The following is a 48,143-nucleotide window of genomic DNA, read 5'->3' as shown; positions in this document are numbered from 1 at the left end:
ATCTGAAGCTCCCGAACCGGCTTGCAACGGCAGCGCTGGTCTTTGTTGGAAGTGTGCTGGTGACCTTTGCACTTTCCGCTTTTAACTTCGTCAGAGAAACAGGCCCAACGGAAAAATCAGCAAAAAGTGAACGGGTAAAAGATTCGCCCGAAGTAACTCTACCAGTGGCCGTCAAGGCGCTGACCATTACCATTACACCACCTGCTTACACCAGCGTACGAGCCTATACTACGGCAACACCCCAGCTCAGCGTTCCGGAAGGAAGTGAGATCCAATGGAAGATCTCGTTTACCGATTCGGTGTCAGCAGCAGCGCTCATCTTTTCCGCCAAAGAAACGGTGAAGCTCCGGCAGCAGGGCGAGACTAAAACTGTTACCAGAAAATTCACGTCACCAGCCTTTTACCAGATCCAGTGGACTGACCGCTCCGGCAAAACCAGGTCGTCAGACTATTACAAGATCGAGGTAGTCCGTGACCAGGCGCCGGAGATCGCCGTAACCAACCTGGAGCAATCGCTGGAGCTTTCCATCAAAGACAAGCTTGTGATCGATGTTAAGTCAACCATCAAAGACGACTATCATGTCAATGACGCATACATCATCGCCACGGTGAGCAAAGGCAGCGGGGAATCTGTAAAATTCAGAGAAGAAAAACTGAAGTTCACCTCCCCTGCCCGCATTTCCGGCCAGCAGATCAGTGCCTCCCGTACCATCGATATATTGAAGCTTGGACTCGAACCCGGTGATGAATTGTATTTTTACGCGGAGGCTCTTGACAACAAGCAGCCCATCCCAAACAGGTCGCGCACTGAAACCTTCTTCATCACCTTACAAGATACGGCTTCTCAAAGCCTTTCTGTTGAAGGAGGGCTTGGCGTTGACCTCATGCCTGAATATTTCAGAAGCCAGCGCCAGATCATCATCGATACAGAAAAACTGCTGAGGGACAAAAAGAAGATCAGCAAACATGATTTCAATTTCAAGAGCAACGAGCTGGGTTACGATCAGAAAGTACTGCGTTTGAAATACGGAGAGTTTCTGGGAGAGGAATTTGAAACACAGATCGGCGAGACCCATGCAGGCGAGGAAGAATCAGAGTCCACCGAAGACATTGCCGCGAAATATGGCCATGCCCACGACAAAGACAACGAGCACAACCTGGTAGCCGAAAAAAAACATGCGGATGATCATGGGCACGATCACGAGGGCGAAGGTGGAGACAAAACCAAGGAGCTGATGGATTCTTACAAACATCAGCACGACGACCCGGAAGAAGCTACGTTCTTTAACCAGAGCATCCGCACCAAGCTAAAAACCGCTTTGACCATCATGTGGGATGCGGAGCTTTACCTAAGATTGTATGAGCCCGAGAAATCGCTGCCGTACCAGTACAAAGCGCTGAAGATCCTGAAAGAAGTGAGCAACGATTCACGCATCTACGTTCACAAGACAGGCTTCGACCCGCCACCGTTAAAAGAAGAGAAACGGTTGACGGGCGATCTTTCAGAGATCAAAAGCTCACGGCATCAATCTTCGCTGATCACCGATCAAACTTATCCGGCCATCAGAAAAGGCCTTCAGCTGATCGAAGAGAAACTTCAACAAAAAAACCTGCGGCTCACGGGTGGCGACAAGCGAACATTACACGAGGCAGGACGCGAGCTCGCCAGTGTTGCGCTGGAAAAACCGGGACAATTCCTCGAAGCACTTTCGATGATCAAGGCGCTGGAAGAAAATGAAACGAATGACACTATGCAAAAATTGATGGGTATCAGAAAAGCTTTCTGGCAGGTATTACCCGATGAAAAAGTCACCGCCTCGCAACGCAACAACACAACGCATCACCTGGATCGCGCATTTATCAAAAATCTGGACGCATTGAAAAATGAGTGATCCCCTGCTGACCTTTCATCCTGTAATTCCAACCCTTCTGTTGCTTGCCGTATTGGCCGGTGTTACCATCGTTCTCGTTTGGGCCGAGCGCAAAAGGGCATTGCGTTATTTCACTTTCAGGATCGTGGCCGTGGTCATGCTGATGTTATCGTTGGCGGCGATATTATTCCGGCCTTCGTTACGTACGGAAGTGTCAACATCTGTTATTCTGCTCACCGCAGGCTACGATTCAAAAAAAGTTGACAGCCTGCTGCGCCTGGAACCCGGCGCGGTGATGATCCATACCGTCGATACGAAAGGTTATAAAGGATCGAAGCCACTCGGATCGGCACATGAGCTTTCAGCCTATCAGCAGCAAATCAGGTATGTTGTGGGTAAGGGATTATCACGCGACGCACTGGACATTCTTCACGATACGCGTTACATTTTTGTCCCATCCATTGATCCTTCAGGTATATCTTCCATCCGCGTGCAGAATCCCGTGGTACCAGAAAAAAACAACATCATCGAAGGCGTGATCCTAAATGCTCCTGCCAACGAAAAGCTCTTGCTTTCCGGGCCAGGTGGAAAAGTAGACTCGGTGAGGTTGACGGGCAAACCTGTGGAAACTTTCTCATTCACTTTTACACCCAAACAATCCGGCACATTCCTGTATATGCTGACGGGAAGCAATGGTATAAATGAGACTCTCCCCATCTGCATGGAGGAACAGCCATCGTCTGACATCTTGTTCATTCAACATTTTCCAACTTTCGAATCGCGCTCGCTCAAGGATTTTTTGGGAGATCATCACCGCATTCTTTTCCGTTACCAGCTTTCGCAAAACAGGTACCGTTATGAGTTCATCAATCGGAAGCCACAATCGATAGACCGTCTTACCGCTGAGGCCCTTGCGGCTTTCGACCTGCTCATCATTGATTCAGATGCCCTTCAAGCGCTCTCGTCAACCGAGCTTGCACAAGTAAAAAGATCTGTGAGCGAAGGACTGGGCATACTGACCCTGCTGAATGACTCGCCGCTAAAAATAAAACCGGTACAGTCCTTCTTTCCAGGTGTATTCGCGTCTTATGCATCGGATACTGCGCAGGTTGGCATCAGGTCAAAAAAATTCACCTTGCCTGCATGGGCATTCAAAGTAAACCCGGATGCCGATGTTGTTACCACATTGAAAAACAGGAACAGGATCCTGTCGGGATACCGGTACAATGGCTTCGGAAAAACGGGCTTTCAACTGCTGCAGGAAACGTACCGGTTGATGCTCGAGGGTGATTCGCTTGCCTACAGTGAGCTGTGGGCAGAGCTGATCGGTAAAACAGCAAGAACCAAAAGCAAACCCTTCTCCCTAAGGATCATCAGCGAGTTTCCTTATTACACAGACGAGCCGTTAACCGTTGAGGCGATCTCCGCAGGTACTGCTCCCGTTGTGTTAAACGACAGCGTGCCCATATCCCTGACAGAAGATCTTTTTGTTGACGATCGATGGACGGGGAAATTCTGGCCGGGAGAACCAGGCTGGCACACATTAACAGCCGGCGACTCTACCCGCCTGAAGTACTACGTTTCTAATAAAAAAGACTGGACGTCACTCGCTGCCACCAATGCCATGATACAAACTTCGGAGCAAAGCGTAAAAACGTTACCGGAGAAAAAAATGACTGTAACCTTCACGCCAATCCCTGCCTGGATCTTTTATCTTCTTTTCGTATTCAGCGCGGGATTCCTTTGGTTAGTACCGAAGTTGTGAGGCATCGGACATCAGGCATTGGAAAATGCAGGGTGCACGAATACCTGATGCCTGATTTTACTTTTTGGATGGCTTCTTCTTGGGTTCTTCCTCTTCGATGAGCTTAACAAGTTCACCGTACCACTGCTCACCATATTTTCTGATCAGCGGATCTTTCAGGAATTTATAAACAGGCACCTGCAATTCTTTGCCCAGCGCACAGGCAGGCGAGCAAATGTGCCATTTATGGTAGTTCAGTGCTTCGAAACTCTTCTTGGTGGTGATGCGGATAGGATACAGGTGACAGGAGATCGGTTTCTTCCAGCTTATTTTGCCGTCGTTGTAAGCCTGCTCGATGCCACATTTCAGGATGCCCTGTTTATCGTAAATGGCGTAAACGCACTCGCGACCATCGATCACCGGTGTGCACAGCTCGCCATCATCGTCAGTGGTGTGGGTTCCCTCTTTCTCAATGACCTTGATACCCGCTTTGGATAAATAAGGCTTTACCACCGGATAGATCTCTTTCAGGATCTCCAGCTCACTTTCATCCAGCGGCGCGCCAAAATCGCCTTCCACACAACAGGCCCCTTTGCATTTTTCCAGGTTGCAGACAAACTCCTTGTCGCGGATATCATCTGAAACCAAAACTTCTCCTACTTTGAGCATCTCGAATTTTTCCACAAAGATAGGGGTTCCCGCAGATTACGCAGATGAGCGCAGACATTTTATGATTTTATCTGCGAAAATCAGCGCGATCTGCGGGAAATGTCATTTCATCCGGTAATTCAACGCCGGCTTGCGGTCGCCCAGCAGCGCTTCGTATTTGAAATCACTGCCAGTACGTTCTTTCAGCTCTTTGATCGCCTTTTGGATCTGTTCCGGATTTGTGAAAAGGTCCGTCAGGGTCAGGGCGATGGTTTTGGCTGCCACCATCATACCTTTGTGGCCAATGCTCATGCCACCCGCCGCAACGGCCTGCCAGCTATGGGCCGCTGTTCCAGGTACCCAGGTGGCCGTTCCCAGTCCTGCAGTAGGCACCACCCAGCTTACATCTCCCACATCCGTAGAGCCGCCCAGGCCACCCCGCATCTGAAAAGCTGAGATCTGATTGGTAATTTCAAGCGACGGGATCTTTCCGGTGAAGCTCTGCTGGATCTTCTGGCCAAACTCTTTCTCCTGCTCCGTATAGGTATAACCGCCAACAGTTCTGAGGTTAGCATCCATCAGGCGGGCCAGTGTTTCGTTGGGAAGAAGATCATATACACCACCGGTAACCTCCACCTCCACGCGCGTTCCTGTTCCAAGCGCCGCACCCTGAGCCGCTTTCTCAACACGTTCCCAGATCGATTTCACTTCATCACGGCGCGGATGCCGCACGTAATAGTATACTTCCGCGTAGGCCGGCACAACGTTCGGCGCTTCGCCACCGCTGGTGATCACATAATGGATGCGTGTCTCCTGCGGCACGTGCTCACGAAGCATGTTCACCATGTTGTTCATGGCTTCCACACCATCAAGCGCTGAACGGCCACGCTCAGGCGACCCGGCAGCGTGAGAGGCTACACCATAGAACCTGAACTTTCCACTTTTGTTGGCCAGCGATGATCCCGCGCTTGCATCGTTGGCTGCAGAAGGATGCCAGTGTAAAACCGCATCCACATCTTTGAACAACCCATCGCGCACCATATACACTTTTCCCGATCCACCCTCTTCTGCCGGCGTTCCATAGAATCTTAACGTGCCGGCTATTTTGTTTTTGATCATCCAGTTCTTTACCGCGATCGCAGCTGCGGCAGATGCCGTTCCGAACAGGTGATGGCCGCACGCGTGCCCTGCTTCCTTTCCGGCAATGGGCTTGAGCTCCGGCACCGCCTCCTGCGAAATGCCCGGCAGTGCATCAAACTCTCCCAGCACACCGATCACAGGTTTGCCCTGGCCGTAGCTGGCGATAAAAGCGGTTGGCATACCTGCAACACCGGCCTCTATTTTAAAACCTTCTTTCGCCAGCTCCTTTTGTAAAATGGCCGAGCTCTTCTCTTCCTGGTATCCCACCTCTGCAAATTCCCAGATCTTATGTGCCATGGAGGCATAAACATCATATTTGGAGTCAATGACTTTGATGATATCTTCTTTTGCCGGCTGCGCGTATGCTGCGGACAGGCAGGCCAGCAATGTTATAAAAGTTAATCGCATATTTTTTTGAAGTAATTTAAGTAAAAAGGGTAGTTCATCAGACTACCCTTTTATGTAAGTGGCTTTTATTATTATCTCGGGTTTGTGGTTGGCGCGCTTCCGGCAGCCGGTGGATTGTACACGATCTCATTATCAGGAACATCCCAGTAATCGAGGAAGTTGTAATTGATCGTAGCATTGGTGCTGACCACCCCTGTTTTGCTCAACGCGATGGCATTCTTACGACCACCACCCGCCGATACCGGATCGATCACACCCCAGCGCCGTGCATCATAGAACGACAACGCCCGGAACAAAAGACCAATTCTTCTTTCTTTCCGCAGCTCTTCTACCGCCTGGTCGAAGGTAAGCCCTGTTGCTGACACGGCGGCCAGTGCTGAGCCCTGGTACGTACGAACAGCGTCGACCAACGCCAGGCCATCATCGATCGAAGCGGTATGGATCAACGCTTCAGCACGCATCAGTGCATTTTCCTCGTAAGAGCTGGCCAGGAAAAGCTCATAACCGCCCGCATTCTGATCGGCAAATTTGATCACGCCTGCTTCACCTTCAGAGCCTGCCGCACCGCGGTTGATGAGCTCCCATCGCGTAAAGAACGCATTGCCACGTGAGGTCTCGCCGATGTAAGGCGTAACGGTAGGGTCAGTAGCCGACTTCACCCTGATCTTGAAATTGTTGGTGAATCGTTTATCGCCCGCCTTGAAATCCTGGATCAGGCGCTCGGAAATTTTGTAGGTAGACGTTCCGGCAGTTTTTGCCGAAACAGATCCGGTGGTGGGTGCTAGAAAATCTCCTGTGGCGTTCGTACGTCCTGTAAAAACATAATCCGAGCTGGTTACGCCGCTCGCCGTCAGTGTCAGTATTTCGTTCCACTTGGCAGGGGTCATATCCTTCACCCGGGTGTTCACCAGCACATTGCGGGCCTTTAAGGTGTTGATGTTCCGCACCCACATTGCCGGGCTCAGCACACCGCCTCTGCCCACGCGGTTAAAAGCAGGAATCAGTCCCTGCATCGTAGCAGTATAATCGCTGTTCACCGTAAGCCCGCTGAGGATGCCCGCGGCTTTATCCAGGTTGCTGTTGGCTTCTGCGATCATCGCCTCCTTCGTTACATAATTGCCGTTGGTGCCCGTCACCGCTTCACCGTTGGCGTTGTCAAGGATCAGGCCGGCGTAATAGATCGAGCCGATCCGTGAATACGCATAACCCTTCCACCAGTACGCCCATGCGCGGAGCACACTCTTTTTGGTTTCAGCATCGCCTGAATAATTAACAAGATCAACATTGCTGAGAATGGTGTTACACAGGTTGTTGATGTTGTACATGTAAGCCCATTCATAGTAGATCGAGTTCTGGTAACCGGTAGAGTTCACGTTGGCCGTGATGCGGATGAAGTCGACCTGCTTGCTGGGTGCATTGGGGTTCACAAGAACGCTTCCGTTATCAAGCGTAACCTCGTCGGGGCAGCCGATCTGGTTAATGAATATGTTGGCGATGTCTGTGCCGATCACATCACCCATGAGCTCGTGATTGGCAATGGCGCCAGACCAGAAATAGCCGGGAACACCGTCGTAATATTTCACGTCCTTGAATCCCGTGATGTAGACACCTTCACCGAAGGAAATAATACCCGTTTCGGTGCGGATGGCCTTGGAATCGGGCTGATTGGGATTGAGCACATCGAGGTCGTCCTTGCACGCGCTGACAATCCCGGCGAACAGAAGCGTTGAGAATAATATTTTTAGTTTGTTCATGATCGTAATCTTAAATGGTGAAACTTAGAAACCGATGTTCAGCGTTGCCTGATACGATTTGAAGTTCGGCATGGTGCTGTGATCCGTACCGCGGTCCCAGGCAGAGTTGGCCGTACCCGAGCTGATCTCCGGATCAAAGCCTGTATAGTCTGTTACGGTCCACAGGTTTCTTCCTGAAAGAACCAGCTGAAGTTTTTTGAACGCAGGCATATTGAATGCTTTCGCCAGGTCAAATCCTACAGCAATGTTCCGCAGGCGCAGGAAAGATGCATCTTCGTAGAAGTAGTCCTTCGTGCCATTAGCAGTTCTCTGCGCATAGACGCCACGATAGAAGGCGGTCCAGGCGCCGGTCTCACGTTCGCCGCTGGGGTTTTCGATGGTGATGGGAACAGCATAGTCAGCATGGATCCCGTCGCGATACATCCACTCCTTGGTCTGGTTGTAGAGATGGCTTCCATAGACCCAATCGAACTGGAATGAAAACGTGAGGAAGCTTTTATACGTAATGTCATTGATGAACGACATGTTGAATTTCGGATTCGGGTCACCGAAGCTGAACTTGTCGGCCGTAAAATAGGGTTGTTTGGTAGCCTTGTTCACAACGTATCCGTTACTCGCAACGGTATATAAGCTCTGGTCGCTTTCGGGTATAAAGTACGACCCGTTCGGAGCCTTGGCATCCACACGGCTCAGCGTCTTGTATCCGTAAAGCTGCCCTACCTTGTCACCAGCCTTCAGCACATAGTTCGTGCTTCCGGCGCTCGAGAGGATCACGATGGGCTGACCCGTGTTGATCGACAGGATCTCAGAGGTCTGCTTTCCGTAGTTAACGGTGGTATTCCAGGTAATGGCACCTCCCTGGTAAGCCGTTGAGTTGATGGAGAACTGAAAGCCGTGCGATCCCAGCGAAAAGGTATTATCAAGCAGTGTACCCAGACCGGTGGAAGGCGCAAGGTCCACAGGATAGATCGCATCTTCGGTTTTGCGGTCCCAGTAGGTAGCAGATAACGCGACCTCATTCAGCCAGCTGGCGCTCTTGAACAAAGAGAACACGAGATCAGCACCCAGCTCAAACTCTTTTGAAACCTCCACGCTGAGGTCAGGGTTGCTTTGATTGTACTTGTAATAGAAGCCCGTGGAAGTACCGATCACCAGTGGCGTGAGCGTTACATAACGATCGAAAGGTTTCGGTTGGATGCCCGCTTCTCCATAGGCAGCCCTGAGCTTTAACTCCGGCAAAAAGCTGTTCACAGCAGTCGACTCCCAGAAGTCAAGCCCCGATAACCTGAAGTATACATCGCCCCGTGGAAAAGTAAAGGGCTTCGATCCCCTGCCGAAGGCTGAAGAATAATCGCTGCGGAAACCGCCGGAAACTCCTACGAAGTCATCATACTCCAAACGCTGATTGATCAGGTAACCATAGGTAACAAATGGCTCTTCATAGTCGCGGTACACACGCCACGAGCTGGCATACGCACCGTTGTAGGGTTCATAACTGGCGGGCAGGCCCATGGCTGCAACCGTGTATTCCTTGATCACATTCTTGCGCCAGTCGAACGCTGCCTGTGTTACTGTTCTCAAAGGAATGTTGCTTCCAAAATCATCTTTGAGATCAAACACCAGCGTGGCCGTGCTCAAAAAATTCTGGAACACCTTGCTGTTGGCATACTTGGTGAGGTCTCCCGCGTTGTTTGTGTTGTAGTTGGAGATATAACGCGCTGTGCTCTGCGTGAGCCAGTATTTGATGTTGGCGTTGTTAGACTGGTTCCTGTATTCCAGCACGCGGTCCTTGGTCTGATAGTTCAACCCGTATTTGGCATCTAGCTCCAGGAATTTCGGGAACTTGTAGTTGAGGTTGAAATTCTGGATGATGTCAACCGTATTGTCGTTGTTGTCAACATACTCCTGGCGGTACAACGGGTTCGAAGCATTGATGCCGATGGTCTGATTCAGGTTGAAGGGAATGGTGCCATCGGTGGTTCTGCGTCCGAAATCGGCAAATGGGTACGCGTTCAGCAATCCATAAACGATGGTGCGGTCATCCGTCTTCAGCGTGCTCTTGGTATAAGCCAGCTGCGTGATGCTTCTCAGCTTAAGTCCCTTGAACAAATCAGTGCCGATGTTGGCTGTCAGGTTGCTCCGTTCCCAATAACCATTATCGATCACGTTGCTTTCCTGGTGACTGTTCGAAGCGGAGATGCTGAAATCAGATTTCTCACCACCACCTGAAATAGCGATGCTGTTGTTGATGGTGTTGGCTGGTTTAAAAAAGAAGGCGAAATGATCGATGTATTTCAGGTTGGCATCGTAAGCCTTGTCATTCTTGATGGTGGGATCGGTGGAGTTGTACTGCACATTTTCTGTGTACACACCGTTCACTTCATCGAAAGTAATGGGATTGCCCGAAGAGCCGATCACGTTGTTGCTTGCATCGGTTGCAAAGGCGTGGTAACGTGCCTTGCTCAATCCGCCCACGTTCAGGTACGTGTTCTCGGCAATGCTCGAAGAAATATCGATGCTGAGCTTGCCACTCTTTCCTTTTTTGGTGAACAGCTGGATCACACCGTTGGCACCCTGCGCGCCGTAGATGGTAGCCGCCGCAGCGCCCTGCACCACTTCCACCCTTTCAATCGAGTTGAGGTCGATGGTCTGAAGACTGGTGGCACCCACCTGGATCCCGTCGATCATGATCATGGGCGACGTACCGCGGTTGAGTGTGTTGATACCACGAAGCAGAATATTCACATCTGCGCCCGGTGTACCGCTTACGCTGGATATTTGTGCGCCGGCGATCTTGCCCACCAGCGCCTGATCGATGGACGCAGATGGAGCTTGTGGCAATTGCTCTGAGGTTACAGACTCGACCGAAATAGCGATCCGTCGCTTATCCGTTGCAACGCCCACACCGGTAACAACTACTTCAGAAAGCTGCGTAATATCCGAGGCCATGGCAACATCCAGCACAGCGCTTTCGGTAATCGGCACTTCCTTCGTCTCCAGGCCGATGAACGAAAAAGCGAGCACACCACCCTGCGCTCCTGAAAGCGTCAGGGAAAAACGGCCATCGGCATCCGTTACAGTTCCGGTAGTAGTTCCCTTTAAGATTACGTTGACACCCGGTAAAGCAGAGCCATCGTCTGTTGATGTTACCTTTCCGGTAATGGTACGTTCCTGGGCCCAGGCCATAATAATAGGCAAGGCCACCGCGAGGTGCAGTAGTAGAATCCTCTTCATAGGTATAGGTTTAGATTTAGGTTGAATGAAAATTATTCAGAATTATATTCCGAAAAAATTCATATTATCACCGTAACGTATCGTAAACGATTGCTTATTCAGAATAAAATTTCAATCACATTCGTTTGCCGTGCCCGGGAAATCGATTGTTCGGGGCGCTGGAAATTTTTTTTAGTTTTTTTGTTGTTGAGTAGAAAGTAAGGCCGGAAAAAAGCTTCCCGGTTTGGATATTTTATCCGGAAAAATTTAAGGTGATCTGAACGTCCTTAAGTGACTATTCGATAGTGAGTTATTCGGCCTGCCTCAAATCATTCTTCAAAAAACTGTTTTTGGTCAGCGTATAGTCTGACTTAGTGTTTTATTTTGCACCTGAAATGTTAGAATATCTAGAGAGCCTGAATGAACCCCAGCGTCAAGGGGTATTGAATACCGATGGACCCTGTATGCTCATTGCCGGTGCCGGCTCTGGCAAGACACGGGTGCTGACTTACCGCATTGCTCACCTGATCCAGAGCAAAAATGTTGATCCCTTCAACATTATGGCGCTCACTTTTACCAACAAAGCGGCTCGTGAAATGCGCGAACGCATCGAGAAGGTGGTAGGCCACGAAGCCAGAAACCTCTGGATGGGAACCTTTCACTCAGTATTTGCCCGCATTCTGCGTGCAGAAGGCCATCACCTGGGTTACCCGAACGACTTCACCATCTATGATACCGACGATTCGAAGTCGCTCATCAGGTCTATCGTGAAAGAACAGGGACTGGATGACAATATCTACAAAGCGAACACCGTCTATAACCGTATCTCTGCAGCCAAAAACAGGCTCATCAGCTGGTCTGAGTATCTGACCAATGCCGAGCTCATGGGCGACGATGCAGCGAACATGCGGCCGGAGATGGGAAAGATCTACAAGATCTATGCTACGCGCTGCTTCAAGTCGGGCGCCATGGATTTTGACGACCTGCTCTTCAATACCGACAAACTTTTTAAAGAACACCTCGAGGTGCTCAACAAATACCAGCATCGTTTTCATTATGTGATGGTGGATGAGTTCCAGGATACCAACCTGTGCCAGTACTTCATCATCCGCAAGCTGGCCGCCGTGAGGCAGAACATCTGTGTGGTGGGAGATGACGCCCAAAGCATTTACGCATTCCGCGGCGCAGACATCACCAACATCCTGAACTTCGAGCGCGACTATCCCGATCTTAAAGTTTACAAGCTCGAACAGAACTACCGGTCTACACAAAATATTGTGAATGCTGCCAACTCGGTGATCAAGCGCAACCGGGCACAGCTTCCCAAAAACGTATGGACCCAAAACGAAGAAGGAAATCTCATCGAGCTGATCAAGGCAGTATCCGACAATGAAGAAGGTCGCCTGGTTGCTTCCTCCATTTTTGAAGAGCGGATGCAGCACCAGCTGAAGTTCAGCGACTTTGCCATTCTCTATAGAACCAACAGCCAGTCGAGGGCCATTGAAGAATCGCTGCGCAGAATGAATATCAAGTACAAGGTCATTGGCGGTCTCTCATTCTATCAGCGAAAGGAGATCAAGGACCTGCTGGCGTACCTGCGCTTTTCACTCAACCAGCAGGATGAAGCTTCCTTCCGGAGGATCATCAACCTGCCCAAGCGTGGCATCGGCGACAGCACTGTAGACAAGATCGTAGTCGCTGCCAACGATCACGGCACCTCCATCTGGGAAATATTGCAGAATCCTTCACCTTTTGTCGGCGGAAGGGCTGCCGCGCCGATCGAGGATTTTGTGGCTATGATCAAACGCTTCAGCATGGAGCTCGGTCGGAAAGATGCCTATGAAGCCGCTTTCGAGATCGCCAAAGGATCGGGATTGCTGCGTGAGCTGTACGAAGACAAAACCGTTGAAGGCCTGAGCCGGTACGAGAACGTACAGGAATTGCTGAACGCCATCAAGGAATTTACCGATACACCCGACCGGGAAGACAGGAGTCTCGGCGCTTTCCTCCAGGAAGTGTCACTCGTCACCGGCCAGGATGAAGACAAGGATAAGGATCCTGACAAGGTCACGCTGATGACCATTCACATGGCCAAGGGGCTTGAGTTCAAATACGTATACATTGTGGGGTTGGAAGAGGATCTTTTTCCCTCGCAGATGATGCTGAGCAGCCGTGCCGACCTGGAAGAGGAAAGAAGGCTTTTCTACGTTGCCATTACCCGTGCCGAAAAAAGGCTGTACCTGTCTTATGCCCTCAGCCGATATCGTTTCGGGCGACTGAAGAACTGCGAGCCCAGCCGTTTCCTCGACGATGTGGATCAGCGGTTTATCAAGGTAAGCTCCAAATATGCGGGCATCGAATCTGCTCCGCCACCGTCGAGCCAGTATGCTAAAAACCTGGTGAACGGTATCAAAAAGACGATCTCATCCGCTCCCGTGGCCAAGGCCAAACCCGCAGCCTATACACCGCCAGCTGATTTTATACCGAGCGATACTTCGGCGCTGCAAGCCGGCATGAAAGTGGAGCACCCCAAGTTCGGTTTTGGAACCGTGGTGCTGATGGATATGTCAGGAGCCGATAAAAAAGCGAAGATCAACTTCAATGAAGCAGGCGAAAAAACCCTGCTTTTGAGCTTTGCCAAGCTGAGGATTGTAAAAGAAGCTAATCCTTAGTATTTTGTCGTGTAAACCTTATTTTTTAGCTTTGCCAGACCTGAAGTTATTGATTCGTTAAAAGGATAAAGAATACATCCCTTTTCGTAAGTAAGGCCTGTCTTTTTAGAGTTCATCTTTTAACAAACGGATCACAATCGATCATACCGAATCACATTTTATGATAGGAGAATACAATACCCAGCGGCCGCACATTATTTTGAAAGAATATGGCCGCAACGTTCAGAAGCTTGTGGAGTACATCCGCAACAATCCAAGCAAGGAGAAGCGCACTGAACTGGCCTACACGCTTATTGAGCTCATCAAGCAGCTTACGCCAACCGTTAAAGAACAGCCCGAAAATCCGCAGCGTGTATGGGACGACCTGTACATTATCGCAGACTTTAATCTTGATGTCAATAATCCTTTCCCTACGCCTGAACGGGAAATCCTGTTCAAAAAACCGTTGAAGGTGGATTATCCGCAGAGCCAGGTTCGTTTCAAGCACTACGGCAAAAACATCGAGAAGCTGGTGAAGGAAGCCCTGAAGAAGGAAGATCCGCAGGAACGCGAAGATGCCATCATCTACCTGGGCAAACTGATGAAGACCTTTTACGGCAACTGGAACAAGGAAACCATCGATGACTCGGTGATCCTGAAAGATATCCAGGAGATGTCGGGCGGAGCGCTGAACATGACCATCGAAAAAGTGCGCGAAGACAACCTGTTCGAAAAGCTCTACAAAGAACGCAAGAAGCTGAAGCCAACAGGTGGCAGCAGCAACGAAGGCAACGACAGGCGCAGACAGGGACAAGGTGGTGGCGGCGGTCATCGTCAGTTCAATAAAGGCGGCGGCCATAAGGGTAACAACTTCCGCAGAAGAAGAGACCAGTAAGAGGTCACGAGGTTGCCTCAAAAGTCGTCCGTCATGTTGAGCGCCAGCGAAACATCCCCGTTTGTGTAACACGACCGTGGAATCTTCTCGGTGCCCTGTTCGGAGGATGGACTTTTGAGACTCTCTCCATATTCAAGGCATTATTTTTTTGTCAATTGCATACCCGGCAGCCACCGGGATAAACTTCAATTGTAGTAAATGAGTGTTTTTAAGATCCGCGGAGGAAAAAAACTTAAAGGTGAGATCATTCCGCAAGGCGCCAAGAACGAAGCATTACAGATCCTGAGCGCCGTATTGCTCACTTCAGAGCCCGTCACCATCCATAACATCCCCAACATCGTTGATGTGAACAAGCTCATCGATCTGATCGGTGACCTGGGATGCAAAGTAGAAAAACTGGGAGCCGAATCTTACCGGTTCACAGCAGCATCCGTCAATACCCAGTTCCTCGAGACTGAGAACTACCGGAAGAAAGCTGCTGCGCTGCGCGGATCCGTGATGTTGCTGGGCCCGATCCTGGCCCGTTTCGGAAAAGCCAGCATTCCCAAACCCGGTGGTGACAAGATCGGAAGAAGAAGGCTCGACACCCACTTCATCGGGTTTCAGAAGCTCGGCGCCAAATTCAATTTCGATTCGGCAGAGCACCTCTTCCACATCGATGCCTCCGAGCTGAAAGGAAGCTACATGCTGCTGGACGAAGCCTCGGTAACAGGTACGGCCAACATCATCATGGCAGCCGTGCTGGCCAAAGGCACCACCACCATCTACAACGCGGCCTGTGAGCCTTACCTGCAGCAACTGTGCCTCATGCTCAACCGCATGGGCGCTAAGATCAGCGGCATCGGGTCTAACCTGATCACCATCCAGGGCGTTGACAAACTGGGCGGCACAGAACATACCCTGCTCCCCGATATGATCGAGATCGGAAGCTTCATCGGCCTTGCCGCCATGACACAGTCCGAGATCACCATCAAGAACTGCCGCATCGATATGCTCGGCATCATCCCTGAGATCTTCAGGCGCCTGGGCATCAAAATGGAGTTCAGGGGCGACGATATTCACATTCCCTCGCAGGAGCGATACGAGATCGAGACCTTCATCGACGGCTCTATTCTCACCATCGCCGATGCTCCCTGGCCAGGTTTCACACCTGACCTGCTCAGCATTGTGCTGGTAGTTGCCACACAGGCGAAAGGAACCGTGCTCATCCATCAGAAGATGTTCGAGAGCAGGTTGTTCTTCGTTGATAAGCTGATCGATATGGGCGCGCAGATCATTTTGTGCGATCCTCACCGTGCTACCGTGATTGGTCTCGAAAGAAGGCAGTCGCTCCGCGGCATCAAAATGGCCTCTCCCGATATCCGGGCAGGCGTATCGTTGCTCATTGCAGCGCTATCGGCCAACGGTGTCAGCGAGATCTCCAACATCGACCAGATCGACCGCGGCTATCAGAACATCGACAGCCGTTTGAAAGCGCTGGGAGCAGACATTGAAAGAACGAATTAGAAGGTACGAGGTGAGAGGTACGAAGTACGAGGTAAATACCGTACTTTGAATATATAGCAGTGACCTGCATTTCCGTACTTCGTATCTCGTACCTAATTTTAGATCTCATTAAGATAGAGAAATAGCTTCCTCAGGTCTGCTTCATCCTTAAAATCCGTCTTCTCCTGTTTGATAAATGTTTCAAGTTTTTCTTCGTGCTCGGGGAAATTCTCAAGGAAGGTTTTGCGGTTCTTGAACTCGATCAGCTTCTTTCCCTTCTGATGGATAAAGTACTTGTGCCGGGCAATAAATTCAGCGTAATCACGTCCCTGGCTATACGCGCCTTTATAGTCGGGTTGTTGCAGCTCCCGGTAGTACTTCTTATAAAAGCCGACCTTGCTGCCATTGATCATTTTCTGAAAGTATCCCATTTTACCTTCAGGTCCTGCGAGCCGCACAAAATGGGCTGTATCGCCGTTCACGGATAAAACGAAATACCTGACCATCGTGGCTGTGACCATGGTTTCCTGGCTATCGCGAAGCACGAGCAGCTCATCATTGAAAGCATCATAGTTAACCTGATCGTAGCTTACGAGCTGGCCCCTCGACATCCGGATCTTTCCGGGCGCATAACGTTCCAGTAAAGTAATGCCGCCCTGAACGCCCTTGAAGCGGTGATCGAAAGACTGGAACATGGCGTTACCCGAAGCCAGTGCCTGCAGGTCTGCCTGTGATTCAGCAGGCGTATTCGATTGACCATGGCAGAAGCTGCTAGTCAGCAAAATGACCATCCCGGTCAATAAAAGCATCATCCCGGTTTTCATAGTCAAAAATTAGCCAATTGAGAGATACTGGTCAACTCTCGGAGATAGTAATACTATTGCAGGAAGACTAAACAACCCAGATAGGGTGATGAGAAAGTACGAGGTTAGAGGTACGAGGTACGAAATGCAGGACTGGGTTACGTACTTCGTACCTCGTTCCCGATAGCTATCGGGGTCGTACCTACTTTAGATTTCGATCTTCAAGGCTACCGGGCAATGGTCGGAGCCCAGGTATTCGTTATAGATGAGCGCGTCTTTCACTTTTCCGATGATGGATTCAGAGACAAGGAATCCATCGATGCGCCATCCTGTATTGCGCGCGCGAGCATTGAACAGATAATTCCAGTACGTATACTTCACCACCTCAGGATAAAAGCGCCTGAACGTATCTACAAATCCGGCCTCCAGCAGCTTTGTGAAGCCGTCGATCTCACGTTGTGTGTAACCGGCTGACTTGTTATAATTTTCTTTAGGCCGCGCAATGTCAATAGGCTGGTGTGCCACGTTAAAGTCGCCGCAGATGATCACCGGTTTCTTTTGTTGCAACCCCACGAGATAGTTCCTGAAGTCCACATCCCACTTCTCACGATAGTCAAGCCTCTTCAGCCCTTCGCCTGCGTTGGGTACATACACCGTTACCAGGTAAAAGTCATTGAACTCGGCCGTCATTACCCTCCCCTCCTGGTCGTGCTCTTCAATGCCCATGTCACAGGTAACATTCAGCGGCTCCACCTTCGTCATGATGGTGGTGCCGGAATATCCTTTCCTGGTCTTGCATGAGTTTACGTGCACTTTGAATTCAGGGAACAGCTCCAGCGTTGATCTCACCTCCTCCTGCGAAGCCTTCGTTTCCTGCAGGCACAGGATGTCGGGGTTCATGGTTTTTACGTCCTTGATGAAATCCTTTTTAATGATGGCCCTGATACCGTTTACGTTCCAGTTGACCATGTGAAGCTCTGCCATGAGAAGTAATTTAGATCATGCGAATTAGCACGAAAGAAGGGTAATAAAAAAGAGGCTATCTCAAAAGTCTTCCGTCATGTTGATCCGCCGGCTGACGGAGAAACATCCCCGATTAACAAGCTCAAAATGAGGACGCTTACCCGCGCGTGAAACGAAGAGCAGCGCTTTTGAGATAGCCTACGTTTTTTACTGCATGCACGTTCACGTTCTGCACGCGCAGCCTCCGCACGTTGCTCGGCGAGGTATGCCTCTTCCAACGCCCTGAATTTTGATCTGGACCTTGCCGGTGCTGCTTCTTTTACGGGGGATGGTCAAATATACTTCACCCGCTGTGCCAATGGCCTTAACGATGCGTAGTGTGCCATCGGCATTGGCTTTGGCCAGCAGATAGAATACAGAGGCCATGAGCGTCAAATAACCCCAGAGGTAACTGGCGAAGCGGGCGGAAAACAAAAAAGACCCTGAAAAGGGCCTTTTTTCAATATTTATTAAAATCTGGCAGAATTAAGCTTTTTTCGCCTTGGCTTTAGCTTTGAATTCTTCCTTGATCTTCTCGATATCGACGTTTTTAATTACGGGCTTTGCGTTCTGAAGCTTCAGCGTCTGACGCCTAACCGCTGATTTTGCTTTATCTTTGCGGTTTTTTCTCTTAAGTCTGGTTACTGCCATGGCCGTTTCTGTTAAAAGGAGCGCAAAAATAAGCCAGTTTTTGGGGATTGCAAACTGTTAGGCTGAAAATTGTCGTTCATCATTTAGGAATTGATGGTTTCAGTTTCGCCTGACACCCTTAAGGCATTTGAAGAATCATTGAAGGAAGACTGAACGAACATTGACGGAATATCTGTATAAAGTCGCTATAAGGCCTGTATAAGGTCTCTATAAAGCCACTATAAGTGTTGGGTTTCTTTGGATTTTCTCTCATCAATCCGCTTGCCATCGCGTACGGCATCAATAATACCAGCCACCAGCAGGGTAAAGCAGGTTAAAAAAAGGGTTAAGACTACAACCCAGCTGAATATATCCATGTCCATCATTTAATGAGCTTTTTGGTGTTTTTATAAATCACATAAGTCATAACGCCAGAGATAAGCGCCAGTATTATTCCACATGCCGCGAAAACCACATGCCGCCCACGGGGCAACCCCTCAAGTATCAGCGAAATGGTGCCTCCGCCTGTTGCCAAAAATAAGATAATGAGAGTCTTGATGATCTCAGTATTAAACTTAACACGTTCTTTATCCTCGTCTGTCAACTTGAGAGAGTCGTTATTTTTGAGGCCTATGTAAAACAAGGGCATACACGCTTCATTTACAACAAATTCCCCGCGAACACGCTATTTCGATCACTTTTCGTAACACTTGTACATATTGATCTCCCGCCCGTTTTCACATCAGCCCATAAGCATTAACTTGCCGCGATTTTTTTATGGAAAAACCCACATTACCCAAAGGAACCCGTGATTTCGGACCGGCCACCATGGCCAAGCGGCAATTTATTTTCGATAACATCCGCAAAGTTTTTCAGGCCTATGGATTTCAGCCACTGGAAACTCCGGCCATGGAGAACCTTTCAACCTTAACAGGAAAATATGGAGAGGAAGGCGATCAGTTGCTGTTCAAGATCCTGAACTCCGGCGACTTCCTGAAAGATGTTGATAACCAGAAGCTAGAAGCCCGTAACTCGAAACTTGTAACGCCAGCGATCTCTGAAAAAGGTCTGCGCTACGATCTCACTGTTCCCTTCGCACGGTATGTGGTAATGAACCGCCACGAAATAGGTTTCCCTTTCAAGCGTTACCAGATCCAGCCCGTATGGAGGGCGGACCGCCCGCAGAAGGGACGTTACCGTGAATTTTATCAGTGCGATGCTGATGTTGTGGGAACAAACTCCCTGCTCTGCGAAGCGGAGATCATCCTCATGATCAAAGAAGTGTTCGGCAGAATCGGCATCAACGACTATACCATCAAGATCAACCACCGCGGTGTACTCAACGGCATTGCCGATGTGATCGGCGCCACCGGAAATGAAACACCGATGTTCGTAGCCATCGACAAGCTCGATAAGATCGGTGAAGAAAAAGTAAAGGAAGAACTGCGCACGAAGGACTTTACAGAAAAAAGTCTCACGTCACTGTTCGAGATCCTGAATGTGAAAGGTTCGAACAGGAACAAGCTCGCCTTTCTGTTCTCGAAGTTCGAAGGTACGAGGTCTGGACAAAAAGGTTTGCACGACCTGGAAGAAGTGTTTGAATTGCTGGAGAGCTACGGCACCGATGACAACCATGTGGAGTTTGACATTGCCCTGGCGCGTGGCCTGAGCTATTATACAGGCTGTATCTTTGAAGTGAAGATCAACAACGTAAGCATCGGCAGCGTGAGCGGCGGTGGCCGTTACGACAATCTCACACAGGCTTTCGGCGATAAAGAGAACCTCTCCGGTGTTGGTTTCTCCTTCGGCGTAGACCGCATTTACGATGCCATGGAGGAACTGGGCCTCTTCCCCAAAGACGCACAGATCTCTTCGAAAGTGTTGCTCTGCCACTTCGATGAAGCCAGCCTCAGATATGGTTTGAGCGTATTGTCAAAGCTGCGTGCAGCAGGCATCGCCTCGGAGATCTATCCCGACCAGGCAAAACTGAAAAAGCAACTCGACTTCGCCAATAAAAAAATGATCCCTTATACCATCGTGATCGGCTCAGACGAAATGAACAGCGGCGTGCTTCCCTTCAAAAACATGGGAACAGGAGAGCAGGAGAAACTGGAGATTGAGAAGATCATTGAAAGAATAAGAAGTCAGGCGTGAAAAGGTTGCCGGTTACCAGTTGCCTGTTACCGGTTTGTTTCGGTGCTAATGAATATGAACTTTCAACCTATGTTAAGCGCAAGGGACACCTCACCAACCGGCTACCCGGAAACCGGCAACTGGCAACCGGACTCAAACTTTAAACTTTAAACTTCTAACTTGAAACTAGAACCTGGCAACTGGTAACCGGCACTTGTAACATGACTAAGCACGTTATCTCTGATAAAAAACTTACGCTGGCCGATCTTGCTGCAGTGCACGCGGGCAAACTGCACATTGCGCTGTCTGATGAAGCCAGGAGCAGGATCATCCGGTGCCGTGACTACCTTGATCAGAAACTTGCCACTTCCCGGAATGCTATTTACGGCATTAACACCGGCTTCGGTTCTTTATACAACAGGAACATCTCACACGATCAGCTGGAGAAGTTGCAGGAGAATCTTGTGAAGTCACACGCCTGTGGCACAGGTCCTGAAGTTCCGCATGAGATCGTAAGCCTGATGCTTTTTCTCAAAGTGCAATCGCTCGCCTACGGTTATTCGGGCGTTCAGCTGGCCACGGTAGAACGGCTGGTAGCCATGTACAACAACCGCGTGCTGCCGCGAATCTTTGAGATGGGCTCTCTTGGCGCTTCCGGCGATCTCGCCCCGCTGGCGCACCTTTCATTACCACTGATCGGTGAGGGAGAAGTATACCACGACGGCAAACTTTTGCCAGCACTGAAGGTCAATGAAACACTTTCATGGTCCGCCATTCACCTGGAAGCCAAGGAAGGACTGGCGCTGCTGAACGGAACTCAGTTCATGAGCGCTTACGGCACATGGTGTGTGCTGCACGCTCACCGACTGTTGAAGCTCTCTGGCATTGTTGGCGCTTTATCGCTTGATGTCTTCGATGGAAGGATAGAACCGTTTCTGCCACAGGTCCACAAAATACGTCCGCATGCAGGGCAAATGAACGTGGCTGCGCAGATCAAAAAAATACTGGAGGGCAGCGAGCTGATCGTGCAGGCCAAAAAGCACGTGCAGGACCCCTACTCTTTCAGGTGCATACCCCAGGTGCACGGTGCCAGCGCTGATTCGATCGACTATGTCACCCAGGTATTTCTCACGGAAGTGAACAGTGTCACCGACAACCCTAACGTTTTTCCCGAAGAAGATTCCATCATTTCTGCGGGTAATTTTCACGGGCAGCCCCTGGCCTTGGCGCTCGATTTTTTAGCCATCGCACTTTCGGAGCTTGGAAATATCTCAGAACGAAGAACTTATCAGCTCATTTCGGGCGCACGAGAGCTGCCGAATTACCTCGTGGCCAATCCCGGTATCAATTCAGGATTGATGATCCCACAATATACAGCAGCTTCGCTTGTAAGCCAGAATAAACAGTTGTGCACGCCCGCTTCGGTAGATTCCATTGTGTCGTCTAACGGGCAGGAAGACCACGTGAGCATGGGTGCCAATGCGGCAACAAAAGCCTATCGTCTGGTGAACAATCTGTATTCTATCCTGGCCATCGAGCTGATCACCGCAGCACAGGCCCTCACCTTCAGGAGGCCCCTGAAAACTTCTGCCCGCCTGGAAAAGCTCGTGGATACTTTCCGGCAATCTGTACCGTTTATAGAAGATGACCGCATCCTGCATGAAGACATTATCCGCGCTGAAAAATTCCTGAAAGATCTGGATCTTGGCATATATGAAATCTAGGGCTTGTTATATCGTATGGATGGTCATGTGCATATCTATTTGCGCACAGGCTCAGTACACAAGCCGTCTTGGTAATTTCCAGGTAGACCAGAAAAAAGGATGCAATAATCTCGTGGTCAACCTTACCTCAGCACAGTGCGCATCGGGCGACTGCAACATGATCTTTGGCGATGGCCCTCCCGGAGACAGAGGGCAAGGCAATGTTTTTCAGCATACGTATACAAAGCCAGGCACCTATACACTGCAGGTGCTGTTCCAGGGCGGAACCCAGTTTGATGATATCGTGATCGTGGTTACTGCGGATACACTTAGGCCGCAGTTTGAAGTCTATACCTGCAGCGGCAACCAGGTCTCCGTCAACATCAAAGACTCAAATTATGATCAATATGTGATCAATTACAACGATGGGAGTCCGGATGTGGTAAAACCGAAAGGGAACCTCGTCAAAGATCAGCACTTATACGCTGCGGGGCCGCATACCGTAACCGTGAGAGGCAGGAATATCGACGCTCGCGACAACTGTCCGACAGTACCGCAGAATGTTACAGCAGTGCCCTCCCTTTCGGCACCCACGGTTTCACAGCTGCAGGTTGTGGACAATGCCTCCATACAGTTGAACTACAACGCTGCACCTAACATTCCTTACAGGCTCGAGATCGCCGGCAACAATGCCGTGTCGTTTCAGGCCTTCAAGACCAGCTATAATCTCGCCACGGAGACCCTGACAAACCTGAAGCCTGACGACAACTATTACTGCTTCAGGCTGGGTACGGTGGATGCGTGTAACAATGCAGCTCCTCCACAATACTCCAACATCATCTGCAGCGCCAACTTCGACCTCAGCGTGGTGAACAACGCCAACAACTCGCTCTGGAGCACGAGCTCAGCGGGTGTATCCAATTTCAGGATCAGCCGTACCGTACAAGGTGGCAACGCGACCACATGGACTGCATCCAGTTCTCCGTATTCGGATACCGACATTGTGTGCGGAACAGAATACTGCTATCAGCTCACTACCAATTATCCTAACGGAAGCAGGAGCATCTCCTTGCAGAAATGTGGTACTGCCATCTCCACAGACATACCGGCGCCGGTAGAAAATATCACCGCTGTTGTAGGCCAGGATGCAGTAGACCTGCAGTGGCAGCATTCATCAGGGGCGGCGCCCGAAGCCTATTCTATTTTCAGATCAACGGGCAACACCTACGATCTGCTGACAACCACTACCGGCCTCCAGGCACGTGACGAGACCTACCGCACAGAAAACGAAACCTGTTACAAGATATCGTACAAGGACGTATGCGGCAATCAAAGTCCGCTCACGGCAGAAGCCTGTCCTGTGCGCCTCAGCGGGACCCTGCAGCGTGACAATGCCATCAGTTTATCGTGGAGCGCCTACACGGGATGGACCGGTGGCGTTGCCAGCTACGTGGTTGAAAAATACAACGAACAGGGACAGTTGCTGCAGACCTTTGCGGTGGGCAACACCCTGAGCTTTATAGACGATGGCCAGGATCTCAGTAACCAGTTATTTGTGTATGTGGTGAAGGTCAATGCCGCGGAGCCCGGATTGCCCCAGGCGATCTCCAACCGTGTGGTCATCATCAAGAACCCGAATCTGTTTCATCCCACCAGCTTCACACCGAACGGTGATGCGCTGAACGACATCTTCAATGTGTACGGCCAATACATCGTGACCTTTGAAATGAATATCTTCAACCGCTGGGGAGAGCTGATGTACACCACTACCGAGATCGAGCAGGGGTGGGACGGCACCTTCAAGGGTAACCCCATGCCCGAAGGAACCTATGCCTTCGTGGCACAGATCACCGATCAGGCAGGCCGGTCATTCAAGAAATCCGGATCCGTGCTGCTGCTCCGAAAAAAATGAAAATAGTCCACGGTCCACAGTCGACAGTCCACAGCAGTTCAGCGTTATATCCGTATTTTTGTCTACGCCCAGGCTACGAAGCACAGCGCGGTGATTTCACACTGCACGTCTGTGGACTGTGGACCGTCGACTGTGGACTTTTCACTAACGGGCATGTACATTGCAGCTTGATAAACTTTTAAACTACTACGCGTATGTTCGATATGATGAAAATGATGGGAAAGATGAAAGAGGTTCAATCCCGTCTGAAAGAGGCCCAGGATAATCTTGTGCATGTGCGGGCAACGGGCGAGTCCGGTGGCGGCATGGTGAAGGCTACCGTCAACGGCAAACGCCAACTGGTATCGCTCGAGATCGATCCGACGCTGCTTAAGCCCGAGGATTCGGGTGTGGTTCAGGATCTGGTGATCGCCGCCGTGAACAAGGCTGCGGAAGAAGCAGACATCAAAGCGAAGGAAGAACTGAGGAAAAGCACAGAAGGCCTTATCCCCAACATTCCGGGCCTGGATCTTACGGGCATGATGGGATGACGAAGCTCTCGGTTGTCATTTTAAATTTCAACGGTGAAAAACTGCTCCGCCAGTTCCTTCCTTCGGTGATCCGTTATTCAGCGGAGGCCGAGATCGTGGTGGCCGACAATGGATCGACAGACCGCTCTCTGGAGGTGCTGCAGCAGGAGTTCCCGCAGGTGCGTCTCATCCGGCTCGATCAAAATTACGGCTTCTGCGGAGGTTATAACCGCGCCCTGCGGCAGATCGAAGCGCAGTATTACCTGCTGCTCAACTCAGACGTTGAGGTTACCCATGGCTGGCTTGCGCCGATGCTCGAGATCATGGACCGTGATAGCGCGGTGGCTGCCGTACAACCCAAGATCCTTTCGCACGCTGACAAGAACAAGTTCGAATACGCCGGTGCCGCCGGAGGTTACATCGACGCGTTGGGCTATCCTTTCTGCAGGGGAAGAATTTTCGACAAAGTGGAGGAAGACAACGGCCAGTATAATGATGAACGGGAGATATTCTGGTCTACCGGCGCATGCTTCATGATCAGGGCGCAAATATATCATCAATTCAACGGCCTGGATGAGGAACTCTTTGCACATATGGAGGAGATAGACCTCTGCTGGAAGATCGCCAGGATCCCTCAGAAGGTCTGCTACACCGGGCGGAGCGTTGTGTATCACCTGGGCGCCGGAACCCTCGGTTACAAGAGCCCGATGAAAACCTATCTCAACTTCAGGAACGGCCTCATCCTGATCTTCAAGCACCTGGATGCAGGTGAGCTGATCTATAAATTACCGCTGCGTGTAGGCCTCGATTGGGTGGCGGCCCTGATGTTCCTGCTCAAGGGAGAGCCCGCAAACGCGAAAAGTGTGTTCAGGGCACACTATCATTTTCTCAGGGATATCGGCAGGCACAGGAGAAAGAGAGCGGATCTCCACAGGGCGCATCCCTCCTATTCCAGGAAGAATGTGTACACAGGGCTGGTTATCTTGGATTACTACTTCCGCAGCAGGAAACACTTCAGGTCAATAATCCCAGATGGGACTACGCTTTCTTAAATGCTTGCGGATATTCATCACAAAGGCCAGCGCCAGGTAAATAATTACCGGTGAGCCAAAGGTGATGAACGAGGCGTATATGAAGAACAATCTGATGCTGGACGTTGCCATTCCCAGCTTTTCACCCAGCCGGGTACATACTCCAAAGGCATAACCTTCAAAGAAATGCTGGATTTTATTTGCTAATTCACCCATATTCCTGTCATTATTTAACTTTCAACTTGTTTAAAAGTTGATTTATCGACCAAAAATCCGGCTTACAAATATAAGGCCTGCCACAATGTGATCTAATGGCTGGATTCTTATTTTTTTGAGTATAATTGCAAAAAAATACACATAAGTTTAGTTTTAAACCCTGATTATAAACAACATAACTCAAAATCCAATGAGAAAAATCGTTTACTCATTTCTGATCACCGGTGCACTGACCATGGCGGGCTGTACTCTGCCCAAGATGGTGAAGATGTCAAAAGAGCAGCAACTGACTGTAACTCCTAATCCACTGGAAGTGCACAAGGACACCGTTGCTTTTGACATGGCTGCTAATCTTCCTGTTAAAATGCTGAAGAAAGGTACTGTTTACACCGTGAACACTTTCTACAAATACGGCGAGCAGGAACTAGCGCTGGATCCTATTCCTTTCAAGGCTGAAGATTATCCGAACGCTGGTACAGAACAGCCTAAAGTAACGAAGAATTTCTCCTTTGCTTACGCTCCGGCCATGAAATCGGGCGTACTCGAAGTTCAGGGCGTTGCCTCTAAAGGCACCAAGTCAAAGAACACTGAACGCATGCAGGTGGCAACCGGTGTGATCACAACCTCAAAGCTTGTGAAGCCCGTTTACTATGCCGCTTTCACAGGACACTCATACAACAATCAGGAAGAACTCGAGCCTGTGATCATCCCTGACTTCATCTTCGAACAGGGAAGATCTGTACTCAGGACCTCTGAGATCAAAAGCGCCAAAGGCAAAGAACTCGACGCCTTCATCGCTTCTAAAAACGCTACCCGCACTGTGACCATCACCGGTACCCACTCACCTGAAGGTGCTGAGCGGATCAACAGCAGACTGTCTCCGGATCGTGCCGCTGCCATCGAAAAATACTATCGTCAGCAAATGAAGAAGTATGACTACAAAGGCATGGCTGATTCTATCAAGTTTATCCTGAAGCCTGTTATCCAGGACTGGAATGAGTTCAAGAATGTTTTGTCTTCTTATGAAGGCATCACTTCAGAGCAAAAAACTGAATACCTGAACATCATCAATGCTGGTGGTACTTTCGAAGATCAGGAAAGACAAATGAAGAGACTTTCTACTTACAAGAAAGTATTCAAAGACGTATATCCTAAGTTGAGAACTGCCAAGACCGAGATCCTCACGATCAAAGACAAGAAGACCGACGCAGAGATCTCTGTACTCGCTAAACAGATCACACAAGGCCAGACCAGCGCCGATACCCTTACTTTCGATGAGCTGATGTACGCTGGTACACTGACTCCTTCACTGGAAGAGAAAGCCGCTATCTACGAAGCTGCTACTAAAAAAGGCACTAACTGGACTGCTCATAACAACCTGGGCGCTGTATACATTGCACAGGCTATCGAAAACTCAGCAAACGCCGCTGCTTTGGCTGACAAGGCTCAGGCCCAGCTCGAGATCGCTGCCAAGCTGCAAGACGCTCCTGAAGTGAACGCTAACCTCGCTTCTGTTCACATGATCAAAGGCAACGCTCGCGCCGCTTATGCCGCTGCCAGCAAAGCTTTGAGCTCCGGACTCACTGGCGACAACGCTGCCGGTGTTAACGGTGTGAAAGGTGCAGCCGAGATCATCACTGCAAAATATGCTGACGCTGTTCGTTCTGAATCAGCTGCTGCTGACAACGCAGACAACCTGTTCAACAAAGGTCTTGCTCAGATCCTGAACAAAGACTATCAGAACGCACTTACTTCTTTCACTGAAGCAACGCGCAAAAACAGCAACCTGGCTGTAGCCTTCTACGGCGCTGCTATTGCTTCTGCCCGCCTTGGCAACGCCGAAGGTGTGGTGAGCAACCTGACCAGTGCCGTTAAAGCTGATCCTGAACTGAAGCAGGCGGCCCTCACTGACCTGGAGTTTGCCAAGTTTTCAGCCACTGAACCTTTCAGAAACGCGCTGAAATAAGAGATTTCATTGGATTTTTAGAAAACCCCGTCCGGTTCACCCGGACGGGGTTTTTTATTTAGCACCTTTCCTGCCTTGGGTTTTGCCAATCCCACCTCACATACTATTTTTACGGACTTTATTAAAAGCTATGAGAGAAATTCAATTCAGAGAAGCCCTCCGCGAGGCAATGAATGAGGAAATGCGGAGAGATCCACGCGTGTTCCTGATGGGCGAGGAAGTGGCTGAATACAATGGTGCTTACAAGGTAAGTCAGGGCATGCTCGACGAGTTTGGTCCGGACAGGGTGATCGACACCCCCATCGCCGAGCTCGGTTTTGCCGGCCTTGGCGTAGGTGCTGCCATGAACGGTATCCGTCCCATCATCGAGTTCATGACCTTCAATTTCTCTCTGGTGGCCATCGACCAGATCATCAACAGCGCTGCCAAAATGATGTCGATGTCAGGTGGCCAGTTCAACGTGCCCATCGTATTCCGCGGACCTACCGGCAACGCAGGCATGCTGAGCTCACAACACTCCCAGAACTTTGAGAACTGGTTTGCCAACACCCCCGGCCTTAAAGTGGTGGTGCCAGCGAACCCATATGATGCCAAAGGCCTTCTGAAATCAGCCATCCGCGATGACGATCCGGTTATTTTTATGGAATCTGAGCTGATGTACGGAGACAAAGGCCAGGTACCCCAGGAAGAATACCTTCTTCCCATTGGTGTGGCCGATGTGAAACGGCAAGGCACAGACGTTACTATCGTATCGTTCGGCAAGATCCTGAAAGTAGCCCTGGCTGCTGCCGCCGAGCTGGAGAAAGAAGGCATCTCTGCCGAGGTCATCGACCTGCGCACAGTTCGCCCTATCGACTACGCTACGATCGTTGAATCCGTGAAGAAAACAAACCGCCTGGTCATTGTTGAAGAAGCATGGCCGCTGGCGTCGATCTCTTCCGAGCTCACCTACCACATTCAAAAATACGCTTTCGATTATCTCGACGCGCCCGTACACCGCATCACCAGCCTTGATGCTCCCCTCCCCTACGCGCCTACGTTGATCCAGGCAATCCTGCCGAACGTAGAGAAGACGGTGAAGGCAGTGAAAGCAGTGATGTATAGGGATTGAAAAGGAGTCAGAAGCCAGGAGTAAGGAGCCAGGAGAAATGCAGAGGAAAACTAGAATTGAGTAGTTAGAATTTTAGAATGAAAATATAAACGGGTGGAAGAGATTCTGCCCGTTTCTTTTTCCCGCTGAGGCGGAAGTTTCTTCCGGCCTCATTTTCATAAAACCGATTCGTAGTCAGAATCCTGAAGCGGAAGTTCTTCCGCAACCCATCTGCGAACGGAGACCCTACCGGCCCGCAAGCAACACCTTCCATGCATCGTTCACATTCTCGTCTTTCAGATACTGATGTGCGAGCTGATGCAGTGCCACTTCGCCATGCTGAAGCGCGGCCTTTACTTCGTAGCGGTTGCTGAATTCATCGATAGAAGCCTGGTCGGGCAGTCGTTCAACATTGCCGAGCAGGCCCAGGTCGTTGCCGGTGAGTATTTTACTTCTTCGGATATTTTCAGGTAGGCTGTCAATGCCTATTCCCATCTTGTCCAGGGGCTTGGGTACTTTAAAGATCGAATCGCCCTGCACCCTGCAGTAGTAGTCAGCGCCAAGACGTGCAACGGCATCGAGCTTCCAGGGGTCGATCTTTCCCTCTGCATCGAGTACTTGCTCATTGATGTGCATGCGCAACACCTCACAGATCACGAGGTTGCCTGCCGCACCCTGGTCTCCCGTTTGAATGATCTGCAGCACCTTGCACTCCATAGAAATGGGCGACTCTGATACCCTCGGCGGTGTTACCACAACGGAAGGTGCAGCAGTAAAACCTGCCTTGATAAACTCATTCACACCCTTCGGATATTCCGTGCTGGCCAGCGAGGTCTGTTGCACCATGTTATAGGTTACCACATTGATCACCACCTCGGGCACTTCCCTGAGATTCTCATACGTGTGCTTGGTGGTGTTATCACGTCCTCTTCTGGCAGGAGAAAAGATCAGGATCGGAGGATTGGCGCCAAAGCAATTGAAGAAACTGAATGGACTCAGGTTCACGTTCCCGGCTTTATCCACCGTGCTCGCAAAAGCTATCGGGCGTGGTGTAACAGCACCCAGCAAATAGCTGTGCATTTTTGCAACGGGTATCTCTTTGGGGTTCAGCGTAAGCATCTAAACGAAATTTATATTGTAAGGATGACATCCTTTTAAAGGATGTCATCCTTGAATGGGAGGCAGGATCTTTCCTTTGCATTCACCGAAGCCGATGCGCACGCCATCTTTTTTGGCGTAGCCATGCATCGTGATGGTATCGCCGTCTTCAATGAAGGTACGTTCACTTCCATCAGGCAGGGTCAATGGCTTCTGACCATTCCAGGTGAGCTCCAGCAACGAGCCATAAGAGCCCGGAGATGGACCACTGATGGTGCCTGAAGCATACAGATCACACACCTGGATGTTGCATCCGTTCACCGTATGGTGCGCCAACTGCTGACTCACGTTCCAGTACATGTATTTGAAGTTCGAGCGACACACCGTTGTCTGCTCCGTTTTTTCCGATTGAAGAAGCACCTCCAGCACAATGTCAAAATTCTTCTTGCCTTCAAACGCAAGATACGGAAGCACATGGGGAAGTTGCTCAGGGCCTTGTGCGCGGAAAGGTTCCATCGCATCGAGTGTTACGATCCACGGAGAAATGGTAGACCCGAAATTCTTTGACAGGAAAGGTCCCAGTGGCACGTACTCCCATTGCTGAATATCGCGTGCAGACCAATCGTTGAACAACACAAAGCCTGCGATATAATCTTCAGCCTGCGCGGTGTGGATGGACTGGCCCAGCCTTGTTTCGCCACAGGTGATGAATCCTACCTCAAGCTCAAAGTCTAGCTTCCGGGTAGGCGCAAAAGCGGGAAACTCCTGATCGGGATATTTGATCTGTCCTTTCGGACGATGAATGGCTGTTCCTGAAACAACAATGGAAGAAGCCCTGCCGTGGTAGGCAACAGGCAGGTGTTTCCAGTTAGGTAACAAGGCGTTCTTCGGATCGCGGAACATGGAGCCAACATTGGTGGCGTGCTCTTCGCTGCTGTAAAAATCCGAATAGTTGCTGATCTTCACCGGCATCAGCATCTGCACTTCGTCCATGGGCACCAGCGCAATTTCGCGGCCCGCAGCATCACCCTGAAGCTCGTCGTTATCATGGCGCAGCAGCTCAGAGATCCTTTCTCTCACTTCCCGGATCTTCATCCTGCCGAGGGTAAAAAAATCGTTCAGGAATTTCTGGTTGAAAATACCTGGGGGCAAGCCCAGGCCATCAAGATACCCGTTCTCGTGAAGGTAAACCAGGTCGAGCACATAGTTGCCAATGGCCACACCTGCCACCGGTGTCAGGTACTTGGTCTTGAATATTCCGAAGGGAAGATTCTGGATAGGGAAATCGGATTCCTTAGGAACCTCTACCCAGCTTTTTAACTTTGGATCGTTTGCCGTCACCATACGGGAAGTTTGGGGAGTAAACCTATATTTTTCGATTCAAGTCAGCAAGCCGGGCGGAAAGTTTAACTTCGCGCTTATGAGCAGATTTCCGGAAGCATTTCAGGAGGAGACCAGGAAGCGGTTGGGTAATGATTTCGGGCTCTTTATGGAAAGCCTGAATGGCGCGGCCCCGGTGAGCATCCGGCAGAACCCCGCAAAAAATGCACTGCCGCTGCCAGGTAAACCGGTACCCTGGTCCGCCTTCGGAAGATACCTGGAAACCAGGCCTTCGTTCACGCTCGATCCGCGCCTTCATGGAGGTGCCTACTACGTGCAGGAAGCAAGCTCCATGTTCATCGAACAAGCTTTCCGGCAGCTGACCGACCTCCATGCTCCGTTGAATGTTCTCGACCTCTGTGCCGCACCCGGTGGCAAGTCGACTCATATTTTGAGCTTGCTTTCAGACCAGAGCTTGCTGGTGTCTAACGAGGTGATCAGGTCACGCGCCTCGGTGCTGGCAGAGAACCTGCAAAAGTGGGGTTATCAAAACTCAGTGGTTACCAACAGCGACCCGGATCACTTTCAATCGCTTCCCGGTTTTTTCGATGTGATGGTGATCGATGCTCCCTGCTCCGGTGAAGGATTGTTCAGAAAAGATCACGAAGCTGCGGAAGAATGGTCGCCGCAGCATGTAGCGCTCTGTGCAAGCCGCCAGAAACGGATCGTTGCAGATGCATGGCCAGCGCTGAAAGAAGATGGTATTCTCATCTACTGCACCTGCACGTACAACGAACAGGAGAATGAAGATAATTTGTTATGGCTCCGGGAACAACACGACGTTGAATTCCTGAAAGTCAGCATCGATGGCTGGAACATCCAGGAAACAAAAAAAAATGATGTGATCGGCTACCGGTTCTTCCCGCACCGTGTGGAGGGTGAAGGTTTCTTCATGTCGGTGATCCGCAAAAAACAGGTAAGCCCATCGTTGCGCCTCAAAGCAAACCGCGATCTCACCCCGGCACCGGCGAAGATCGTTAACACGCTGCAGTCATGGATCCATCATCCCGAGCGCGTCAGTTTTTTCCAGTGGAAAGACCTCCTCTACTTTTTCCCGGAGGCACATACGCTGCACCTGGGCATGCTTCACCAGCACCTCAAGGTGGTAAATGCTGGCATCGCTACGGCTACTGTAAAACATGATAAGCTGATACCGGAACACGCGCTGGCCATGAGCACCGATCTTCGCAGAGAAAACTTCAAGACACTTTCTGTCGGCCATGACGAAGCGATCCGTTATTTAAGGCGCGATCCGCTCACACTTCCGGAGACCGACAAGGGTTATCACCTCATCGTGTTCGAAGACGTGGCCCTGGGATGGGTGAACAGCCTGGGAAACCGTTTCAACAACATGTACCCGGTTGAGTGGCGGATCAGGATGCAGAAAACCAGTTGACAGTTGACAAAGGGCAATTGACAAAAGTACGAGGTACGATTTACGAGGTACGGTTAGTTGCCAGTTACCAGTTCGTTTTCGGTGCTTAAACTCTTTCAGCGCTCAGTTGTGAAGGTCGTGCCCTCCTCAACCGGCCATCCGGAAACCGGCAACTGGCAACTTTACTCAGAACGCTTGTATCGACTCAAATATCCCCTCCGGCAACGCAGCGCCGCTGAAGAACACACCTACGCAGAATACTTTCTCATAATATCCCGAGCGACTGAGGGCCAGCGGAAGGGAGCTTACGGAGAGTGACGTAAAGGTAACGGTGAACACAATGGCCATGAGCGCTACGATCCATGCGGGCTGTGCCAAGAATATAATTGCAGTACTCAACACGATCAGTGCACCGCTGATCCAGAATACCCGCTCCATGCTGTAACGGTTGATGAAGTTGCTGATGGGCCATGAGATCAGCGCGGAGAGCACAAGCATTGCCACGAGCAGGATCTTGCCATCGGCATTGTTAGAGATCGCCGCAAACTTCAGGGCCAGCGCATCGGGGAAAAGATTGAACATCACAGTGGTAGAGATGCCGAGGATAACCCCCAGGAAGAAAATAAATCCGTAGGCCGACTTCGCAGCGGTATGCTGGCCGGGTTCAGCGCTTCCCTCTTTATTACCCGTTTGTTTGAAGAGCCCGAGCGAGTTCTTCTTCATGGCATAACCCGACGCAAGCGTCACCACACCTCCTGCGATGAATGTCAATGGAGCGCCGAGGTAGTCGATAATATCCACGATCACAGGTTCGATGGCATAGATGAGGTTGGCCACGATCGTCAGCAGGGCCATGGCTTTCGGCAGACGGTCTACCGGCGTGAAAAGTTCTACGGTAGACAATGCGGGACTTGTAAAAATACTCATGGAGATGAGCCAGAAGACGATCAGCACCGGCAGGATCCATTTAAAGATCTCACCGGGATTGGTGAACAGCGTGAAGGCCACCGCCATGAACACCATGGCAGCGAAGCTGATGCCGGAAGAGATCACCGGTATGCGATGCCCCTTTTCAAAACGATAACGATCGCCCATTAACCCGGCAACCGGGGGTGTAAGCACGAGGATGATGGCTTGTGAGACGGCGAGGAAAAAGGCAAAATCCGTAAACTGGAATTGCACCAGCAGCTTGGGCTGATAGTTCGCGTAAGCGATCCAGCCAATGATAATCGATGCATAAAGGGCCGCGAGGCTCCACAATTGTTTCCACCGGATATCGGGGACGGCTGATACTTCGGTTTCGGTGACAGAAATTGCTTCCATGAGAATTTTGGTTTCGAAATGAATTTACGAACTAATATGGCCGCTTGGATGTGACGCGCTCAAAAAATGGCTATTGTGTCTATTTTCCTTATTTTTGCCCTCCCCTTGCCCTTTTAGCAAGGTTTTTAAGCAAATTTCAGCATGTCACTATCTACTAAATACAACCCATCTGCTGTAGAAGATAAATGGTACAGTTACTGGCTCAGCCAGCGTTTCTTCCATTCAGAGCCTGATCCACAAAAAGAGCCATTCTGTATCGTCATACCCCCACCCAACGTAACCGGGGTGCTGCACATGGGGCACATGCTGAACAATACGATCCAGGATGTACTGGTGCGCAGAGCCCGTATGCAAGGCAAAGAAGCCTGCTGGGTACCCGGCACCGACCACGCTTCCATCGCCACCGAAGCAAAAGTAGTAGCCATGCTGCGCGAGCGCGGTATCAAAAAATCTGACCTCACCCGCGAAGAGTTTTTGAAATACGCCTGGGAGTGGAAAGAAAAGTATGGTGGAATTATCCTCGAGCAGCTCAAGAAGCTCGGCGCCTCCTGCGACTGGGACCGCACGAAATTCACCATGGACCCCGATTATTATGAGGCCGTGATCGACGTTTTCATCGATCTCTATAACAAGGGCAACATCTACCGCGGGCTGCGCATGGTGAACTGGGACCCTGCCGGCAAGACCGCGCTTTCGGATGACGAAGTGATCCACCGGGATGTTCAGTCCAAACTGTATTACATCAAATACCGGATCGAAGGCAGCAACGATTTTATTACCATCGCTACCGTACGCCCGGAGACCATCATGGCCGACGCCGCCATCTGCGTGAACCCGAAAGACGAACGTTACAAACACCTCAAAGGAAAGAAAGTTCTTATTCCGCTGATCGATCGTGCGATCCCCGTGATCGAAGATGACTACGTGGCCATGGATTTCGGAACAGGCTGCCTGAAGGTGACCCCTGCCCACGACATGAACGACTACGAGCTGGGCAGAAAGCACAACCTCGAAGTGATCGACATCCTCAATGACGACGGCACACTCAATGAAAAGGCAAAGATCTTCATCGGCGAAGACCGTTTCATCGCCCGCAAGAAGATCGCCAAAGAGCTCGAAGCAAAAGGGAACCTGGCCAAGGTAGAAGATTACAACAGCAACGTAGGTTTCTCCGAGCGCACCGACGCTGTGATAGAGCCACGCCTTTCACTGCAGTGGTGGGTGAAGATGGATGCCATCACCCGGCCCGCGCACAAGGCCGTGATGGATGACACCGTACAGCTGATCCCGGCAAAGTTCAAGAACACATACAATCACTGGATGTCTAACGTGCGCGACTGGTGTATCTCCCGGCAGCTTTGGTGGGGCCACCAGATCCCGGCATGGTACGCGCCCGACGGAAAATTCGCGGTAGCGAAAACAAGAGAAGAGGCATACCAGAAATTGAAAGCAGATCACGCAAGTCTGAAAGCCGAAGACCTCGTGCAGGACCCTGACGTGATGGATACCTGGTTCTCGAGCTGGCTGTGGCCGATCGCTGTCTTCGATACCACCATATTCAAGGATTCGAAGAACAACAAAGGCAACAAGGACCTGAACTATTACTATCCTACCAACGATCTGGTTACCGCTCCGGAGATCCTTTTCTTCTGGGTGGCGCGGATGATCATTGCCGGATATGAATACCGTGGGGTACAGCCCTTCAAAAATGTTTACCTCACAGGGATCGTTCGCGATAAGCTGGGCAGAAAGATGTCGAAGTCGCTGGGCAATTCACCTGATCCGCTCGACCTGATCTCGCAACACGGCGCCGACGCGGTGCGGGCAGGTATGCTCTTCAGCGCACCCGCCGGCAATGACCTTCTCTACGACGAGAAACTGATCGAGCAGGGAAGGAATTTCACCAACAAGATCTGGAATGCGTTCAGGCTTGTAAAGGGCTGGACCGTTGACGGCAACCAACCTGAAGTGAATAAGGTGGCCATAACATGGTTCGAGTCCAGGCTGCAGCAGTCGTTAACAGAGCTGGAAGATCATTTCGGCAAATTCCGGATCTCTGATGCGCTGCATACATTATATAAGCTGATCTGGGATGACTTCTGCGCATGGTACCTGGAGATGGTCAAGCCTGAGTTCGAAAAACCGATAGACAAGATCACTTACGATAAAACCATCGGCTTCTTTGAAACGCTGATGAAAGCACTGCATCCTTTCATGCCTTTTATTACCGAAGAGCTCTGGCACGAGCTGCAGCAACGAAAAGAAAAAGATTGCATCCTGATAGCATCATACCCTGTATCCGGATCTTTCGATCAGAAGATCCTCGACGAGGCATCGCTGAGCTTCGAGGTGGTGACGGAGATCAGGAACACACGCAACAATAAAGGTATCTCGCCCAAAGAAGCGCTGAAGCTTGTGGTGAAGAACGGCGAGCAGGTTCCGTTGAAGTCGTTCTGGCCGGTGATCCAAAAACTTTCCAACCTCACGGAGATCAGCTTTGCAGCACAGGCTCCTGCCACGAACGCCACGCCGTTCCTGGTAAGGTCGATTGAATTCTTCATTCCTTTCGAAGGAAAAGTGGATGTGGCCAAAGAGCGCGAGGCTATTTTGAAAGACATCGAGTACCAGAAAGGATTTTTAGCATCTGTAGATAAAAAGCTTTCAAACGAAAAATTCGTGAGCGGCGCAAAACCGGAAGTGGTGGAAGGTGAACGCAAGAAAAAAGCGGATGCCGAAGCCAAGATCAAAGCGCTGGAAGAAAGCCTGAGCAGGCTTTGACCGTGCATATTGGGAGCATGTTGGTGAAGAACACCAACATGGGCCAGTCGTCAGACCTTTCTACGATTATCCCTCAAAGGGTTTCGAACCCTTTGAGGGTTGGTTCGATGAGGTGAGGCGACGACTAAAACCTCGCCGCGATCAGCAGATCGATGTTCTTATACTTGAGCCCGAACTTGCGGGCTACGTGCTCTTTGGTGAGACCTCCCTTGTAGGTATACACACCCTTCATGAACCATTTGTGCGTGAAGATCATCTCTTCGATGCCGCCTTCTTCGGCAGCCCTGAGGATGGTGGGTGTAAAAATATTGCTCAGCGCGTTGGTAGCGGTATGGGCTACACGCGAGGCCACGTTGGGTACACAGTAATGGATCACACCGTGTTTCCTGAAAACGGGTTTGCTCAGCGTGGTGATCTCAGAGGTTTCGATACATCCCCCCTGATCGATGCTGAGGTCTATGATCAGCGAGTCGGGCTTCATGCGGCTCACCATTTCTTCGGTCACCACATGTCTTGCGCGCCCCTTCTCCGCCCGCAGCGCGCCGATCACCACATCGGCTGTTTTGAGGGTCTCGCCCATCGTAACGGTGTCGATGGTGGACGTGTATAGCTGCTGGCCCAGCAGGTGTTTTACCCGCCTGAGCTTATACAGGTGGTTGTCGAAGATCTGAACGTCAGCACCCAGCCCGAGGGCGGCACGGGCGGCATACTCTGCTACCGTTCCGGCGCCGATAATGATCACTTTGGTGGGTGGAACACCGGTAATGCCTCCGAGGATCACCCCTTTGCCGTTGTTGGCGGTGCTCAGGTATTCTGCCGCGATCAGCATCACGGTGCTGCCGGCAATCTCGCTCATGGCCCTGATGATGGGCATACCACCCACTTTGTCTTCAATGAACTCGTATGCCAGGGCCGTGACCTTCTTTTTCAGCAGCGCCTGGATGTATTCAGCCTTCAGGTGCCCCAGCTGGATGGCTGAGATCAGCGCCTGGCCCGGCCGCATCATTTCTATTTCGTCTGTGGTGGGAGGTTCTATCTTGAGGATGACCTCCGCCTTGTAAACCTCCTGCGGCGAGTATACGATCTTGGCACCGGCATCGCTGTAAAGCTTATCGGAGAATTTAGAACCCGCTCCGGCTTTGGTCTCCACCCACACTTCATGGCCATTGTTCACCAGCAAGGCCACGGCATCGGGTGTGAGGCTGATACGGTTCTCCTGCAGGGAGATCTCTTTAGGAAGGCCAATGAAAAAAGAATGCTTGCCTTTACTCACTTTCTGGAGCTGCTCCTGTGGATACAGGCTGGTTTTGGTAGCAAGGGCTTCAAATCCTGTTTTTTTCTTTTCCGTCATGAACAGAAAGGGCTAAGGTTCTATGGGTTTGATTTTCGGATAGTATAGACACTTCAACATGTTCGGAGGGAATCAGCGATGGAATCTTTTCCGGCCATTCCACGAAGCAATAATTTCCGGAATAAAAATACTCTTCTGCCCCGATGTCATAAGCTTCCGCCTCATTTTTTATTCTGTAAAAATCAAAATGAAAAACTTTGGTGTTGCTGCGGGTCAGGTACTCGTTCACAATGGAAAAGGTAGGACTGCTCATCACGTCAGCAACACCCAGCTGGCTGCACAGATCCTTGATGAACGTTGTTTTGCCGGAACCCATCTCGCCGTATAATAGCCAGACCCTGCGGTTTCCGGCCCTTTCGATAAAATCTTTTGCAACCTTGTTAAGGTCGGCCAGGTCGGCTTCATGCACCACCCAGCCTCCGTCGTCACACCACATTCTTCGAATTTAAGAAAATTATGGGAATGATCATCTCTTCCATGCTCACGCCGCCGTGCTGGAAAGTATCTTTATAAAAATTGACGTAATAGTTAAAGTTGTTGGGATAGGCAAAAAACTGGTCCTCAATAGCGAAAACATACGTTGTAGACACGTTCATTTTGGGCAGGAAAAGCCGCTCCGGTTTTGGGGCTACCATCACCTTGTCGCCTTCGTAACCCAGGTTCTTGCCTTGCTTGTAGCGGAGGTTTGTGTTCACATTACGGTCGCCGATGATCTTGAACGGCCGTTTCACCCGGATGGTACCATGGTCGGTGGTAAGCACAACCCTGGCGTTCTTCTCGGCGATCTTCTTGAGCACATCCAGCAGGGGTGAGTGCATCAGCCATGATCGTGTAATGGAACGGTAAGCCGACTCATCGGGCGCCAGCTCGCGTACCATCGCCATATCGGTGCGGGCATGCGAGAGCATATCCACGAAGTTGTAAACGATCACGTTCAGATCGTTCTTAAAAAGATTGTTGACAGTATCAACCAGGTTGCGTCCTTCTTCCAGGTTCTTGATCTTGTGGTAAGAGGTTTTCACCTGCAGGTTGTTACGGCGCACCTGTTTGTTCAGGAACTCGTCTTCGAAGTTGTTCTTCCCCTCCTCCTCATCTTCGCCTACCCACAGGTCGGGGTGACTTTTGGCCATCTCTGACGGAAGCTGCCCGGAGAAGATCGAGTTGCGTGCATACGCCGTGGTGGTGGGCAATATGGAGTAATAGTGCTCTTCCTTATCAACAACAAAATACTCGCTGAGCACCGGCTCGATCACCTTCCACTGGTCGAAGCGAAGGTTGTCGATAAGGATCACAAACACGGGTTTGCCCTGGCCAAGCTCGGGAAAAACTTTTCGTTTCATCAGCTGGTGCGAGAGCAGGGGCTTGTCGGCTTTCGGATCGTTCAGCCAGCTATCGTAGTTGCGGATCACAAATTTTGCAAAATTGGCGTTGGCCTCTGTCTTCTGCATATCGAGCACCTCGGCCATGTCCTGGTTGTCGTCCATCTGGAGCTCCCAGTAGATAAGTTTTTTGTAAATATCGGCCCACTGCTCGTGGTTCATCACATCCTGAAAGGCCATGCTGATCTTCCGGAACTCCTGCTGGTAGTTGAGGTTGGTCTTTTCGATCACCAGTCTTTTGTTGTCCAGGATCTTCTTCACCGAAAGCAGGATCTGGCTGGGGTTAAGCGGCTTGATGAGGTAGTCGGCTATTTTCGAGCCGATAGCCTCTTCCATGATCTGCTCCTCCTCGTTCTTGGTGATCATCACCACCGGCAGGTTGGGCTTGTTGTTCTTGATCTGGCTCAGGGCCTCCAGTCCAGACATGCCGGGCATATGCTCGTCGAGGAAAACCACGTCGAAGTTCTTCTCGTCCGAAAGCTCCACGGCTTCGGCGCCATTGTTGACAGGCGTAATATCATATCCGCGTTGCTCAAGGAACATGATGTGAGGTTTCAGCAGGTCGATCTCGTCATCCGCCCAAAGTATACTGTATCGTTGCATAGGCTAATTTTTTACAATTTACAGAATAATCACGTTGTTAACCCCCTTTTGGTTCACTGGTTCAAAGGGTAATTTGTTGATTCATAAGGAGGAAATAATGGTGCCACGTAGGCCGATCGGTTAATACCTGTATTTTTAGGGAAAAATCAGACCTGAAATCAGAAGTGCCCGTGAATAAAAGGAAAATCATCAACGACCCTGTCTACGGGTTCATCCACATCCAAAGTGAACTGATCTTCGACATTATCTCGCACCCCTACTTCCAGCGCCTAAGACATATCAAACAACTGGGGTTGACTGATTTTGTTTACCCCGGTGCGCTGCACACCCGTTTTCAACACGCCCTGGGAGCCATGCACCTGATGGGCCGGGTGCTGGAGAACCTGCGCTATAAAGGCATCGAGATCTCGGCCGAAGAGTATGAAGCGGCCCAGTTGGCGATACTGCTTCACGACCTCGGCCACGGACCTTTCTCGCACGCGCTGGAGCATTCCCTGCTTCAGGGTGTGAAGCACGAGAGCATTTCATACCTGCTGATGACGGTGCTGAACAAAGAATTCAACGGCGCACTCGACCTCACGCTCAGGATCTTCCGCAACAGTTATAAACGAAAATTCTTTCATCAGCTCGTCTCCAGCCAACTCGACATAGACAGGCTGGATTACCTGAAGCGCGACTGTTTTTTCACCGGTGTCATGGAAGGCACCATCGGCATTGACCGGATCATCTCCATGCTGCATGTGCACCGCGATCATCTTGTGGTGGAGGAAAAAGGAATTTACAGCGTTGAGAATTTTTTAAATGCACGAAGGCTCATGTACTGGCAGGTTTACCTTCACAAAACTACCGTGAGCGCTGAGTGCATGATGGTGAACCTCATCCGCAGGGCGCAGACCCTGGTGCGTGCCGGCGAGACTGTGCCCGCAAGCGATGCGTTGCTGCTCTTTCTTCAGCATGCGTTTTCCATAGAGGCGTTCCGCGAAAAGCCCGAAGCACTGAAAGCTTTCGGCCAGCTCGATGACCACGACATCTGGGGCGCCATCAAACTCTGGATCAACCACGACGATCGCATTCTGGCATTGCTCTCGAGAATGCTGCTCGAGCGTGATCTTTTTCAGATCATCCTCAGCAGTGATCCTATCCGCAAAAGTTCCATAGACAAGATCAGGACTTCTGTGAGCAGGCAGTATCATACCTTGCGGGCAGAATCTTCGTACCTGTTCTCCTATGGCACAGTATCGAACGAAGCGTATACCGAGGGGCAGAAAATAAACATCATGACCAAAGGCGGCGAGCTGCTGGATATTGCGCAGGCGTCAGACCTGCCAGCCATTAAGGCACTGAGCAAAATCGTCAAAAAAAACTATCTCTGCTGGCCTAAAGATGTATCTTTGTAACCTTTAGGCATTAGGTATCGGGTATCGGGATCTTTGAAACTCCCATGCGCATGCCTGGCGCCCCTGTCCGTGCTCGCTAACTGCTGCAATCACCCGCGCTTACGCCTCCGTGATTCAACAAAGTTTCGCCAGGCCTGACAGGCAATACCTAATATCAACCACATGGAATTTACCATCAATCAAGTAGCCGGGATGTTGGGTGGAGAGGTGAAGGGCAATGGCAACGAAAAGATCAATATGCTGGCCAAAATTCAGGATGCTAAAAAAGGCCAGATAGCATTTCTCTCCAATCCCAAATACGAGCAATACATTTATACAACGCAGGCTTCTGCTGTTATTGTAAAAAAAGACTTTGCGCCTAAGAAAGAGATCAGTGCAACGCTGATCCTGGTGGAGGACCCCTACTCGAGCTTCACTGCGCTGCTGGAAGAATATCACAAAATGATCAGCTTTCAGAAGTCGGGCGTGGAGCAACCTTCGTTCATCGGAGACAACAGCACGGTGGGCACCGGTATTTACCGCGGCGCTTTCTCCTACATCGGCGGCAATGTGAAGATCGGCAACAACGTTAAGATCTACCCGCACACCTATATCGGCGACGACGTGGTGATCGGCGACAACACCGTGCTGCATGCCAGTGTTAAACTGTACTCGGGCACGCGCATCGGCAGCAACTGCGTGATCCATTCCGGCACTGTGATCGGCAGCGATGGCTTTGGCTTTGCACCCCAGGGAGACGGAACCTACAAGACCATACCACAGCTGGGCAACGTGATCGTTGAAGACAATGTGGCCATCGGCGCCAACACCGTGATCGACTGCGCCACCATGTTTGGCGACTCAACCGTTGTGCGGCAGGGTGTGAAGCTCGATAACCTCATCCAGGTTGCCCATAATGTGGAGATCGGAAAAAATACCGTGATCGCGGCTCAGACCGGCATCTCAGGCTCTACCCGGATCGGCGACAATTGTATCATCGCGGGGCAGGTAGGTGTTGCCGGCCACCTGGTGATCACCAATAACACAAGCATTGGAGCTCAGGCAGGCATCCTCAAATCGATCACAGAAGAAGGCGGACAGATCCTCGGATCACCAGCTTTCGACGTGAAGGAGTATTTCAGGGCCTATGCCGTATTTAAAAAGCTGCCCGACCTGAATTCGCGGTTACGGGAGCTTGAAAACAAGATCCGCCACCTCGAAAGCCGACCCGTTCAGGAGATCAATACCAAATAAACATCCTTCTGCCCGCTTCAAACGATTTCGGTGACCCCGAATTCATACCTCGTTCATAATTGGATAATCCGGATATTTGGGATTAAATTTGCCGACTTTGCAGAACTATGCTCAATATTAAACAGCAGACGATACAAAAATCTGTGACACTCTCAGGTGTCGGGCTTCATACAGGTGTTCAGACCACCATGACCTTTATGCCAGCCAAGCCCAACCATGGGATCAAATTCCAGCGAACAGACCTGCCCGGCTCGCCCATCATCGATGCCGACTGCGATAATGTAGTGGATGTTTCCAGGGGAACCACCATCGAACAGAGCGGCGCCAAGGTCAGCACCATCGAACATACCCTGGCCGCCCTCGTAGGCCTTGAGATAGACAACGTGCTCATCCAGCTTGACGGTCCGGAGTGCCCCATCATGGACGGCAGCTCCATCCAGTTTGTGGAGACCCTCAAGGAAGCGGGCACAGAAGAGCAGAACGCTATTCGTGATTTCTTTGAAGTGCAGGAGCCGCTCTTTTACCGCGAAGCTGCCCGCAACGTTGAAATAGCCGCCTTACCCCTTGACGATTACAGGGTTACGGTGATGATCGATTATAACTCACCCGTGCTGGGAAGCCAACACGCATCCATTACAGACATCCGGCAGTTCGAGAAGGAGATCGCATCGTGTCGCACCTTCTGTTTTCTGCATGAGCTGGAGATGCTCTATAAAAACAACCTGATCCGCGGCGGCGATCTGAACAACGCCATCGTGATCGTTGACCGGGTGGTGAAAGACGACGAGCTTGACAACATTGCGAAGATGCTGGGAAAACCCAAGGTCGCCGTAAAGCAGGAAGGCATCCTGAACAACATCGAGCTTCGTTATAAGAATGAGCCGGCACGCCACAAGCTGCTGGATATTGTGGGCGACCTCGCCCTTGCCGGACGCCCCCTGAAAGCACAGGTGCTGGCAGCCCGCCCGGGCCACGCCGCCAATGTTGCCTTCGCCAAAAAACTGAAAAAGGCCATGCATGAGGCCGACAAGCAGGGAAGACCGAAATACAATCCCAGCCTGCCGCCGGTCATGGACATCAACAAGATCACGGCTACCCTCCCCCACCGTTACCCGTTTTTGCTGATCGACAAGATCATTTACCTGGATAATGAAAGTGTTGCCGGGGTGAAGAACGTGACCGCCAATGAATATTTCTTCCAGGGACATTTCCCCGGAAACCCGGTGTTCCCTGGCGTGCTCCAGATCGAAGCGATGGCACAGATCGGCGGGATCCTTGTGTTGAACACCGTTCCCGATCCTGAAAATTACTGGACCTACTTCCTGGGAATTGAAAATATCAAATTCAGAAAAATGGTGCTTCCGGGCGACACATTGGTGATCCAGTGCGACCTTGTTGCGCCGATCAAACGTGGTATCGCCAAAATGTACGGTCGTGCATTCGTAGGCAATACATTAGTATGTGAAGGAACTATGACCGCCAGTATTGTTCGCAAAGATTCATGAGCCGATTCCCTTTAGCAAATGTCCACCCCGAGGCCACGATTGGTAATAACGTTATCATAGAGCCCTTCGCTACTGTTCAAAAAGATGTTGTCATCGGTGACGACTGCTGGATAGGACCCAACGCAATCATCATGGATGGCGCCAGGCTTGGAAAGAACTGCAAGGTTTTCCCCGGCGCAGTGATCTCCGGCATTCCGCAGGACCTGAAATTCAAAGGTGAAAAAACAACCACAGAGATCGGTGACAACACCACCATCCGCGAATGCGTCACCATCAATCGCGGTACCATCGATAAATACAAGACCGTGGTAGGTGCCAACTGCCTCATCATGGCGTATGCCCACATCGGCCACGACTGCATCATCGGCAACAACTGTATCCTTGGAAACACGGTACAACTTGCCGGCCATGTGCTGATCGATGATTTCGCTATCTTCGGTGGCGCCTGTGCTGTGCAGCAGTTCTCCAAGATCGGCGCGCACGCTTACATCGGAGGCGGCTCGCTGGTGAGAAAAGATATTCCTCCTTTCACCAAAGCGGCACGTGAGCCGATCTCTTACGCCGGCATCAACACCGTTGGCCTGCGCAGGCGGGGTTACAGCCAGGACAAGATCAGCGAAATCCAGGACATCTACCGTTATGTTTTCCTTCGCGGGATGAACATATCGAAGGCCATCGAGCTTGTTGAAAAAGAATTCTCTTCCAGCGTAGAGCGGGATTACATCCTTGACTTCATCAAGACCTCCGAGCGGGGCATTATGAAAGGTTACGGGGGAAATGACTGAGCGATTCAGTAGCCATTACCTTCCATGGATAAGCGCACCAGCGGAATTTCGATCACCACAGAAGGGCTGAGCAAACGTTTCAACCGCGAGTGGATATTCAGGAATTTCAGCTACCAATTCAACAATGGCACTACTTACGCCATTACAGGGCCTAATGGGTCAGGGAAATCCACCCTGCTTCAGGTGCTGTGGGGGCAGGTGCCACAAACGTCAGGAGACCTCCACTACACCGCTCCGTCGGCCGAAATACCCGTTGAAAAGATCTCACAGCACATTGCCATTGCCGCTCCTTATATGGACCTGGTTGAGGAATTCACCCTCCGGGAGCAACTAGATTTTCACTTCAGCCTGAAGCCCGCCCGGGGCAAAGTTTCGCCTTCCGAGCTGCTGGAGATCATGTATTTAACCCACGCCAAAGACAAGTATATCGGCAATTTTTCGTCGGGTATGAAACAGCGGGTGAAGCTGGGCCTGGCCTTTTATACAGCGGCAGACCTGCTTTTTTTCGATGAGCCCGGTACGAACCTGGATGAACAGGCATTCGCCTGGTATAAACGGGAGCTTGCGAAGCTGCCGGAAGGGGTGCTGACGCTCATTGCGTCGAACGATAAGGACGAATACCCGGCCGATTGTACGGTAATTAACGTATTAGCGCATAAATCATAAGCGTCGGCATTGATTTTTAAGCTAAAAAAGCAGCTTTTACGTTCAGGACAGGAACGGCCTCTTTCGGATACCGAAAATGGACGAGGGTTACAAAGAGCCTGTTTGCGAGATAAAAGCTTACGGCTGGCCGCAACCAGCATATTTTGTGACTGATTTTACTATTTTTACCGCTTCTAAGACTTTACGACTAATCTTTAAACAATGAAACTTGTATCTAGAACTCTCTCCCTCCTGGTCATGACTGGCATAGCTGTCTTTTTCATGGGCTGCGATGGCGGCGGTGGAGAAGACAAAACACAACAGGAAAAGCAGCTGATCAAGCTGAACAGCACCTGGGCCTTGTCAAAAGTTAACAATGACGGAACTGACCGGAACGATTTTCTGAATATTAAACTGGAGATCACCGGAACGTATGCCCAGGATGGTACTTATAATTACAAATTCGCTTCAGGCGGAACGCTCCCCAATCCCAGCCCGTGGCCCAAGTACGGAACCTGGAAGTTCGGAGCCAACCCATTGACGGAGATCATCAGAGACCCTGTATCCTCCAGCAGCACCAATCCCAACAGCGAAATAGACATGAACTATGAGGTGACCGATACCCAGCTGATCATCACCTTCGTCATCCCTGACGGAAGCCTTGGATGGGCCGGTGGCGCAACCCGTGCTAAAGCCGTAAAAGGCAACTGGAGATTCGAGTTCACAAAACAGCAATAAGAATTGTATAAAAATATAAAGGCCTCTTCACGAGGCCTTTTTTATGTCGTCACGGCACTGCGCACACAGCCGGCGCGCGGTCGGTGGTCCGGCGACTACTTGAGTACTACTACACTGATACCATCGCCGCCGCGTTCAATGTGCTCATCGGCAACCGAGGCCACTTCTTTGTATTTTCTCAATTGCTCACGGATCACTTTTCGCAACACACCTTCGCCTTTACCGTGGAGGATCCTTACTTCACCCTGGCCCAGCAATATGGCTGTGTCCATGAACTGATCCAGCAACGGCACCACTTCCTCCACACGTTTTCCCCGCACATCGAGCGTACTGTTGAAGTGAGCCTGCTTTTCGTTGATATTGATGCCCACAGACCGCAGCCTTTTGCTGATCTCTTTCTCCACAGCAGCGGTGATCTTTTCAAGCTTGCTGATATCGACCATCGATTTAAGCTCACCAAACTGTATGGATGCCGTTTTACCCTTCACGGATAATACCACACCGCTTCCTTCCTGCCCGATGATCCTCACGCGGTCTCCTTCCTTGATGGGCTCCTTTGCTTTCTCTTTCTTTTCCGCGGGCCGCTGGGCCACACGTTGCTGCAGCGACTCGAGATCTTTGCGCACCCTGAGTGTCTCCTTGCGCTCGGCCTTGTTCTCACGGATATGCCGGATCGTTTTTTCGATCTCGCGGTTGGTCGATTTCAACAGGGCGGCGGCTTCTTCTTTTGCCTTGGTGATGATCTCTTTCTTGCGCGATTCGAGGTCGGCTGAAAGCGACTGGTATTTGGCCAGCGATTGCTTCAGCTCCGCCTCCTGCCGCTCCATACGTTTGATCTTTTCACTCAACTCCTGCCGTTCTTTCTCCAGGCTGCGCACCAGGGTCTCAAAACCTGCGAGGTCTTTTCCTACCAGCTTCTCTGCTTCTTCCAACGTGTCTTTCGGCAGCCCGGTTTTTCTGGCGATCTCAAGGGCAAACGAGCTTCCCGGCTTTCCGATGTCAAGCACATACAGGGGCACCAGGTTCTTATCGTCAAAGCGCATGGCTGCGTTCGTGATCCCCTGGCGCTGGCCGGCAAACAATTTCAAATTATAATAGTGCGTGGTGGCAACACCCCACACCCGTTTCTTCAGCAAAGCTTCCAGCACCGATTGGGCAATGGCGCCTCCAAAGTTCGGGTCGGTGCCCGAGCCCAACTCGTCGAGCAACACCAGCGACCTTTCGCCGGCATGCTGGATAAAGGCTGCCATGTTCCTGAGGTGGCTGCTATATGTGCTCAGGTCGTTCTCGATAGACTGCTGGTCACCGATGTCGAGGAAAATATCCTGGAAGATGCCCACCTTTGAACGGTCAGACAGTGGAATGAGCAGTCCGCACTGCACCATGTACTGAAGCAGGCCGATGGTTTTGAGCGTTACGGATTTTCCGCCAGCATTCGGGCCTGAAACAAGCAACAACCTGTTGACCGAATCCAGTGTAATGTTCAGGGGCACCACCTCACGTTTGCCTTTCAGGCTCAGGTACAGCAGCGGATGCCTGGCATTATACCACACGAGCTCCGGTTTGCTTTCAATGATGGGCAGGTCGGCGTTGATCTCTAAAGCGAATTTTGCTTTGGCCCTGATGAAGTCGATCTGTGCCAGAAACTGGAACGCCTGCTTCAACTGGGGCAACTGTTCACGCAACGCATCGGTTAGTGCTTTCAGGATCCGGATCACCTCGCGTTTTTCAGAATGCTCAAGGTCGCGG

General features: G+C 50.7%; 38 protein-coding genes. 20 read left to right on the top strand and 18 right to left on the bottom strand.

Features of this window, described 5'->3' with window-relative positions; all coding sequences use genetic code 11:
- Both KK083_RS28475 and KK083_RS28470 read left to right on the top strand, forming a co-directional pair.
- Positions 1–1,892: DUF4175 family protein (locus KK083_RS28475; protein WP_254169547.1), on the top strand; the 1,892-nt coding region annotated here is incomplete at its 5' end.
- On the top strand, positions 1,885–3,636 hold the full coding sequence (locus KK083_RS28470; protein ID WP_254169546.1) for a hypothetical protein: 1,752 nt from the start codon (positions 1,885–1,887) through the stop codon (positions 3,634–3,636). The genes KK083_RS28475 and KK083_RS28470, both read left to right, overlap by 8 nt.
- A gap of 57 nt (positions 3,637–3,693) precedes the next feature.
- On the opposite strand, the gene KK083_RS28465 is transcribed toward KK083_RS28470, so the two are convergent.
- The 4 genes from KK083_RS28465 to KK083_RS28450 all read right to left on the bottom strand — a co-directional run bounded on the left by KK083_RS28465 (position 3,694) and on the right by KK083_RS28450 (position 10,799).
- Positions 3,694–4,284: a DUF3109 family protein gene (locus tag KK083_RS28465; protein WP_254169548.1), complete on the bottom strand. Its 591-nt coding sequence runs from the start codon at positions 4,282–4,284 to the stop codon at positions 3,694–3,696.
- Between the two features lie 102 nt (positions 4,285–4,386).
- Entirely contained in the window at positions 4,387–5,811 is a 1,425-nt protein-coding gene (locus tag KK083_RS28460) for an amidohydrolase (RefSeq protein WP_254169545.1), read from the bottom strand.
- A gap of 71 nt (positions 5,812–5,882) precedes the next feature.
- The gene (locus tag KK083_RS28455) at positions 5,883–7,565 is read right to left on the bottom strand and encodes a RagB/SusD family nutrient uptake outer membrane protein (RefSeq protein WP_254169544.1); all 1,683 of its coding nucleotides are present in this window, start codon (positions 7,563–7,565) and stop codon (positions 5,883–5,885) included.
- A 24-nt stretch (positions 7,566–7,589) separates the two neighbouring features.
- Positions 7,590–10,799 carry a SusC/RagA family TonB-linked outer membrane protein gene (locus KK083_RS28450; protein ID WP_254169543.1) on the bottom strand — a complete coding sequence of 1,070 codons (3,210 nt, stop codon included), beginning with the start codon at positions 10,797–10,799 and terminating at the stop codon, positions 7,590–7,592.
- 374 nt (positions 10,800–11,173) lie between these two features.
- On the opposite strand from KK083_RS28450, the gene KK083_RS28445 reads away from it, so the two are divergent.
- The 3 genes from KK083_RS28445 (at position 11,174) to murA (ending at position 15,830) form a co-directional block, all read left to right on the top strand.
- Positions 11,174–13,450 (top strand): ATP-dependent helicase, encoded by a 2,277-nt coding sequence (locus KK083_RS28445; RefSeq protein WP_254169542.1) that lies wholly within the window; start codon positions 11,174–11,176, stop codon positions 13,448–13,450.
- Between the two features lie 160 nt (positions 13,451–13,610).
- A complete protein-coding gene (locus tag KK083_RS28440) occupies positions 13,611–14,324 on the top strand; it encodes a DUF4290 domain-containing protein (protein WP_254169541.1) in 714 nt (237 codons plus the stop codon).
- Between the two features lie 198 nt (positions 14,325–14,522).
- Positions 14,523–15,830: a UDP-N-acetylglucosamine 1-carboxyvinyltransferase gene (gene murA / locus KK083_RS28435; RefSeq protein WP_254169540.1), complete on the top strand. Its 1,308-nt coding sequence runs from the start codon at positions 14,523–14,525 to the stop codon at positions 15,828–15,830.
- Between the two features lie 98 nt (positions 15,831–15,928).
- Here the strand turns inward: murA and KK083_RS28430 are convergent, their stop codons facing one another.
- The 6 genes from KK083_RS28430 to KK083_RS28405 all read right to left on the bottom strand — a co-directional run bounded on the left by KK083_RS28430 (position 15,929) and on the right by KK083_RS28405 (position 18,893).
- Positions 15,929–16,633 (bottom strand): hypothetical protein, encoded by a 705-nt coding sequence (locus KK083_RS28430; protein ID WP_254169539.1) that lies wholly within the window; start codon positions 16,631–16,633, stop codon positions 15,929–15,931.
- Between the two features lie 186 nt (positions 16,634–16,819).
- Positions 16,820–17,596, bottom strand: coding sequence for an exodeoxyribonuclease III (locus tag KK083_RS28425; RefSeq protein ID WP_254169538.1), 777 nt, complete (start codon positions 17,594–17,596; stop codon positions 16,820–16,822).
- A 201-nt stretch (positions 17,597–17,797) separates the two neighbouring features.
- Positions 17,798–18,001 (bottom strand): hypothetical protein, encoded by a 204-nt coding sequence (locus KK083_RS28420; RefSeq protein ID WP_254169537.1) that lies wholly within the window; start codon positions 17,999–18,001, stop codon positions 17,798–17,800.
- Between the two features lie 99 nt (positions 18,002–18,100).
- Positions 18,101–18,265 carry a hypothetical protein gene (locus KK083_RS28415; protein ID WP_254169536.1) on the bottom strand — a complete coding sequence of 55 codons (165 nt, stop codon included), beginning with the start codon at positions 18,263–18,265 and terminating at the stop codon, positions 18,101–18,103.
- A gap of 218 nt (positions 18,266–18,483) precedes the next feature.
- Positions 18,484–18,621 (bottom strand): hypothetical protein, encoded by a 138-nt coding sequence (locus KK083_RS28410; protein ID WP_254169535.1) that lies wholly within the window; start codon positions 18,619–18,621, stop codon positions 18,484–18,486.
- A 5-nt stretch (positions 18,622–18,626) separates the two neighbouring features.
- Positions 18,627–18,893, bottom strand: coding sequence for a hypothetical protein (locus tag KK083_RS28405; protein WP_254169534.1), 267 nt, complete (start codon positions 18,891–18,893; stop codon positions 18,627–18,629).
- Between the two features lie 128 nt (positions 18,894–19,021).
- Here KK083_RS28405 and hisS point away from each other — a divergent pair, with 128 nt between their 5' ends.
- The 5 genes from hisS (at position 19,022) to KK083_RS28380 (ending at position 25,553) form a co-directional block, all read left to right on the top strand.
- Positions 19,022–20,398 (top strand): histidine--tRNA ligase, encoded by a 1,377-nt coding sequence (hisS, locus tag KK083_RS28400; protein ID WP_254169533.1) that lies wholly within the window; start codon positions 19,022–19,024, stop codon positions 20,396–20,398.
- A 200-nt stretch (positions 20,399–20,598) separates the two neighbouring features.
- Positions 20,599–22,101 (top strand): histidine ammonia-lyase, encoded by a 1,503-nt coding sequence (gene hutH / locus KK083_RS28395; RefSeq protein ID WP_254169532.1) that lies wholly within the window; start codon positions 20,599–20,601, stop codon positions 22,099–22,101.
- 25 nt (positions 22,102–22,126) lie between these two features.
- Entirely contained in the window at positions 22,127–23,992 is a 1,866-nt protein-coding gene (locus KK083_RS28390; RefSeq protein WP_254169531.1) for a T9SS type B sorting domain-containing protein, read from the top strand.
- Positions 23,993–24,186: 194 nt separating this feature from the next.
- Positions 24,187–24,522, top strand: a complete 336-nt coding sequence (locus tag KK083_RS28385; RefSeq protein ID WP_254169530.1) for a YbaB/EbfC family nucleoid-associated protein — start codon at positions 24,187–24,189, stop codon at positions 24,520–24,522.
- Positions 24,519–25,553 (top strand): glycosyltransferase family 2 protein, encoded by a 1,035-nt coding sequence (locus KK083_RS28380; RefSeq protein ID WP_254169529.1) that lies wholly within the window; start codon positions 24,519–24,521, stop codon positions 25,551–25,553. Before KK083_RS28385 ends, KK083_RS28380 begins: the two co-directional genes overlap by 4 nt.
- Here KK083_RS28380 and KK083_RS28375 read toward each other — a convergent pair.
- The gene (locus tag KK083_RS28375) at positions 25,521–25,748 is read right to left on the bottom strand and encodes a PspC domain-containing protein (RefSeq protein WP_254169528.1); all 228 of its coding nucleotides are present in this window, start codon (positions 25,746–25,748) and stop codon (positions 25,521–25,523) included. The genes KK083_RS28380 and KK083_RS28375 overlap by 33 nt on opposite strands.
- Positions 25,749–25,938: 190 nt before the next feature.
- Here KK083_RS28375 and KK083_RS28370 point away from each other — a divergent pair, with 190 nt between their 5' ends.
- A complete protein-coding gene (locus KK083_RS28370; protein ID WP_254169527.1) occupies positions 25,939–27,714 on the top strand; it encodes a tetratricopeptide repeat protein in 1,776 nt (591 codons plus the stop codon).
- Positions 27,715–27,844: 130 nt separating this feature from the next.
- Positions 27,845–28,825: a pyruvate dehydrogenase complex E1 component subunit beta gene (locus KK083_RS28365; protein WP_254169526.1), complete on the top strand. Its 981-nt coding sequence runs from the start codon at positions 27,845–27,847 to the stop codon at positions 28,823–28,825.
- A 225-nt stretch (positions 28,826–29,050) separates the two neighbouring features.
- On the opposite strand, the gene KK083_RS28360 is transcribed toward KK083_RS28365, so the two are convergent.
- Both KK083_RS28360 and fahA read right to left on the bottom strand, forming a co-directional pair.
- Positions 29,051–29,923, bottom strand: a complete 873-nt coding sequence (locus KK083_RS28360; protein ID WP_254169525.1) for a flavin reductase family protein — start codon at positions 29,921–29,923, stop codon at positions 29,051–29,053.
- A 45-nt stretch (positions 29,924–29,968) separates the two neighbouring features.
- Positions 29,969–31,246, bottom strand: a complete 1,278-nt coding sequence (fahA, locus tag KK083_RS28355; RefSeq protein ID WP_254169524.1) for a fumarylacetoacetase — start codon at positions 31,244–31,246, stop codon at positions 29,969–29,971.
- Positions 31,247–31,322: 76 nt separating this feature from the next.
- Here fahA and KK083_RS28350 point away from each other — a divergent pair, with 76 nt between their 5' ends.
- Positions 31,323–32,678, top strand: a complete 1,356-nt coding sequence (locus KK083_RS28350; RefSeq protein WP_254169523.1) for a methyltransferase RsmF C-terminal domain-like protein — start codon at positions 31,323–31,325, stop codon at positions 32,676–32,678.
- 165 nt (positions 32,679–32,843) lie between these two features.
- Here KK083_RS28350 and KK083_RS28345 read toward each other — a convergent pair whose 3' ends face one another.
- On the bottom strand, positions 32,844–33,980 hold the full coding sequence (locus KK083_RS28345) for an MFS transporter (RefSeq protein WP_254169522.1): 1,137 nt from the start codon (positions 33,978–33,980) through the stop codon (positions 32,844–32,846).
- Between the two features lie 141 nt (positions 33,981–34,121).
- Here KK083_RS28345 and KK083_RS28340 point away from each other — a divergent pair, with 141 nt between their 5' ends.
- Positions 34,122–36,758, top strand: coding sequence for a valine--tRNA ligase (locus KK083_RS28340; protein ID WP_254169521.1), 2,637 nt, complete (start codon positions 34,122–34,124; stop codon positions 36,756–36,758).
- 124 nt (positions 36,759–36,882) lie between these two features.
- Here the strand turns inward: KK083_RS28340 and KK083_RS28335 are convergent, their stop codons facing one another.
- Genes KK083_RS28335 through porX form a run of 3 tightly spaced genes read right to left on the bottom strand, consistent with a single transcriptional unit; the run spans position 36,883 to position 40,091 of the window.
- The gene (locus KK083_RS28335; RefSeq protein ID WP_254169520.1) at positions 36,883–38,109 is read right to left on the bottom strand and encodes an alanine dehydrogenase; all 1,227 of its coding nucleotides are present in this window, start codon (positions 38,107–38,109) and stop codon (positions 36,883–36,885) included.
- Positions 38,081–38,545 (bottom strand): tRNA (adenosine(37)-N6)-threonylcarbamoyltransferase complex ATPase subunit type 1 TsaE, encoded by a 465-nt coding sequence (gene tsaE / locus KK083_RS28330; protein ID WP_254169519.1) that lies wholly within the window; start codon positions 38,543–38,545, stop codon positions 38,081–38,083. Before tsaE ends, KK083_RS28335 begins: the two co-directional genes overlap by 29 nt.
- Positions 38,535–40,091: a T9SS response regulator signal transducer PorX gene (porX, locus tag KK083_RS28325; protein WP_254169518.1), complete on the bottom strand. Its 1,557-nt coding sequence runs from the start codon at positions 40,089–40,091 to the stop codon at positions 38,535–38,537. Before porX ends, tsaE begins: the two co-directional genes overlap by 11 nt.
- Positions 40,092–40,261: 170 nt before the next feature.
- Between porX and KK083_RS28320 the strand changes: the two genes are divergently transcribed.
- From KK083_RS28320 to KK083_RS28295, 6 genes are all read left to right on the top strand, one after another.
- A complete protein-coding gene (locus KK083_RS28320) occupies positions 40,262–41,488 on the top strand; it encodes an HD domain-containing protein (RefSeq protein ID WP_254169517.1) in 1,227 nt (408 codons plus the stop codon).
- Positions 41,489–41,650: 162 nt separating this feature from the next.
- The gene (gene lpxD, locus KK083_RS28315; RefSeq protein ID WP_254169516.1) at positions 41,651–42,721 is read left to right on the top strand and encodes a UDP-3-O-(3-hydroxymyristoyl)glucosamine N-acyltransferase; all 1,071 of its coding nucleotides are present in this window, start codon (positions 41,651–41,653) and stop codon (positions 42,719–42,721) included.
- Between the two features lie 107 nt (positions 42,722–42,828).
- Positions 42,829–44,226, top strand: coding sequence for a bifunctional UDP-3-O-[3-hydroxymyristoyl] N-acetylglucosamine deacetylase/3-hydroxyacyl-ACP dehydratase (locus tag KK083_RS28310; RefSeq protein ID WP_254169515.1), 1,398 nt, complete (start codon positions 42,829–42,831; stop codon positions 44,224–44,226).
- Complete coding sequence (gene lpxA, locus KK083_RS28305; RefSeq protein WP_254169514.1) at positions 44,223–45,011, top strand: acyl-ACP--UDP-N-acetylglucosamine O-acyltransferase; 789 nt, start codon at positions 44,223–44,225, stop codon at positions 45,009–45,011. The genes KK083_RS28310 and lpxA overlap by 4 nt, the downstream gene beginning before the upstream one ends.
- A gap of 24 nt (positions 45,012–45,035) precedes the next feature.
- The gene (locus KK083_RS28300) at positions 45,036–45,677 is read left to right on the top strand and encodes an ABC transporter ATP-binding protein (RefSeq protein ID WP_254169513.1); all 642 of its coding nucleotides are present in this window, start codon (positions 45,036–45,038) and stop codon (positions 45,675–45,677) included.
- Between the two features lie 201 nt (positions 45,678–45,878).
- Positions 45,879–46,394, top strand: a complete 516-nt coding sequence (locus KK083_RS28295) for a hypothetical protein (RefSeq protein ID WP_254169512.1) — start codon at positions 45,879–45,881, stop codon at positions 46,392–46,394.
- Positions 46,395–46,489: 95 nt separating this feature from the next.
- Here KK083_RS28295 and KK083_RS28290 read toward each other — a convergent pair.
- A partial coding sequence (locus KK083_RS28290) for an endonuclease MutS2 (RefSeq protein ID WP_254169511.1) occupies positions 46,490–48,143 on the bottom strand: 1,654 nt, incomplete at its 5' end.

Origin of the sequence: Chryseosolibacter histidinae (assembly GCF_018598225.1) — a bacterium.
Lineage (GTDB): Bacteria > Bacteroidota > Bacteroidia > Cytophagales > Cyclobacteriaceae > Chryseosolibacter > Chryseosolibacter histidini.
Note: the sequence above shows the minus strand (reverse complement) of the source record. Positions and strands in the feature narration are given on the sequence as shown.

What these genes read in the sequence shown, in the direction of transcription:
- KK083_RS28470 (WP_254169546.1), top strand. Translation starts at nt 1,885, where the DNA reads ATGAGTGATCCCCTGCTGACCTTTCATCCTGTAATTCCAACCCTTCTG.
- KK083_RS28465 (WP_254169548.1), bottom strand. Translation starts at nt 4,284, where the DNA reads ATGCTCAAAGTAGGAGAAGTTTTGGTTTCAGATGATATCCGCGACAAG.
- KK083_RS28460 (WP_254169545.1), bottom strand. Translation starts at nt 5,811, where the DNA reads ATGCGATTAACTTTTATAACATTGCTGGCCTGCCTGTCCGCAGCATAC.
- KK083_RS28455 (WP_254169544.1), bottom strand. Translation starts at nt 7,565, where the DNA reads ATGAACAAACTAAAAATATTATTCTCAACGCTTCTGTTCGCCGGGATT.
- KK083_RS28450 (WP_254169543.1), bottom strand. Translation starts at nt 10,799, where the DNA reads ATGAAGAGGATTCTACTACTGCACCTCGCGGTGGCCTTGCCTATTATT.
- KK083_RS28445 (WP_254169542.1), top strand. Translation starts at nt 11,174, where the DNA reads ATGTTAGAATATCTAGAGAGCCTGAATGAACCCCAGCGTCAAGGGGTA.
- KK083_RS28440 (WP_254169541.1), top strand. Translation starts at nt 13,611, where the DNA reads ATGATAGGAGAATACAATACCCAGCGGCCGCACATTATTTTGAAAGAA.
- murA (WP_254169540.1), top strand. Translation starts at nt 14,523, where the DNA reads ATGAGTGTTTTTAAGATCCGCGGAGGAAAAAAACTTAAAGGTGAGATC.
- KK083_RS28430 (WP_254169539.1), bottom strand. Translation starts at nt 16,633, where the DNA reads ATGAAAACCGGGATGATGCTTTTATTGACCGGGATGGTCATTTTGCTG.
- KK083_RS28425 (WP_254169538.1), bottom strand. Translation starts at nt 17,596, where the DNA reads ATGGCAGAGCTTCACATGGTCAACTGGAACGTAAACGGTATCAGGGCC.
- KK083_RS28420 (WP_254169537.1), bottom strand. Translation starts at nt 18,001, where the DNA reads ATGGCCTCTGTATTCTATCTGCTGGCCAAAGCCAATGCCGATGGCACA.
- KK083_RS28415 (WP_254169536.1), bottom strand. Translation starts at nt 18,265, where the DNA reads ATGGCAGTAACCAGACTTAAGAGAAAAAACCGCAAAGATAAAGCAAAA.
- KK083_RS28410 (WP_254169535.1), bottom strand. Translation starts at nt 18,621, where the DNA reads ATGGATATATTCAGCTGGGTTGTAGTCTTAACCCTTTTTTTAACCTGC.
- KK083_RS28405 (WP_254169534.1), bottom strand. Translation starts at nt 18,893, where the DNA reads ATGCCCTTGTTTTACATAGGCCTCAAAAATAACGACTCTCTCAAGTTG.
- hisS (WP_254169533.1), top strand. Translation starts at nt 19,022, where the DNA reads ATGGAAAAACCCACATTACCCAAAGGAACCCGTGATTTCGGACCGGCC.
- hutH (WP_254169532.1), top strand. Translation starts at nt 20,599, where the DNA reads ATGACTAAGCACGTTATCTCTGATAAAAAACTTACGCTGGCCGATCTT.
- KK083_RS28390 (WP_254169531.1), top strand. Translation starts at nt 22,127, where the DNA reads ATGTGCATATCTATTTGCGCACAGGCTCAGTACACAAGCCGTCTTGGT.
- KK083_RS28385 (WP_254169530.1), top strand. Translation starts at nt 24,187, where the DNA reads ATGTTCGATATGATGAAAATGATGGGAAAGATGAAAGAGGTTCAATCC.
- KK083_RS28380 (WP_254169529.1), top strand. Translation starts at nt 24,519, where the DNA reads ATGACGAAGCTCTCGGTTGTCATTTTAAATTTCAACGGTGAAAAACTG.
- KK083_RS28375 (WP_254169528.1), bottom strand. Translation starts at nt 25,748, where the DNA reads ATGGGTGAATTAGCAAATAAAATCCAGCATTTCTTTGAAGGTTATGCC.
- KK083_RS28370 (WP_254169527.1), top strand. Translation starts at nt 25,939, where the DNA reads ATGAGAAAAATCGTTTACTCATTTCTGATCACCGGTGCACTGACCATG.
- KK083_RS28365 (WP_254169526.1), top strand. Translation starts at nt 27,845, where the DNA reads ATGAGAGAAATTCAATTCAGAGAAGCCCTCCGCGAGGCAATGAATGAG.
- KK083_RS28360 (WP_254169525.1), bottom strand. Translation starts at nt 29,923, where the DNA reads ATGCTTACGCTGAACCCCAAAGAGATACCCGTTGCAAAAATGCACAGC.
- fahA (WP_254169524.1), bottom strand. Translation starts at nt 31,246, where the DNA reads ATGGTGACGGCAAACGATCCAAAGTTAAAAAGCTGGGTAGAGGTTCCT.
- KK083_RS28350 (WP_254169523.1), top strand. Translation starts at nt 31,323, where the DNA reads ATGAGCAGATTTCCGGAAGCATTTCAGGAGGAGACCAGGAAGCGGTTG.
- KK083_RS28345 (WP_254169522.1), bottom strand. Translation starts at nt 33,980, where the DNA reads ATGGAAGCAATTTCTGTCACCGAAACCGAAGTATCAGCCGTCCCCGAT.
- KK083_RS28340 (WP_254169521.1), top strand. Translation starts at nt 34,122, where the DNA reads ATGTCACTATCTACTAAATACAACCCATCTGCTGTAGAAGATAAATGG.
- KK083_RS28335 (WP_254169520.1), bottom strand. Translation starts at nt 38,109, where the DNA reads ATGACGGAAAAGAAAAAAACAGGATTTGAAGCCCTTGCTACCAAAACC.
- tsaE (WP_254169519.1), bottom strand. Translation starts at nt 38,545, where the DNA reads ATGTGGTGTGACGACGGAGGCTGGGTGGTGCATGAAGCCGACCTGGCC.
- porX (WP_254169518.1), bottom strand. Translation starts at nt 40,091, where the DNA reads ATGCAACGATACAGTATACTTTGGGCGGATGACGAGATCGACCTGCTG.
- lpxD (WP_254169516.1), top strand. Translation starts at nt 41,651, where the DNA reads ATGGAATTTACCATCAATCAAGTAGCCGGGATGTTGGGTGGAGAGGTG.
- KK083_RS28310 (WP_254169515.1), top strand. Translation starts at nt 42,829, where the DNA reads ATGCTCAATATTAAACAGCAGACGATACAAAAATCTGTGACACTCTCA.
- lpxA (WP_254169514.1), top strand. Translation starts at nt 44,223, where the DNA reads ATGAGCCGATTCCCTTTAGCAAATGTCCACCCCGAGGCCACGATTGGT.
- KK083_RS28300 (WP_254169513.1), top strand. Translation starts at nt 45,036, where the DNA reads ATGGATAAGCGCACCAGCGGAATTTCGATCACCACAGAAGGGCTGAGC.
- KK083_RS28295 (WP_254169512.1), top strand. Translation starts at nt 45,879, where the DNA reads ATGAAACTTGTATCTAGAACTCTCTCCCTCCTGGTCATGACTGGCATA.